General features: G+C 66.9%; 50 protein-coding genes and 1 tRNA gene (2 of these 51 only partly in view). 25 read left to right on the top strand and 26 right to left on the bottom strand.

The window, feature by feature from the left end; genetic code table 11:
• The 6 genes from ACN9MV_RS19495 to ACN9MV_RS19470 all read right to left on the bottom strand — a co-directional run.
• Positions 1–524: the 5' portion of an amidohydrolase family protein gene (locus tag ACN9MV_RS19495; protein ID WP_426389063.1), read on the bottom strand. It extends 373 nt beyond the left edge of the window; only the first 524 of its 897 coding nucleotides appear in the window; its start codon is at positions 522–524; its stop codon lies off the left edge, out of view.
• An 18-nt stretch (positions 525–542) separates the two neighbouring features.
• Positions 543–977 carry a DUF3806 domain-containing protein gene (locus ACN9MV_RS19490; RefSeq protein WP_256216612.1) on the bottom strand — a complete coding sequence of 145 codons (435 nt, stop codon included), beginning with the start codon at positions 975–977 and terminating at the stop codon, positions 543–545.
• A gap of 17 nt (positions 978–994) precedes the next feature.
• Entirely contained in the window at positions 995–1,909 is a 915-nt protein-coding gene (locus tag ACN9MV_RS19485; protein WP_426389062.1) for a bestrophin family protein, read from the bottom strand.
• A 39-nt stretch (positions 1,910–1,948) separates the two neighbouring features.
• Positions 1,949–2,572 carry a PAQR family membrane homeostasis protein TrhA gene (trhA, locus tag ACN9MV_RS19480; protein ID WP_426389061.1) on the bottom strand — a complete coding sequence of 208 codons (624 nt, stop codon included), beginning with the start codon at positions 2,570–2,572 and terminating at the stop codon, positions 1,949–1,951.
• Positions 2,573–2,600: 28 nt separating this feature from the next.
• A complete protein-coding gene (locus ACN9MV_RS19475) occupies positions 2,601–4,034 on the bottom strand; it encodes a glycerophosphodiester phosphodiesterase family protein (RefSeq protein ID WP_426389060.1) in 1,434 nt (477 codons plus the stop codon).
• Positions 4,035–4,140: 106 nt separating this feature from the next.
• Positions 4,141–5,088, bottom strand: a complete 948-nt coding sequence (locus ACN9MV_RS19470) for an AraC family transcriptional regulator (RefSeq protein WP_426389058.1) — start codon at positions 5,086–5,088, stop codon at positions 4,141–4,143.
• Positions 5,089–5,164: 76 nt separating this feature from the next.
• Here ACN9MV_RS19470 and ACN9MV_RS19465 point away from each other — a divergent pair, with 76 nt between their 5' ends.
• The gene (locus ACN9MV_RS19465) at positions 5,165–5,983 is read left to right on the top strand and encodes an SDR family oxidoreductase (protein ID WP_426389056.1); all 819 of its coding nucleotides are present in this window, start codon (positions 5,165–5,167) and stop codon (positions 5,981–5,983) included.
• 10 nt (positions 5,984–5,993) lie between these two features.
• Here ACN9MV_RS19465 and ACN9MV_RS19460 read toward each other — a convergent pair whose 3' ends face one another.
• The 3 genes from ACN9MV_RS19460 to ACN9MV_RS19450 form a co-directional block, all read right to left on the bottom strand.
• The gene (locus tag ACN9MV_RS19460; protein ID WP_426389054.1) at positions 5,994–6,764 is read right to left on the bottom strand and encodes a class I SAM-dependent methyltransferase; all 771 of its coding nucleotides are present in this window, start codon (positions 6,762–6,764) and stop codon (positions 5,994–5,996) included.
• A gap of 5 nt (positions 6,765–6,769) precedes the next feature.
• Positions 6,770–8,524, bottom strand: a complete 1,755-nt coding sequence (locus ACN9MV_RS19455; RefSeq protein ID WP_426389052.1) for an IlvD/Edd family dehydratase — start codon at positions 8,522–8,524, stop codon at positions 6,770–6,772.
• A 66-nt stretch (positions 8,525–8,590) separates the two neighbouring features.
• Positions 8,591–9,109 carry an O-acetyl-ADP-ribose deacetylase gene (locus ACN9MV_RS19450; RefSeq protein WP_426389050.1) on the bottom strand — a complete coding sequence of 173 codons (519 nt, stop codon included), beginning with the start codon at positions 9,107–9,109 and terminating at the stop codon, positions 8,591–8,593.
• 179 nt (positions 9,110–9,288) lie between these two features.
• Between ACN9MV_RS19450 and ACN9MV_RS19445 the strand changes: the two genes are divergently transcribed.
• Entirely contained in the window at positions 9,289–10,278 is a 990-nt protein-coding gene (locus ACN9MV_RS19445) for a sialic acid TRAP transporter substrate-binding protein SiaP (protein ID WP_093176149.1), read from the top strand.
• Here ACN9MV_RS19445 and ACN9MV_RS19440 read toward each other — a convergent pair.
• The 3 genes from ACN9MV_RS19440 to ACN9MV_RS19430 form a co-directional block, all read right to left on the bottom strand.
• Positions 10,275–11,687, bottom strand: coding sequence for a GTPase/DUF3482 domain-containing protein (locus ACN9MV_RS19440; protein WP_426389047.1), 1,413 nt, complete (start codon positions 11,685–11,687; stop codon positions 10,275–10,277). The two genes, ACN9MV_RS19445 and ACN9MV_RS19440, sit on opposite strands and share 4 nt — an antisense overlap.
• Entirely contained in the window at positions 11,684–13,081 is a 1,398-nt protein-coding gene (locus ACN9MV_RS19435) for a DUF2868 domain-containing protein (RefSeq protein ID WP_426389045.1), read from the bottom strand. The genes ACN9MV_RS19440 and ACN9MV_RS19435 overlap by 4 nt, the downstream gene beginning before the upstream one ends.
• 350 nt (positions 13,082–13,431) lie before the next feature.
• Positions 13,432–14,040, bottom strand: a complete 609-nt coding sequence (locus ACN9MV_RS19430) for a TetR/AcrR family transcriptional regulator (RefSeq protein ID WP_426389044.1) — start codon at positions 14,038–14,040, stop codon at positions 13,432–13,434.
• A 56-nt stretch (positions 14,041–14,096) separates the two neighbouring features.
• On the opposite strand from ACN9MV_RS19430, the gene ACN9MV_RS19425 reads away from it, so the two are divergent.
• Positions 14,097–14,540 carry a VOC family protein gene (locus ACN9MV_RS19425; RefSeq protein ID WP_256329105.1) on the top strand — a complete coding sequence of 148 codons (444 nt, stop codon included), beginning with the start codon at positions 14,097–14,099 and terminating at the stop codon, positions 14,538–14,540.
• Between the two features lie 6 nt (positions 14,541–14,546).
• On the opposite strand, the gene ACN9MV_RS19420 is transcribed toward ACN9MV_RS19425, so the two are convergent.
• A complete protein-coding gene (locus tag ACN9MV_RS19420; RefSeq protein WP_093055732.1) occupies positions 14,547–16,403 on the bottom strand; it encodes an ABC transporter ATP-binding protein in 1,857 nt (618 codons plus the stop codon).
• 21 nt (positions 16,404–16,424) lie between these two features.
• Positions 16,425–17,369: a LysR family transcriptional regulator gene (locus tag ACN9MV_RS19415; RefSeq protein ID WP_093055734.1), complete on the bottom strand. Its 945-nt coding sequence runs from the start codon at positions 17,367–17,369 to the stop codon at positions 16,425–16,427.
• A gap of 111 nt (positions 17,370–17,480) precedes the next feature.
• Between ACN9MV_RS19415 and ACN9MV_RS19410 the strand changes: the two genes are divergently transcribed.
• On the top strand, positions 17,481–18,314 hold the full coding sequence (locus tag ACN9MV_RS19410; protein ID WP_307615483.1) for a DODA-type extradiol aromatic ring-opening family dioxygenase: 834 nt from the start codon (positions 17,481–17,483) through the stop codon (positions 18,312–18,314).
• Positions 18,315–18,316: 2 nt separating this feature from the next.
• On the opposite strand, the gene ACN9MV_RS19405 is transcribed toward ACN9MV_RS19410, so the two are convergent.
• Complete coding sequence (locus ACN9MV_RS19405) at positions 18,317–19,774, bottom strand: glycosyltransferase family 2 protein (RefSeq protein ID WP_426389040.1); 1,458 nt, start codon at positions 19,772–19,774, stop codon at positions 18,317–18,319.
• Between the two features lie 143 nt (positions 19,775–19,917).
• Between ACN9MV_RS19405 and ACN9MV_RS19400 the strand changes: the two genes are divergently transcribed.
• Both ACN9MV_RS19400 and ACN9MV_RS19395 read left to right on the top strand, forming a co-directional pair.
• Positions 19,918–20,478, top strand: a complete 561-nt coding sequence (locus ACN9MV_RS19400) for a cytochrome b (protein WP_093055740.1) — start codon at positions 19,918–19,920, stop codon at positions 20,476–20,478.
• Positions 20,475–21,335 carry an alpha/beta fold hydrolase gene (locus tag ACN9MV_RS19395; protein ID WP_093073396.1) on the top strand — a complete coding sequence of 287 codons (861 nt, stop codon included), beginning with the start codon at positions 20,475–20,477 and terminating at the stop codon, positions 21,333–21,335. Before ACN9MV_RS19400 ends, ACN9MV_RS19395 begins: the two co-directional genes overlap by 4 nt.
• Positions 21,336–21,338: 3 nt before the next feature.
• Here ACN9MV_RS19395 and ACN9MV_RS19390 read toward each other — a convergent pair whose 3' ends face one another.
• Positions 21,339–22,346, bottom strand: coding sequence for a Bug family tripartite tricarboxylate transporter substrate binding protein (locus tag ACN9MV_RS19390; RefSeq protein ID WP_426389037.1), 1,008 nt, complete (start codon positions 22,344–22,346; stop codon positions 21,339–21,341).
• Complete coding sequence (locus tag ACN9MV_RS19385; RefSeq protein WP_426389035.1) at positions 22,343–23,338, bottom strand: Bug family tripartite tricarboxylate transporter substrate binding protein; 996 nt, start codon at positions 23,336–23,338, stop codon at positions 22,343–22,345. Before ACN9MV_RS19385 ends, ACN9MV_RS19390 begins: the two co-directional genes overlap by 4 nt.
• 155 nt (positions 23,339–23,493) lie before the next feature.
• Here ACN9MV_RS19385 and ACN9MV_RS19380 point away from each other — a divergent pair, with 155 nt between their 5' ends.
• From ACN9MV_RS19380 to ACN9MV_RS19350, 7 genes are all read left to right on the top strand, one after another.
• Positions 23,494–24,954, top strand: coding sequence for an FAD-dependent oxidoreductase (locus tag ACN9MV_RS19380; RefSeq protein WP_426389033.1), 1,461 nt, complete (start codon positions 23,494–23,496; stop codon positions 24,952–24,954).
• 85 nt (positions 24,955–25,039) lie between these two features.
• Complete coding sequence (locus ACN9MV_RS19375) at positions 25,040–25,891, top strand: IclR family transcriptional regulator (RefSeq protein ID WP_093176129.1); 852 nt, start codon at positions 25,040–25,042, stop codon at positions 25,889–25,891.
• Between the two features lie 53 nt (positions 25,892–25,944).
• Positions 25,945–27,240 carry an aconitase X gene (locus tag ACN9MV_RS19370; RefSeq protein ID WP_426389030.1) on the top strand — a complete coding sequence of 432 codons (1,296 nt, stop codon included), beginning with the start codon at positions 25,945–25,947 and terminating at the stop codon, positions 27,238–27,240.
• Positions 27,237–27,695, top strand: a complete 459-nt coding sequence (locus ACN9MV_RS19365; RefSeq protein WP_093073405.1) for an aconitase X swivel domain-containing protein — start codon at positions 27,237–27,239, stop codon at positions 27,693–27,695. Before ACN9MV_RS19370 ends, ACN9MV_RS19365 begins: the two co-directional genes overlap by 4 nt.
• On the top strand, positions 27,692–29,392 hold the full coding sequence (locus ACN9MV_RS19360) for a dihydroxy-acid dehydratase (RefSeq protein WP_426389028.1): 1,701 nt from the start codon (positions 27,692–27,694) through the stop codon (positions 29,390–29,392). The genes ACN9MV_RS19365 and ACN9MV_RS19360 overlap by 4 nt, the downstream gene beginning before the upstream one ends.
• 120 nt (positions 29,393–29,512) lie before the next feature.
• A complete protein-coding gene (locus ACN9MV_RS19355) occupies positions 29,513–30,640 on the top strand; it encodes a porin (RefSeq protein ID WP_093055759.1) in 1,128 nt (375 codons plus the stop codon).
• A 15-nt stretch (positions 30,641–30,655) separates the two neighbouring features.
• Complete coding sequence (locus tag ACN9MV_RS19350) at positions 30,656–31,627, top strand: Bug family tripartite tricarboxylate transporter substrate binding protein (protein ID WP_426389026.1); 972 nt, start codon at positions 30,656–30,658, stop codon at positions 31,625–31,627.
• On the opposite strand, the gene ACN9MV_RS19345 is transcribed toward ACN9MV_RS19350, so the two are convergent.
• Positions 31,614–32,549, bottom strand: a complete 936-nt coding sequence (locus tag ACN9MV_RS19345; protein WP_426389024.1) for an aldo/keto reductase — start codon at positions 32,547–32,549, stop codon at positions 31,614–31,616. The two genes, ACN9MV_RS19350 and ACN9MV_RS19345, sit on opposite strands and share 14 nt — an antisense overlap.
• Positions 32,550–32,647: 98 nt before the next feature.
• On the opposite strand from ACN9MV_RS19345, the gene imuA reads away from it, so the two are divergent.
• From imuA to ACN9MV_RS19325, 4 genes are all read left to right on the top strand, one after another.
• Entirely contained in the window at positions 32,648–33,454 is an 807-nt protein-coding gene (imuA, locus tag ACN9MV_RS19340; protein WP_426389022.1) for a translesion DNA synthesis-associated protein ImuA, read from the top strand.
• Positions 33,423–34,787 carry a Y-family DNA polymerase gene (locus ACN9MV_RS19335; RefSeq protein ID WP_426389020.1) on the top strand — a complete coding sequence of 455 codons (1,365 nt, stop codon included), beginning with the start codon at positions 33,423–33,425 and terminating at the stop codon, positions 34,785–34,787. The genes imuA and ACN9MV_RS19335 overlap by 32 nt, the downstream gene beginning before the upstream one ends.
• Positions 34,780–38,148, top strand: coding sequence for an error-prone DNA polymerase (locus ACN9MV_RS19330; RefSeq protein WP_426389018.1), 3,369 nt, complete (start codon positions 34,780–34,782; stop codon positions 38,146–38,148). The genes ACN9MV_RS19335 and ACN9MV_RS19330 overlap by 8 nt, the downstream gene beginning before the upstream one ends.
• Positions 38,149–38,228: 80 nt before the next feature.
• Complete coding sequence (locus tag ACN9MV_RS19325) at positions 38,229–39,146, top strand: hypothetical protein (protein WP_426389016.1); 918 nt, start codon at positions 38,229–38,231, stop codon at positions 39,144–39,146.
• Between the two features lie 15 nt (positions 39,147–39,161).
• On the opposite strand, the gene ACN9MV_RS19320 is transcribed toward ACN9MV_RS19325, so the two are convergent.
• The 3 genes from ACN9MV_RS19320 to ACN9MV_RS19310 all read right to left on the bottom strand — a co-directional run bounded on the left by ACN9MV_RS19320 (position 39,162) and on the right by ACN9MV_RS19310 (position 42,284).
• Positions 39,162–40,175, bottom strand: coding sequence for a phosphotransferase enzyme family protein (locus ACN9MV_RS19320; RefSeq protein WP_426389014.1), 1,014 nt, complete (start codon positions 40,173–40,175; stop codon positions 39,162–39,164).
• A gap of 33 nt (positions 40,176–40,208) precedes the next feature.
• Positions 40,209–40,730: a 2'-5' RNA ligase family protein gene (locus ACN9MV_RS19315; RefSeq protein WP_093055986.1), complete on the bottom strand. Its 522-nt coding sequence runs from the start codon at positions 40,728–40,730 to the stop codon at positions 40,209–40,211.
• Between the two features lie 279 nt (positions 40,731–41,009).
• Positions 41,010–42,284, bottom strand: coding sequence for an SGNH/GDSL hydrolase family protein (locus ACN9MV_RS19310; protein WP_426389012.1), 1,275 nt, complete (start codon positions 42,282–42,284; stop codon positions 41,010–41,012).
• A gap of 111 nt (positions 42,285–42,395) precedes the next feature.
• On the opposite strand from ACN9MV_RS19310, the gene ACN9MV_RS19305 reads away from it, so the two are divergent.
• A complete protein-coding gene (locus ACN9MV_RS19305) occupies positions 42,396–43,304 on the top strand; it encodes a LysR substrate-binding domain-containing protein (RefSeq protein ID WP_426389010.1) in 909 nt (302 codons plus the stop codon).
• Here ACN9MV_RS19305 and ACN9MV_RS19300 read toward each other — a convergent pair.
• Positions 43,301–45,547: a DUF6351 family protein gene (locus tag ACN9MV_RS19300; protein WP_426389008.1), complete on the bottom strand. Its 2,247-nt coding sequence runs from the start codon at positions 45,545–45,547 to the stop codon at positions 43,301–43,303. The two genes, ACN9MV_RS19305 and ACN9MV_RS19300, sit on opposite strands and share 4 nt — an antisense overlap.
• 72 nt (positions 45,548–45,619) lie before the next feature.
• Here ACN9MV_RS19300 and ACN9MV_RS19295 point away from each other — a divergent pair, with 72 nt between their 5' ends.
• A complete protein-coding gene (locus ACN9MV_RS19295) occupies positions 45,620–46,396 on the top strand; it encodes a Crp/Fnr family transcriptional regulator (protein ID WP_426389006.1) in 777 nt (258 codons plus the stop codon).
• Here the strand turns inward: ACN9MV_RS19295 and ACN9MV_RS19290 are convergent.
• The 3 genes from ACN9MV_RS19290 to ACN9MV_RS19280 form a co-directional block, all read right to left on the bottom strand.
• Positions 46,382–47,002 (bottom strand): hypothetical protein, encoded by a 621-nt coding sequence (locus ACN9MV_RS19290; protein WP_093055784.1) that lies wholly within the window; start codon positions 47,000–47,002, stop codon positions 46,382–46,384. The genes ACN9MV_RS19295 and ACN9MV_RS19290 overlap by 15 nt on opposite strands.
• A 37-nt stretch (positions 47,003–47,039) precedes the next feature.
• Positions 47,040–47,324: a hypothetical protein gene (locus ACN9MV_RS19285; protein ID WP_097198960.1), complete on the bottom strand. Its 285-nt coding sequence runs from the start codon at positions 47,322–47,324 to the stop codon at positions 47,040–47,042.
• 143 nt (positions 47,325–47,467) lie between these two features.
• Positions 47,468–47,541 (bottom strand) — tRNA-Gly (locus tag ACN9MV_RS19280).
• 88 nt (positions 47,542–47,629) lie between these two features.
• Between ACN9MV_RS19280 and ACN9MV_RS19275 the strand changes: the two genes are divergently transcribed.
• Together ACN9MV_RS19275 and ACN9MV_RS19270 are read left to right on the top strand one after the other, a co-directional pair.
• Positions 47,630–48,067: a hypothetical protein gene (locus ACN9MV_RS19275; protein WP_426389004.1), complete on the top strand. Its 438-nt coding sequence runs from the start codon at positions 47,630–47,632 to the stop codon at positions 48,065–48,067.
• A 275-nt stretch (positions 48,068–48,342) separates the two neighbouring features.
• Positions 48,343–48,630, top strand: a complete 288-nt coding sequence (locus tag ACN9MV_RS19270) for a hypothetical protein (RefSeq protein WP_093055798.1) — start codon at positions 48,343–48,345, stop codon at positions 48,628–48,630.
• A gap of 470 nt (positions 48,631–49,100) precedes the next feature.
• Here the strand turns inward: ACN9MV_RS19270 and ACN9MV_RS19265 are convergent, their stop codons facing one another.
• Positions 49,101–49,925, bottom strand: coding sequence for a ferritin-like domain-containing protein (locus ACN9MV_RS19265; protein WP_093073549.1), 825 nt, complete (start codon positions 49,923–49,925; stop codon positions 49,101–49,103).
• Positions 49,926–50,187: 262 nt separating this feature from the next.
• Between ACN9MV_RS19265 and alaS the strand changes: the two genes are divergently transcribed.
• The 4 genes from alaS to ACN9MV_RS19245 all read left to right on the top strand — a co-directional run.
• Positions 50,188–52,812 (top strand): alanine--tRNA ligase, encoded by a 2,625-nt coding sequence (gene alaS / locus ACN9MV_RS19260; protein ID WP_426389001.1) that lies wholly within the window; start codon positions 50,188–50,190, stop codon positions 52,810–52,812.
• A 27-nt stretch (positions 52,813–52,839) separates the two neighbouring features.
• Positions 52,840–53,856, top strand: coding sequence for a 2-dehydropantoate 2-reductase (locus ACN9MV_RS19255; RefSeq protein WP_426388999.1), 1,017 nt, complete (start codon positions 52,840–52,842; stop codon positions 53,854–53,856).
• A gap of 53 nt (positions 53,857–53,909) precedes the next feature.
• Positions 53,910–55,169, top strand: coding sequence for a D-amino acid dehydrogenase (locus ACN9MV_RS19250; RefSeq protein ID WP_426388998.1), 1,260 nt, complete (start codon positions 53,910–53,912; stop codon positions 55,167–55,169).
• A 177-nt stretch (positions 55,170–55,346) separates the two neighbouring features.
• A protein-coding gene (locus tag ACN9MV_RS19245; protein WP_093073557.1) for a Bug family tripartite tricarboxylate transporter substrate binding protein crosses the window boundary here: on the top strand, positions 55,347–56,048 show its 5' portion. It continues 282 nt past the right edge of the window; the window shows 702 of its 984 coding nt (coding positions 1–702); its start codon is at positions 55,347–55,349; its stop codon lies off the right edge, out of view.

The raw sequence follows: 56,048 nt of genomic DNA, 5'->3' as shown, positions 1-56,048 counted from the left end.
GCCACGTCGTCGACGTGTGCGAGCACTGCGAGCTTGCGCTGCTCAGCCAGCGCTATCAGCTTCTTCGCCACGGGGCCGTTGGCATCGGCGCTGTCGTACAGGTGGAATTCCCCGAGCCCGCGATAGGGTCCGCTCGCAGTGCCGCGCGCAAGCTCGGTCTGCACCATCTCGTAGATGGTCTCGTCGCGGAACCAGTTGGTGTAGTCGTCGCGGTTGCGGTACAGGCGCACGAAGGGCACGACCGCCACGCCCGCGGCACGTGTCTCGCGCGCTGCGGCCAGGGTCTGCGTGCCAGCGTTGGGGCGCGAATTGGCAATGATCGCCTTGACGTTGTTGCGCTGTATGCGCGCGAGCGCCTCGGCGGGCGGGTAAGGGCCGGTGTTGCCGTCCCAGGCTTCCTGGTTGTAGTGCAGGTGCGTGTCGAACAGCGGGCCTGCGTAAGCCGGGGCCTGTCCGTAGGCGCTGGGCGCGATGGTCGTGCAGGCGGCCACAAGCACGGCGGCGATTGGCGCGATGGTTTTCATGCGGTGCTTCGAGCCAGATCAGGCATCCGGGTAGTGCTCGGCCAGCACCTCGCGAACGGTTTCCTGCAGCCCCTCGAACATCTCCGTGACGTTGACTGCCTTGCCGTCCTCGATCCGCTTGGAGATCATGGTCTTGGGAAACAGCAGGAGCGAGGTCTGCTTGTACCGGAGCGCGGGGTCCCGTCCGTACTCGTCCTCGACCATCCACCAGTCGAAATCGGTACGAGTGCTGATGAACACTTTGCCGAATGCGAGGCCCAGCGCCTGAAGGGAGTAGGTGGCTTCAGGCTCGACGAGCTTCGAGTCGATGACTTTCTGCAGTGCGGCGAGGTCTGTCCTTGTACCGGTCAACTCGTGACCGCTGGCTTCGGACACCAGCTCCGACGCGTGCATGAGCTGGGTGGCAATGGCCCGAAGGTCCGACTTTGCGGGGGAAACGATCTTTTGTTCCATGGCGCGAGTATTCCCTCTCAGGTTTGCATGTACTTGTCGGATCTTGACTCTGTCGGCATCGGCTGCGGCTCGCCGATCATCTCGCGCAAGGTCGATTCGATCGTGCGGGACATGGCGTCCAGCGCAAGGTCGTTCGGCGAGGTGCCGAAGGGGTCTTCGATCTCGGCCCCGAGTGCTTCGAGCGCGAAGAAGGTGTAGGCGATGAACGCGACCACCACCGGCGTCATGGGGCCGATGGCGTCTACCAGGCCGAAGGGCAGCAGCACGCAGTACAGGTAGATCGTGCGGTGGATGATGACCGAGTAGGTGAATGGAATCGGCGTGCCCGCGATGCGCTCGCATCCGCCCAGCGCTTCGGTCAGGCGGCCCAGCGGAATTTCCATGGCCTGCGCGAGCGTCGGGTCGAGCTGGCCACCCTTGCGTTTGTCCCGCAGCCATTCGCCGACCATCAGCAGGAGAACGGCCGGCTTGAAACGCGCGGCCTGCAGGCGGGCGCAGTCTTCGGGCGGCAGCAGCCGCGCGAGGTCGGCCGAGGGATCGGTGCCGCGCAACTGGTGGCGCAGAGCATGCACGAAGGCGATGAGGCGAAGCGTCGGCTTGCCTGCTTCGGCGGGCGCATCGGCCAGCGTCAGCACCTGCCGCACCAGCGAGCGGGTTTCGTTGAGCAGCGTGCCCCACAGGGTGCGCGCCTCCCAGTAGCGCGAATAGCTCGTGCCGTTGCGAAAGCCAAGGAAGATGGCCAGCGTCAGGCCGATGAGCGAGAAGGGCACGAAATTGAGCGGAACCTTCCACTGGAACAGCCGGCCGTGGAGCACCGTCACCAGCACCGCGAAGGCGGTGGTCCACAGGAGCTGCGGCGCTATGTCCAGCAAGACCGAGCCGCGCCACACGAAGAGCATGCGCAGCCAATGAGGGCGGGGTCGGACGATCATCGGTCGGCGATTATCCCCGCACGACCGGCCCGCAGGCCCCTACAGCACGAACCAGCCCACCGCCACGTAATGGCTCGCAGTGCCTGCCAGCACGAACAGGTGCCACGCACCGTGCGCGTGCCGGAAGCCTTGCCTGTTGCGATAGAACACGGTACCCGCCGTGTAGAGCACGCCGCCGATCAGCAGCCACGCCAGCCCCGCGCCGTCGAGCCGCGCGGCCAGCGGCACGGCGGCCAGCACGCCGAGCCATCCCATTCCGATGTACAGCGCCAGCGAGGGCTTATTCGCCCCGCCGCCCTTGGCCGGCATCAGCTCGCGCCAGATGCCGAAGAGCGCCGCGCCCCAGATCGTCGCCAGCAGCAGCCAGCCCCATGGGCCTTGCAGCGTGACCAGCGCGAAGGGCGTGTAGGTGCCGGCGATCAGCAGGTAGATCGCGCAGTGGTCGGCACGCTCCCACATGCGCTTGAGCCGCCCGCGCGTGCTGTGGAAGAGGGTGGAGGCCGCATACAGGGCCACGGCCGAGAGCGAGAACACCAGCGCCCCCGCAATGCGCGCGGGGTCGCCGGTGGGCACGGTCTTGGCGAGCAGCAGCGCCGTTGCAGGCAGCGCGAGCAGCAGGCCCAGCAAGTGGCTGTATCCGTTGAGTCGTTCTCCGGGGTACATCGTGCTGGCTGCCTTTCGCCGTTCTGCCTCAGCGGCCCGTTTCCTTCAGGTACGTCTTGCGCGCCGCGAACGCCGTGTTCGCGAAGTCCGAGAACACGCCGTCGATGCCGGCGCGGAAGTACGCCAGGTACTCGGCTGTCGGGTCGCCCTTGTAGATGCCGGCCAGGTACTTCGCCTCGTTGCGGAAGGTGTAGCTGTGCACGAACAGGCCGGCCTTGTGCGCGTCGGCGATCAGGCTGGTGGGCTTGATGGTGTTCACGTCGGCCAGGCCCTTGTTGGGCGTGACGAAGGGCACGATGGTGTGGGCCATGACCTGCGGCTTCCACGGGCCGATGCCGTCGGCATAGGTCTTCACGTCGGCCAGGCCTGCGGGCGTGAGCATCTCGCCGAACCACTTGGGGTTGCCGGCCAGCGTCCAGCTGTAGGGGCGGCCGTCGACGAAGGTGTAGACGTCCTTGGTGACGTAGATCATCTCGCCAGTCTGGTAGTTGACGTCGTTGCCGTCCACCAGTTGAACGGCGCGGGCCTTCATACCGGCCGAGCGCAGGTACTTCAGGCTCTCGGGCTCGAAGCTCTGCACGAAGATCGGCGCGTCTTTCCGGTTCAGATCGTTGAAGTTCATGATCTTCAGCAGCGCGTCTTCGAGCGGATGGCTGCCCGCAGGGCCGCAGCCGTTGGCAATGGCCTGCGCGTTGTTCCAGATCGGGTTCTTGGTTTCCGGGTACACGGTGAGCGTGCGGCCGGTGGAGGCGCTCTTGGCCTTGGCGATGTCGATCACTTCCTGGAAGCTCAGGATCGGCAGCTTGCCGTTGAGGTCGGTTGGGCGCTGGTCCTTGGCGTCGTAGGTGGTGCCGCGAATCCACTGGCGCAGCTCGTCCATCGTGAAGTCGGTGATGGACCAGTCGTTGGTGTGGTCCTCGCCGTCGACGATGAGCGACTTGAGCACCGACTTCGGATCGCTCGGGTCGGTCAGGTCGCTCAGGTACTGGGCCGGGCCGTTGGCCTCGATGGCCGGGTACTTCACGTCGACCAGCACGCCGGGCACGGTGCGCTTGCGGCCCGCAACGGTGGAATTGGTCGCGGCCACGTCGGCGATGTTGGTGTTGTCGCTGAGCCAGGGGTTGTGACGCGCGACGAGCACGCAGTCCTTGGTGAGGTGCAGGTCGGTCTCGAGTGAATCGGCGCCGGCATCGGCTGCTGCTTCGTAGGCGACCTTGGTTTCTTCGGGGTACAGCCCCGGCAGGCCGCGATGGCCGATGACCAGGGGCACGGAGCCGTCGAGCGTGCCCAGCGGTGCGGGGGCAGGGGGAGCCGGGGCGGGTGCGGGCGCCGGTGCCGGCGGGAGGACCGGGAACGAGACGCCCCCATCGTTGCCGCCACCACATGCGGCTATCACGAGGCAGCCACCGATGGCTGCGATGGCGGCGCGAACCGGGCGGGGCGCGGGAACGTTCTTTTTCATGTGAAGTTTTCGAGTGTTTGTTGAAAGAGAAACGAAAGCCGCCGGATGCTAGGTTTGCCCCGTGACGGGACAGTGACCAGCGAGTGCCCGCTGACGAGCCCTGAAATCACGCAGGCGCGTTGGTGCGACCAGTGCGTGCGAACGTGCTTGGAGACAGCCCCACCGAGCGGCTGAAGGCAGTGCTGAACGCGCTTGCCGACTGATAGCCGATTGCATGCGCGACCTCTCCAAGCGAAAGACCGTCATGCCACAGCATGTCCTTGGCCAGAGCCATCCGCCATCGCAGCACGTACTCCATCGGGGGCACACCAAGAATCTGTGTGAAGCGGGCGGCAAATGCGGCGCGCGACATTCCGACCTTCTTCGCGAGATCCTCGACGGTCCAGCGTCGTGCCACGTCCTCGTGAATAAGCCGCAGCGCATCCGCCATTCGCGCATTTGCCAGACCCGCCAGGAGCCCGGAAATCGGCGCGTCGTCTTGTGTCGGCCGCCAGCGCAGGGCCTCGATCAGCATGATCTCGACAAGGCGCGTCAGGATGGCGTCGCCACCGGGTCTCGGGGTCGTGTTCTCTTCATCGATGGCGCGCGCAATCCACGTCAAGCGCGCCGCTCCGCTGTCGGCAGCCTTGATGTGAACCACCGTCGGCAGGAGCCCCACCAGCAGCGGGGCACTCGTCGGGTCGAACAGGAAGTAGCCGCCAAGCATCCTGACTGCCGCCTCGTCCCCCTGGGTGCCATGGCGGATCTCTCCCGCCGGGCTTGCATCTGCGATGCGCATGGTGGGGCGATCCATGGCCTCGAGGTCGCTGCCCATCCGGAAGCCGGGCGTTGCCGGCAGCAAGACGTAGTCCCCAGGTTCCATCAGGAAGGGCTCTGCCGAGTCCAGGCTCAGCCAGCACGAGCCTTTCAGCATCAGGCAGAAGCTGGGCTGTCCGTAGTTCGGGTATTGCACTGCCCAGCTACCCGCGCCGCTGACGAACTTCGACAGAACGGTTCGTGGACGGAGCAAAGCCACGATGGAAGCCAGTGGGTCAGCGTTTAGACGATCGCGCATGAAATCGAGATTAGGCGGGATGGATCGTCTTGGTCAAGATCCCTAGCATCGGACCGATCTTCAAAGGACATCGAACATGAAAACTGTACTTATCACTGGCTGCTCTTCGGGTTACGGCAAAGCCACGGCAGAGCATTTCATCAAGCAAGGCTGGAACGTCGTCGCGACGATGCGCAAACCGGATCCGGCGTTTCTGGGTGAGCCTTCGCAGCGCTTGCGCGTGGTCCAGCTCGACGTGACGAACAACGACAGCATCGTGCAAGCCATTGGCCAAGGCATCGCCGCTTTCGGCAAGATCGATGTGCTGGTGAACAACGCGGGAATCGGCTTGTTCTCGGCCTTCGAGGTGACGCCAATGGAAACCGTGCGCCAGGTGTTCGAGACCAACACCTTCGGCGTCATGGCAATGACCCAGGCCATGATTCCGCTCATGCGCGAGCGCGGGGAAGGGGCCATCGTCAACGTGACCTCCAGCGTCTGCTTCGCCGGCATGCCGATGGTTGCGCCCTATGCGGCGAGCAAGTTCGCCATCGAAGGGTTCACCGAGGCCCTGTTCTTCGAACTCGAATCCATTGGTGTGCGCGTCAGGCTCGTGGAGCCCGGCTATGGTCCCGGGACGGCCTTCACGGCAAACGGCATGGACCGCATGAACGGCTTGATCTCGCCGCCGTACCAGGCGTATGCAGGGCAGCTCATGGCGCAGTTCGGGACTACCGGCGCAGTGACGACTCCGGATCAGGTCGCGGCGGCCGTCTTCGCTGCTGCTACGGAAGAGTCGGAAATGCTGCGCTTCCCGGCCGGACCGGACAGTGCCCATTTGGCCAATGCACGGTGGAACAGCACCGACGAGCAATTCCTGACGGGAATGCGGTCGATGCTGCGCATGAAGAGGTGAGTCGCGGCGCTCACGGCCGCGTACCCACCAGCACCGGCTGGAAGAACGCGCCGTCGATGCGCCGAACGTCCTTCAGCCCCGCTTCTTGCATGAGCTTGCACAGCCGCATCGTCGATATGGCGTAGTAGCGCGAGCGCATCACGCGCGTGCTCACTGCGTGCGTGGCGAGGTCTTCCGTGACGAAGAAGAAGCCAAGGTCGTAGTGCTCGCCCGTGCCTCCGTCATCGAAATCCCAGACCTGGAACAGCACATGGCGTTGGCCGTTCTCCACGCGTGCGCCGTAGTGCTTCACGATGTTGCTGCCGCGCTCTTCCTTCTCGTAGTCGCGCACGCTGACGACGCAGCCGCCGCCCGGGCGCAGGCAGGCGGTCATCTGGCGCAGGGCGGTCAGCAGGTCGGAGTCGGTCTGCAGATGCGGCATCGAGTTGTCGCACGACATCACGATGTCGAAGCCGCTGCCGTGATGCGTGTGCGCTTCGCGCATGTCGCACACCGAGAAAGCGATGTCGAGGCCGCGCAGTTTCGCTTCATGCCGCGCGCGTTCGATCTCGTTGGCCGACAGGTCGGAGGCCGTCACCACGTGGCCGAGTGCCGCGAGCCCGAGCGCTTGCGTGCCGATGCCGCACGACACGTCGAGCACTTTGCGATGCGCGCCACCACCGGGCCATTCGGCCTCGAAGAGCTGAGAGAGCTTGTCGCCCTGCAGGCGGATGCTCTCGTTCCAGTCCGGATAGATCAGGTGATAGAGCGGTGCGAGCTCGTCGTAGAAATCGTCGGTCACGAGCTTTATCGTGGCACCTTGCCCACGGTGTTCGGCGCCCGGAGAAAGTCGAAGTCCACGCCCTTGTCGGCCTGCATCACGGTCTGCAGGAACAGCTTCTTGTAGCCGCGCTCGGCGGTGGGCTCGACCACCATCGTTTCCTGCGCGCGGCGCGCCAGTTCTTCGTCCGTCACCAGCAGCGAGATCTCGCGCTTCGCCACGCTCAGCCGGATGCGGTCGCCGCTGCGCACATACGCCAGAGGCCCGCCGATGGCCGACTCGGGCGTCACGTGCAGCACGATGGTGCCGAAGGCGGTGCCGCTCATGCGACCGTCGGAGATGCGCACGATGTCTTTCACGCCGGCGCGCGCGAGCTTGCGTGGAATGGGGATGTAGCCCGCCTCGGGCATGCCAGGCGCCCCCTTGGGGCCGATGTTCTTGAGCACCAGCACGTCTTGCGGCGTGACGTCGAGCTCGTCGCTGTCGATGCGTTGCACCAGGTCTTCGGCGTTCTCGAAGACCACGGCGCGGCCCTCGTGCTCCATCAGCGCCGGGTCGGCGGCCGATTGCTTGATGATCGCGCCGCCCGGCGCCAGGTTGCCCCACAGCACAGCGATGCCGCCCTGCGGATAGATCGGCTGGCTGGCGGGGCGCACCACGTCCTGCCTGAAGCCTGGCCCTGCACGCTCGATTTCCTCGCCCAGCGTGCGGCCCGTGACCGTGAGTGCATCGAGGTGCAGCAGTGGCTTGAGTTCGCGTAGCAGAGTGGCCATGCCGCCAGCGGCGTGGAAGTCTTCCATGTAGTGCTGGCCCGAGGGCTTCAGGTCGAGCAGCACCGGCGTTTCGCGGCCCATGCGGTCGAGCGCGAGCAGGTCGATGTCCAGGCCCATGCGGCCGGCAATGGCCGCGAGGTGCACGATGCCGTTGGTCGAACCGCCGATGGCCAGCAGCACGCGCATCGCGTTCTCGAAGGCTGCGGGGGTCAGCACCTTGTCGATGGTGAGGTGGTCGCGCGCGATCTGCACGGCCTGCGCGCCGGTCTGCTCGGCAATGCGGATGCGGTCGGCCGTTACGGCTGGTGGCGAGGCGCCGCCCGGCATCGTCATGCCCAGTGCCTCGGCAATGCAGGCCATGGTGCTGGCCGTGCCCATCACCGAGCAGGTGCCCACGCTCGCGACCAGCTGGTTGTTGACGTCGGCGGTTTCCTCGGCGTCGATCTCGCCCGCGCGGTACCTGCCCCAGTAGCGGCGGCAGTCGGTGCAGGCGCCCACGCGTTCGCCGCGGTGGCTGCCCGTGAGCATCGAGCCGGTGATGAGCTGGATCGACGGCAGGCCGGCGGAGGCCGCGCCCATGAGCTGCGCCGGCACGGTCTTGTCGCAGCCGCCGATGAGCACCACGGCGTCCATGGGCTGCGCGCGCACCATCTCCTCGGTGTCCATCGACATCAGGTTGCGCAGGTACATGCTGGTCGGCGCGGCGAAGCTCTCGTGCACCGAGATGGTCGGAAAGTCCATCGGCAGGCCGCCCGCGAGCATCACGCCGCGCTTGACGGCCTCGATGAGTTGAGGCGCATTGCCATGGCAGGGGTTGTAGGCGCTGCCGGTGTTGGCGATGCCGACCACGGGGCGATCGAGCGCCGCATCGGTGTAGCCCGCGCCCTTGATGAAGGCCTTGCGCAGGAAGAGCGAGAAGCCGCGGTCGCCATAGCTGGTCAGGCCCTTGCGCATGCCCGCGTTGCTGTTGTCGGTGTTGTCGTCGGGCTCGAAGGGAGATTCGGACATGGGACGTGGTTTTGTTGTTCGTCGGAACTGGTATTTGACTCGCTGACAGCTTTTCCGGCTTTTCTTTCAGCGCGCGCCTTCGGCCAGTGCAGCCTCGTAGACAGCAAGGTCGTCCGGCGAGAAGCAGCAGAAGACGACTTCCTCCACTGACGTGACGACCGCCAGCGCTTCGCGCACGGTGCTCACCGCGACCTTTGCCGCCAGCTCGACGGGATAGCCATAGATGCCCGTGCTGATGCTGGGAAACGCGATGCTGCCCACCCCTTGCCCGGCGGCGAGCGCCATCGAGCGCCGGTAGCACGACGCGAGCAGTTCGGGCTCGCCCGCCTCGCCACCACGCCACACAGGGCCGACCGTGTGGATGATGAAGCGGGCAGGCAGGCGGTAGCCCTTCGTGAGCTTTGCATCGCCCGTCTTGCAGCCGCCCAGCAGCCGGCATTCGTGCACCAGCTCCGGCCCTGCGGCGCGGTGGATGGCGCCGTCCACGCCACCGCCGCCGAGCAGCGAGGAGTTGGCGGCGTTGACGATGGCGTCGACCTGCAGCGTGGTGATGTCGGCGCGGATGGCGCGAAGGGTGGTCGTCATGGTGCGGTGGCTCGGGGCTGGCATCGTAGGCGCGCGGGCCGGAGTCGGGCAAACCCGCTTTCGATGTTTGTTGCAAATATTTACGATTCCCGGGTCGGGCGCATTTGCCCGGCGTCCGCCCGCTGCCATGGCGTCGATCTTGCATACGGCCGGACTGTTCTCAACCCGAGGGAGAGTCGATGAAAAGCTTGTTGCCATGGCGCCGCGCCGGTGTTCTTTGCATGGCGCTCGCAGGGGCGGTAGCCGCCCATGCGCAGGTGCTGCAGTTCAAGTGGGGCCATGTCTACGAGCCCACGAGCATCTTCCACCAGCAGGCAGAGCTTGCGGCGCGCAAGATCGCCGAGCAGTCCGACGGCAAGATCAAGATCGAAGTGGTGCCGTCTTCCAAGCTGGGGCAGGAGGCCGATTTTCCGCTGATGCTGGCGAACGACTCCGTGCAGATCGCCTACGTCGGGCAGGCCACGCTGGCCGAGGGCTATCCGCCGCTGAGCCTGGGGAGCTATCCCTTCGCCTTCAAGGACCTCGACCACATGCGCAAGTACCTGGCGAGCCCGCTGCTGGCCGACCTGATGAAGGGCTACAACGAGCGGAGCGGCAACCGCATGGTGGCCGCCGTGTACTACGGCGCGCGCCAGGTCACGTCGGCCAAGCCGCTGTCGAAGCCTGAAGACTTCCGCGACCTGCGTCTTTACGTGCCCGCCGCCGCGGCCTACCAGCTGTTTGCCACCGCGCTCGACGCCAAGCCGGTGACGCTGCCTTTCATGAGCCTCTACAGCGCGCTCAAGAAGAACGAGGTGGAGGCACAGGAAAACCCGCTGGACATCGTCAAGTCGAAGAAGCTCTATGAGGTGCAGAAGTACGTGCTGCTGACGGCGCACGTCTACGACACGCTGGGCATCGTCATCGGCAAGGCCGCATGGGCCAGGCTTGCGCCGGCGCAGCAGGCGATGGTCGAGAAGGTACTGGTGGAAACCGCGAAGTGGACCAACGTCGGCGTGATCGCCGGCGAGCTTGAGGACGAGAAATTCCTGCGCGACAAGGGCATGACCGTGGCGCCGGTCAACCGGCAGCTGTTCCTGGAGCGGATCGTCAAGCGCTCGACGCCTGAGCAGGCGGGGGCGCGGCCGGGCGACTACGCAAAGCTGCAGGCGCTGGCAGGGGCGAACTAAGGCGCTTCGAAAGCGCGAAGCAACGTCTGTGACAGCTCGGCCACGAGCGCTTCGCGCTGTGGCGAGGGGCGCCAGAAACTGCGCGTTGCAATGCTTGTCGATTCCCACTCGGGATGGTTGCGTGCCGGCTGCGCGCCACGCACCGCGGCCGCGGCGGCTCGCGTGGGGGAATCGCCGTCCTCGGGCGACTCGGCGGCGATGCGCTGTATGGCCGCATGGCCGCGCTGCTCCAGCGCCTGCGTGAGCTTCAGCTGCCACGCGACCAGCGTGAACAGCACGCCGTCTTCCACGGTGAGCTCGTGCACGTCGCGCAGTTTGTTGGCCAGTTTGCGGCCGAGCGGCCCCCAGCCCTGCGACACCGCACCGCCGATGGCGCCACCCAGCGCTGCACCCGCGCCGAGCGAGATGCCGGCCACGGCCAGGTCGGCGACCACGCCCACCGCCGCACCGATGACCGCGCCCTTGCCGAGGCGCAGGCCTGCGTCCTTCATGGCCTCGGGGCTGAAGAAGTCGAGCGTCCAGCGGCCTTCGATCATCGGCAGCGGGGCCTCATCGGCGTCGCCCTGGCGAAAGCCGTAGAGCGCAAGCAGGTCGTCGGTGCAGCGCTGGGCCTTGTCGAACACGGCCTTCTGTAGTGCAGCGACTAGGGCCTGCCGTCGCGCGGCGTCGGCAAATTCGGTGGACGACACCGTGCGGCGCACCGCAGCGGCATCGACCAGCAGGGCGGCGATGCGCGTGCAGGCGGACTGGCGGCGTTGCACCGCTTCGTCGGCCAGTGCATCGACAACGCCGTGCAGCAGGTCGCGGCGCTCGCGCAGCAGCGTGGCCAGGTCGTTGTACAGGTCCTGCTCGGCGCCGACGAACGGGGCAGCCGCGTCGAAGCGCACCTGCACGTGCAGGCCGTAGGCCGAGAGCAGCTCTTTCCACGCGGGCTCGCGGCTGGCGGCATCGCGCACGAAATTCAGCACCGGCAGCACGGGGCGCGCGCAGGAGTTGAGCAACTCGATCTCGTCGCGGAACTTGGGCAGCACCGGTTCGCGCACATCGATGACGAGAAAGGCCGCGTCGATGTCGAGCATGGTGCGCAGCACCTTGGCCTCCTGCTCGAACACGCCGTGGGCTTCGGGGCCCTGCAAGAACTGGCGGATGCGGTCGGGGGGCGTCGCTTGCGCATCGAAGCCGGCGAGGTGCTCGCGCAGCGCGACGGCGTCTTCGAGGCCCGGCGTGTCGAAGAAGCGCACGGCGGCTGCGCCGTTCACGTCGAGGTCGACCGATTCGACATGGCGCGTGGTGCCGGGGCGCTGCGACACCTCGCCGAAGCCGATGCGCCGCGTGAGCGTGCGCAGCAACGAGGTCTTGCCAGCGTTGGTGTGGCCGACGACGGCGATGCGGATGGGCTGTTGCGTCATGGGGCGATCGCGCTTTCCGGCAAGGCGATCCCCAGGCGGTCGCTGGCGGTGATGCTCTCCAGGCCAGTGTCGCGCAGCCAGTCGAGCCATCGCTGCGTGGCGCTCGCACCGGGCGCGTCGGCCAGCCACAGGCGGCACTCGCCGCAATGCGCCAGCACTTCGCGCAGGAAGCGTTCGGTGCCGCGGTCGGGGCTCGATGCGGCGTGGCACACCAGCAGTACCGTGCGCGGATGGGTATGGGCCAATTGGTCGAGCAGGGCGCGGCGCGCGGGCGCACTGCCGTCGATGCGCTGCGCCTGCGTCGCGACGCAGGCGGGCAGGGCGGCTGGAGGCCACGGCATGTCGGGCGGCAGTTCGAAGCCGACGACGAAGAGGGCGTCATGCAGTTCCGAGGCCGGCAGGCCCGTGGGCATGGCGCCGCGCCTGCGGCCCGGATCGGCATCGACGATGGCCGCCGGCGCCAACGCGGCAAAGCGGGCCAGCAGCTTGCGGTAGTAGGGTTCGCGCCAGTCGGGCTGCAGCGCCGTGCGGCGGCGCTTCCAGACGAAGGCGCTCAGCAGCACGAGCACGACGCGCGGCAGCAGCCCGTAGACGACGATGCAGCCGGTCAGCCACAGCGCCCAGGTGCGCTGGCCTGCAGCGCCGGGAGTTGCGGCCAGCACGGTGGCGGCATCGGGCACTGGAAAGCCAAGCTTCGCCGGCGCCCAGCCCAGCACCTGCACTACGCGCACGAAGAAGTCCGGGTCAAGAATCGTCGTCTCCCAGCTCAACGTGTAGCTGCGAAACGCGAGCGCGAACAGCATCGCGGCCAGCACCACGGCGAACGACAGCGACCAGATGCCGTGGCTCACCAGCCCGAAGGCCCATGGCAACAGCTTTGCGCGGGACAGCAGCCCCGTGGCCGCGCGCACCAGCACCGGCGCCTGTCCACGCTTGCCGCCCGCCACCCGCGCCGTGAGCGACAGCCAGATCCAGCCGAGCGATGCGGTATTGAACGAGCCGAGCGGCATCCACAGGCCCGCGAGCCACAGCAGCAGCGTGAGCGCGTGCAGGCCCAGCAGGCTCACGAGCGCGACGATCACGTTGATGTGGCGCTCGCCGCCTCCGACCACGCTGCCCGCCAGTCCGAGGCCGGCCATGACGATCAGCGCCACCAGCGCGAGCAGCACCCACGGCGCCCACTGCCGGGCACGTGCGAGTTCAGGCTGCAGGCCGATGCGCTCGCCGAGCTGTAGCGCGCGTTCGGTGACTTGCCCGTGGGCATCGGCTGTGCGCGAGGCGGCGATGCGAAGGGCTTGCGCGTCGTCGAGCGGGCCGCTCTGTTCGGTCCATCGGATCGCCTCGGTGATCACCGCATCCGGAAAAGCAGATTCGCGCAGCGCGGTGTTGGTCAACAGGGTCCCTTCGCAGCCAATCGGTCAATGAGGCCCCGCACGGCGCCGGGGCGCGCAAATTATGCCCGGCGAGCTTCGGGCGGCCACGACGAGAAACGGGGCCGCAAGCGGCCCCGTTGTGCATGGCGCGGGAGTCGGTGGCGCTGCCCGGTCTCAGCGAAGGCCGAAGAACGAAAGCACGGCTACGACAACCACGACCAGACCGACGATATAGATGATGGAATTCACGCGAAGACTCCTCTGGGTTGAAGATGAGTCCAGCATTGCGCCGCGTTCGCTGCATCACTGTCGGCAGGGGGCGGCGTGCGATGTAGGCGCGTGCGAAGCATCGGCCCACGACATGTCCCGCATCATCGCTTCCTGACCGGGCCGAGCGCCCGCTCGAGCAGCCACAGCATCGCCGTACGGGTTTCCTCTACGTCCGCGCCTGCGTCGATGGCCAGCGCGGCCCGGTCGAAGGCCGCCGCGAGCAGCGGGGTCAGGGCGTCGAGCGACGCCTCGCCCTTGTCCTTGCCCAGGCCGGCGCGCTCCAGCCCCTGTCGCAGCGACTTCGCCGAGGTCGCATCGTCCATCGCCATGACTTCGGCCATGCCCAGCACCGCCGGCCCGTCGATCAGCAGCAGCCGAGTGCGGCCCGGCACCGTCATCGCGTTCAGATAGGCCTTGCTGCCTTCGAGCAGCGCCTCGCGCGGCGAGAGCTGCTCGGGCGTGGCCGCCTCGATGTCGGCGGCCACGGCTTCGCCTTCGCGCAGCAGCACCTGACGGAACAGGTCGCGCTTGTCGACGAAGTGGTGGTACAGCGCGCCGCGGGTGATGCCGGCGGCCGTTGCTATCTCCGGCGTCGAGGTGTCGCCGTAGCCCTTGCCGACGAAGAGCGCACGCGCCGCCTCGATCAGCGCAAGGCGGGTGGTTTCCGTACGTTCACGATTGGTTCGGACTGGGGTGGGTGAATCGGCCATTTACATACAGTCTGTCTGTAAGTTATATTCAAATTTACATGCAGCCTGTATGTTAAATGAAAGGACCCATCGTGAAAGTGACGAGCTACTACCCCGTTCTCATGACCAACGACGTGGCGGGAACGGCGAACTTCTACCAGGCGCACTTCGGCTTCACGCCGCTGTTCACGAGCGACTGGTATGTGCATCTGCAACTGGCGGACGAGCCCTCGGTGAATCTCGCCGTGCTCGACGGCCGGCACGAAACCATTCCGGCGGCCGCGCGCGGGCAGGTGGCTGGCGGCACGTTGCTGAATTTCGAGGTGGACGACCCCGACGCGGTGCACGACCGGCTGAAGGCCGCCGGCCTGCCGATCCTCCTGCCGCTGCGCGACGAGGCCTTCGGCCAGCGCCACTTCATCACGCGCGACCCGAACGGCGTGTTGATCGACATCATCAAGCCGATCCCGCCGAGCGGGGAGTTCGCTGCGCAATACGAGGCCGGCGCGTTGCCGACCTGACAACGATCAGGCGCGCAGTGCTTCGTCTTCCTCGAGGCTGTCGCCCAGGAACCCGCCGCTCTGGTGCGCCCAAAGCCGCGCATACAGGCCGCCCTGCGCCATCAGCGTGCGGTGGTCGCCTTCTTCCACCACGCGGCCTTCGTCGAGCACGATGAGCCGGTCCATGGCCGCGATGGTCGACAGCCGGTGCGCGATCGCGATCACGGTCTTGCCTTCCATCAGCGTGTAGAGGCTCTGCTGGATGGCGGCTTCGACTTCCGAGTCGAGCGCGCTGGTGGCCTCGTCGAGCAGCAGGATCGGTGCGTCCTTCAGCATCACGCGCGCGATGGCCACGCGCTGGCGTTGGCCGCCCGAGAGCTTCACGCCGCGCTCGCCCACATGCGCCTCGTAGCCGCGGCGCCCGCTCGCGTCGCCCAGCGTCTGGATGAAGTCGTGCGCTTCCGCGCGCCCGGCGGCCGCCTCGATCTGCTCGTGCGTGGCGTCGGGCCGGCCGTAGGCGATGTTGTCGGCCACCGAGCGGTGCATCAGCGAGGTGTCTTGCGTGACCATGCCGATGTGGCTGCGCAGCGAGTCCTGCGTGACGTGCGCGATATCTTGTCCGTCGATCAGGATGCGGCCGCTTTCCAGGTCGTGAAAGCGCAGCAGCAGGTTCACCAGCGTCGACTTGCCCGCGCCCGAACGGCCGACCAGGCCGATCTTCTCGCCCGGCTTCACCGTCAGGTTCAGGTCGTCGATCACGCGGCGGCCTGCGTCGGCATAGCGGAAGCTCGCATGCTCGAAACGCACCTCGCCGCGCGGCACGTCGAGCACCGTGGCATTGGCCGCGTCGAGCACGGTGCGCGGGCGCGACAGCGTCTTCATGCCGTCCTGCACGGTGCCGATGTTTTCGAACAGGCTGGTCATTTCCCACATGATCCAGTGCGACATGCCCTGCAGCCGCAGCGCCATTGCCGTGGCCGCGGCCACCGCACCCACGCCGACCGTGCCGTGCGACCACAGCCACAGTGCCACACCCGCCATGCCGGCCGTTAGGCCCATGCTGAGCGTGTGGTTGACGATTTCGAAGGCGCTCACCAGGCGCATCTGGCCGTAGCCGGTCTTCATGAACTCGCGCATCGCGTCGCGCGCGAAGCCGGCCTCGCGCTGCGTGTGCGAGAACAGCTTGACGGTCGCGATGTTGGTGTAGGCATCGGTCACGCGGCCGGTCATCATCGCGCGGGCGTCGGCCTGCGCCTTGCCGACCTTGCCCAGGCGCGGCACGAAGTACACCAGCGAGCCGATGTACAGCGCCAGCCAGATGATGAAGGGCCACACCAGCTGCGCGTCGAGCACGCCCACCAGGATGATCATGGTGGCCACGTACACGCCCATGGCCACCAGCACGTCGGCCAGTACGAACACGGTGTCGCGCACCGCGAGCGCGGTCTGCATCACCTTGGCCGTGATGCGGCCGGCGAACTCGTCCTGGTAGAAGGCCATGCTCTGGCCCAGCATCAGCCGGTGAAAGTTCCAGCGCAGGCGCATCGGCAGGTTTACCGCGAGCGTCTGGTGCTTCACGATGGTCTGCAGCGCGACCACGCCGATGCTGATCACCAGGAACGCGGCCAGCCACATGAGCGTGGTGCCGCGGTCTGCCCACAGGCGCGCAGGCACCTGTGGGCCGAGCCAGTCGACGATGCGCCCGAGGATCGCGAACAGCGCCGCCTCGAAGATCGACATGACGGCGGTGAGCGCCGCCATCGCCGCGATCTTGCCGCGCACGCCGTGCGTGCAGGCCCAGAGAAAAGCAAGGAAGCCCTGCGGCGGCAAAGCGGGTTCGGCGGCGGGGTACGGATGGAGGAGTTTTTCGAAGAAGCGGAACAAGGACTGAGTCTCCCGGAGAGCTCAGGACTGTAGCCGCGCCTGCATGACCTTGCCCCGAAAAGGTGCGTTCGGTGGCGCATCCAGGCCCAGCCGCTCGCCCAGGAAGTCGATGAAAGTACGCAGCTTGGGCGACATGTACTGCCTGCTGGTGTACACCGCGAAGAGCGTGACGGGCGTGGCTTCGAACTCCGGCAGCAGCCGCACCAGCCGGCCCTGCGCGATGTCGTCGTCGATCAGCCACAGCGGCATGAAGGCGATGCCCATGTCCGCGTGCACCGCATGCAGCGTGAGCGTGGTGTCGTCGGAGCGCATGGCCGGCGCCAGCCGCAGCGGAAACATCCGCCCGCCCGGGCCCTTGAGCGCGAGGTTGTCCAGGTTCACGTAGCTCGGCACGATGGCGCCCAGCTTCGCGAGGTCGGCCGGCACTTCGGGTGCGCCGCCCATGCGCTTCAGGTAGGCCGGTGTGCCCGCCAGGAAGAAGGGCACGCGGCACAGCGGCCTGGCGATCAAGGCGGGCGAGGGTTCCTGCGTGGCGCGCAAGGCCAGGTCGTAGCCGTCGGCCGCAAGATCGACCTTGCGGTTTTCCAGGTGCATGTCGACCAGCACCTCCGGGTACTTTTCGCGATAGTCGGCCAGCACCCGCGCGAAACGCGGCGTGGCGCACCACACGGGCGCGCTCACCTTGAGCTGGCCGCGTGGCGTGTCGTGCGTCTGGCCGATGGCGGCTTCGGCCGCGTCGAGCAGGTCGAGTGCGCGGCGGCTCTGCTCGTACCAGGCGGTGCCAGCCTCGGTCAGGCTCAGGTGGCGGCTGGAGCGGTGCAGCAGCCGCGCACCGAGCGATTTCTCAAGCTGTGCCACGTGCTTGCTGGCCATTGGCGGCGACATGTTCAGCCGCTCGGCCGCAGCCACGAAACTGCCCGCCTCGACGACTTCGCGGAACACCCGCAGGCTGGTCATCCGGTCCATGAGAACACCCTTCAAGATTTCCTGTGAGGAACTGATTCGATGCATCGTAGCCTGTCGATTTCTCGGCAGGAAATGTCTACAGTCGATGCAACGCTTTCAAGGAGCATCGGCTTGACCCACGACAACACCACCGCGAACAACGCTTCGCGCCTGCCCACGTACTTCATCTCGCACGGCGGCGGCCCCTGGCCCTGGATGAAAAAGGAAATGGGCCCGACCTACGACCAGCTCGCCGCCTCGCTGGCCGACATGCCACGCCAGATCGGCCGCACGCCCAGCGCCATCCTCATGGTGTCGGCGCATTGGGAGGCACCTGCCTTCACGGTGCAGGGCAACCCCAAGCCGCCGATGATCTACGACTACGGTGGCTTCCCGGCCCACACCTACGAGGTGCACTACGACTCGCCCGGCTCGCCCGAACTCGCGCAGCGCGTGCAGTCGCTGATCGCTGCTGCCGGCCTGCCGGTGCAGATCGATCCCGAGCGCGGCTACGACCACGGCATGTTCGCGCCGATGGCCGCGATGTACCCGAAGGCCGACGTGCCGGTGGTGCAGCTGTCGCTTCGGCGCGGGCTCGACCCGGCCGAGCACCTGGCGCTGGGCCGCGCACTCGCACCGCTGCGCGACGAGAACGTGCTGATCGTCGGCAGCGGGCTGAGCTATCACAACCTGCGCAACTTCGGCCCGCAGGCGCATGGGGTGTCGAAGGCTTTCGACGACTGGCTCGATGAGGCGGTGGTGAAGAGCTCCGCTGGCGAGCGCAGCGCGCAATTGCTCGACTGGGATTCAGCCCCGGCGGCGCGCATGGCGCATCCGCGTGAAGAGCATCTGATTCCTTTGATGGTGGCCGTCGGCGCGGCCGAGGCGGAGGCTGGCGAGCGTGTGTATCACGAAGACGCCTTCATGGGCGGTCTGGTGGTGTCGAGCTTCCGCTTCGGCGCGTAGAGCTAACCGCGCCGCGCACCATCGGCATCGACCAGCCCCACGCGCGTCTGCCGCCCCCACGTACCGCGCCCCGTCAGGAAAGTCCACCACCCCCAGGCCGCACCCGTGTGGCGCAGGATCTGAAAGGTGAATGGCTCGATCAGCGCAGCCATGAAGGCCTGCGCCATGTTCGCCTCGCTGCTGTGGCCGATCCAGCGCCGGTACAGGTATACCGACCACAGGTGAAAGGCGAGGTCGAGCACGATCTTCGCGCCGATCACGCCGGCCACCGGCGCCAGCACACCGAAGTTACCGCGCACCAGATACATCAGCAGCAGCCCGAAGGCGGCCAGGCCGTAGAGCGGCTGCAGCGTGTCGATGGCTTTCACCGGCAGCATCGCGACGCCGAGCCAGCCGTAGCGCCGGTCACCAACCATCGCTCGATACCAGAACTGCGTCTGCAGGAAGCCACCGAACCAGCGGCGGCGCTGGCGCAGGAAGGCGCCGGTGCTGCTCGGGGCATCGGTGTGTGCCTGTGCGTCGCCCAGCACGCGCACTGTCCATGGCAGGCCGTTCGCCTGCGCATGGCGGTGCAGGCGGTGGATGAGTTCGTAGTCTTCCACCAGGCAGTCGGTGTCGAAGCCGCCCACGGCGCGCACCGCGTCGGTCCTGAAGCCGGCGAAGGCGCCGGAGATCAGCAGCAGGCCGTTGACGCGCATCCATGCATAGCGCGAGAGGAAGTTGCGGATGTACTCATAGGTCTGGAACCACTGGAAGCAGCGGCCGGCCAGCGAGCGGCTACACACCGGGGTGATGACGCCGGTGGCGGCGACGAGGTTCGGCTCTTCGGAGAAGGCTCGGCGGACGGCGCCGATGGCATGGCTGTCGAGCAGCGTGTCGCCATCGACCGTGAGCACGGTGTCGGTGTCGATGCACAGGACGGCCGCGTTCAGTGCCACTGCCTTGCCGCCGTGCGGCAGGCGCAGCCAGTAAAGAGAGGGGTGTGTTGCACTGGCAGCGCTCAGCGAACCAAGTTCGGGCGCGACGAGCCCGTAGTGCGTGGTCAGCAGCTCTGCCGTGCCATCGGTCGAACCGTCGTCCGCGATCACGATGCGGTCGGGTGCGTCGGTCTGGCCGAGCAGGGCAGATAGCGTCACGGGCAGCACGGCGGCCTCGTTGTGCGAGGCGACGATCACGCCCAGCGTGTTGCGCCTCACCGCGGCTGCAGGGGAAGGCGAGGGCCGGGGCCGCAATATCGGCAGCGTCATCCAGGCGACGAACAGCAGCAGCACGGTGTCGTACAGCACGTAGGCCACCCCCACCGACCAGGCCCCGACATTGCCGACCTTGAAGGCCATGGCGAAGAGCAGTGCCCACAGCACGAGCACGCCTCCATGAATGAGCCAGCTTCGCAGTGGCGTGCTGGGTGGAGACAGGCGCGGCGATGCGGCCACGAAGGCGCTTTGGAGAGGATCGTTCAAGGGAAGGTGCCCGGGCGGCTGTCGGTCGGTGGTTCGTTGTCGATACGCAAAAACTCGGCCTGCGGTTTCGAAAGTCCCAAGGCAAAGCCGGGACAATCGCACGCGTCATCGACTGAGTCGCCCCACGCCCGAAAATTCCCCGCATGCTCGCACAAACCCGCTACACCCGAACCGCGATCGCGCTGCACTGGCTGATAGCCGTGCTCATGGCCGTCAACATCGCCCTGATCCTGCTGGTCGACTACTACCCCGACGACTGGGTGCGCCCGGCCGTCGATACCCACAAGTCGATCGGCATCACGGTGCTGGGCCTGGTGATTTTGCGGCTCCTGTGGCGCGCCACGCACAAGCCGCCGGCCATGCCGGGCTCGTACGGTGCGCTCGAACGGTTCGCGGCGCATGCGGCCCACGGCACCTTGTATCTGCTGATGATCCTGTTGCCGCTGTCGGGCTGGATGCACGACTCGGCCTGGAAAGACGCCGCCACCCACCCGATGCAGCTCTTCGGCCTGTTCGAATGGCCGCGCATCGGCTGGATCATGGCCATCGAGCCCACCATGAAGGAAACCTGGCACACCGTGCTGGGCGGCGTGCATGTCTGGGCGGGCTATGTGCTTTACGTGCTCTTCGCGCTGCACGTGCTGGGCGCGCTCAAGCACCAGTTTTTCGACGGCGAGGCCGAACTCCAGCGGATGCTGCCATGACCACACAAGAAGAAACCGAGGCCCGCGAGGCCATCGCCCGCATCGACGCGCTGTCGACCCACTACGACCCGGTGCACGAGGGCGTGCGCGTGCGCTGGCGCCGCTTCGGTACCGACACCGCCCGGCCCCCGCTGGTGCTGCTGCACGGCGGCCATGGCAGCTGGATGCACTGGCTGCGCAACGCCGAGGCGCTGTCGGCCGACCGCACGCTGTGGCTGCCCGATATGCCGGGTTTCAACGAATCCGATGCGCCACCCCGCGTGGCGCCGGGCGAAGACTCGCTGCCACCGCTGCTTGATGCGCTCGGCGGCACGCTCGATCAGCTCATCGGCGCGGGCACGCCCATCGACCTCGGCGGCTTCTCCTTCGGCGGCTTGACGGCTGCACGGTTCGCCGTGCGGCGCGGAGCCATCCGCCGCTTCGCGCTCGTGGGCAGCGGCGGCCATGGCACGCTGCGGCGCATGACGGCTCAGATGATCAACTGGCGCGCCGCCCCGGACCGGGAGGCGGAACGCGCCGCATTGCTGAACAACCTGGCCGCGCTGATGCTGCACGACCCGGCAGCCATCGACGCGTTGGCCTTCGAGATCCATGACATCTCGTGCCATGGCACGCGCTTTCGCAGCAAGGAGGTGTCGCAGTCGGGCGGGCTGCAGCAGGCGCTCGGTACGCTGGGCGTGCCTACGCTGCTGCTGTGGGGCGAGTACGACGTCACCGCCGACCCGCGCCCGCTGGTGGCGCGGCTGGTGGCCGAAGGCCCGGGGCGCGAAGGCGTGGTGATCGACGGCGCCGGGCACTGGGCGCAGTACGAGCGCGCCGACGAAGTCAATGCGCGGCTGCTGGAGTTCTTTCGCTGAACCCTATTGCTGCTGCTTCACCAGCCCCAGCTTGCGGATGATGTCGCCCCACTGCTCGTAGGTCGCGCGCGTCAGCGCGGCCAGCTCCGCGGGGCTCGACGACTCGGCCTCGTACGCGCCCTGGCGGAAGAAGTCGCGCGTGGCCGGCATCGCCAGCACCTGCGCCAGCGCGGCATGCAGCTTCTCGACCACCGGCGCCGGCATGCGCGCCGGTCCGTAGAAGCCCAGCCAGCTCGGCATGTCCACGCCGCTCACGCCCTGTTCGCCCATGGTGGGCACGTCGGGCAGCATCGGGCTGCGCTTGGGCGCCGCTACGGCCAGCATGCGCACCTTGCCGGTGGCCGTGTTCTGTATGGCGTTGGGCGCGGCATCGAAGTAGTACTGCACGCGGCCTGCGAGAAAGTCTTTTGCGGCGTCGGCGCCGCCCTTGTAGGGCACGTGCACCACGTCCAGTCCGGCTTGCCGCGCGAAGGCCTCGCCGTAGATATGCGACGAGGTGCCGGTGCCGAAGGAGGCGTAGCTCATCTTCCCCGGGTTGGCCTTGATGTACGCCACCAGTTCCTGCACCGTGCGCGCCGGCACGCTCGCATGCACGGTCAGCACCAGCGGCCCGCGCGCGCCTAGCGAGATCGGTGTCAGGTCCTTGAACGGGTCGTAGCGCACCTGCGCCAGCGTCTGCGGGTTCTGCGCCACGACGGAGGAGGGCGCGTACATGAAGGTGTAGCCGTCGGGCGCGGCGCGGATCACCTCTTCAGTCGCAAGGATGAAGCTCGCGCCGGGCCGGTTCTCGACGATCACCGGCGTCTGCAGCACCTCGCCGAGCTTGTTGGCGACGAAGCGTGCCTGCGAGTCCGACGCGCCACCTGCCGCCAGGCCCAGCACGATGCGAATGGTGCGGTCCTTGTCCGGAAAAGGTGCGGCGGCATGGGCTGCCAGCAGCGGCATGGCCGCGCCGAGCGCAAGCCAGGCGGCAAAGCGGCGGCGATCAAGAAGGGAGCGCATGCCGCTCATTGCTTGGCCAACCCGACCTGCTGCACCATCGCACCCCAGCTGTCGTAGGTCGAACGCGTGATGCCGGCAAATTCCTCCGGCGTGGTGCCCCCCGCCTCGTAGCCGCCGCTGCGATAGAACTCGCGCACATGGGGCATCGCCAGCACCTTCGCGAGCGCCGTGTTGAGCTTTTCGACCACCGGCGCCGGCATGCGCGCCGGCCCGTAGAAGCCCAGCCAGCTCGGCAGGTCGAGGCCCGCGTAGCCTTGCTCGGCGAATGTGGGTACGTCGGGCAGCGCGGCAATGCGCGCGTTGGCGGCCACCGCGAGGATCTTCACCTTGCCCGTGGCCGAGGTGATGATGGCCGACGAGGCCGAGTCGAACATGTACTGCACGCGCCCGCCGATCAGGTCTTTCGCCGCGTCGGAGCCGCCCTTGTACGGGATGTGCACCGCGTCGATGCCGGTCTTCTTCACGAAAGCCTCGCCGTAGATGTGCGACGAGGTGCCCGCGCCGAACGAGGCATAGCTCACCTTGCCGGGGTGCGCCTTCACGTAGGCCACCAGTTCCTTCACGTTGTTCACCGGCACGCTGGTGCTCAGCGACAGCACCAGCGGCCCGCGCCCGCCCATCGAGATGGCGGTGAAGTCCTTGAACGGGTCGTAGGGCACCTGGGCGAATGTGTGCGGGTTCTGCGCCATGGTGGACGAGGGCGCGTACAGCAGCGTATAGCCGTCGGGCAGGGCGCGCGACACCTCGTTGGCCGCCAGCATGGTGCTGGCGCCGGGCTTGTTGTCGACGATCACGCTGGTGCCCAGCACCTCGCCGAGCTTCTGCGCCACGATGCGCGCCTGCGCGTCCGTGCCGCCGCCGGCGGTGAAGCCCACGACGATGCGAATGGGCTTGCCGCGCGCCGGAAAGTCCTGTGCCACGGCCAGTGATGCAAGGCCCAGGAAGGCTGCGGCGCCGAGGGCCGAGCCGAAGGCACGGCGGGTGCCGTGAAGTTTCTTCATCGATGTCTCCGTTGGATTTCTCTTTCTATATTGATCTTGAAAACCATAAAAATCCATATTTACTAGGGAATACCCCAGATATTTGGCTTTTGAGTTTGACAAAATGGAAAGTGAAATCAAAATACGACGAAACAAGCCAAGCCGAGAACGCATTCATGAAAACTGTCGTCCGTACCGACGAGCGCATCCTGTCCTCCGACATCTTCGACCGCGACAGCCGCGTCAAGCGGCCTGACCACGGCAGCTGGGCCGAGCCCGGCAAGAGCATCCCGGTCTATCACCGCTGCGGCGTGCTGGTGGTGGGCGGCGGCCCGTCGGGCACGGCGGCCGCAGCAGCAGCGGCCCGCGCGGGCGCCGATGTGGCGCTGCTGGAGCGCTACAACCACCTGGGAGGCCTGTCGACCGGCGGTCTCGTCATCTGGATCGACCGCATGACCGACTGGGAAGGCAAGCTGGTGATCCGCGGCTTCGCCGAAGAGCTGTTCGACCGACTGCCGGCCGACGCCATCGCCGGCCCCTCGCCTGCAGACTGGGGCTCGCAGGACACGGCCAAGGCCGCGCACTGGTCGCAGCGCACTGCCGCCTATCACGGCGTCGTCACCTGGTCGCCCACCATCGACCCCGAGCGGCTGAAGCTGCTCTCGCAAGAGATCGTGCTGGAGCGCAAGGTCAAGCTCATCTACCACTCGTGGGCCGCCATTCCCATCGTGCAGGACGGCACCGTCAAGGGCGTGGTGTTCGAGAGCAAGGAAGGCCGCATGGCCATCATGGCCGACGTGGTGGTCGACGCCACCGGCGACGGCGACCTGTTCGCCCGGGCCGGCGCCGACTACGTGAACGACATCGAAGAGGCCGACGTGCACCACTGCATGAACACCTCGTGGCTCTTCGGCGGCGTGGACATGAACCGCTGGATCGAGTTCAAGGCCGGCCAGCCCGAGGCCTTCACCGCCTTCATGGCGGGCGGCCGCGAGCAATGCGGCCTGTTCGAGCGGCCTTTCGTCTCGTGGCGCAACGACGTTGCCCTCTTCATGGGGCCGCGCCAGTCGGGCTACTCGGCGCTCGACGTGGACGACCTCACTGCCGTGGAAGTGCGCTCGCACCGCGCCATGGCCGCGCACCTGGACTACTTTCGCGCCCATGCACCGGGCTTCGAGAACGCCTACCTGATGCTGAGCGCGCCGCAGATCGGCGTGCGCCATGCGCGTCGCCTGAGCGGCGTGGGCTCGGTGCTGCGCAGCCAGTGGCCCGACGGTGTGCCGCTGGCCGACGAGATCGGCGTGTCGCCCGCGGTGTCGCCCAAATTTCCGAACATCTCCATTCCCTACGGCGCGTTGGTGCCGCAGAAGCTCGACGGCCTGCTGGCCTGCGGGCGCCACATCTCGTGCGACCGCAACTCGCACGGCTTCATGCGCGAGATTCCCCAGTGCTGGATCACCGGCCAGGCCGCGGGCGTGGCTGCGGCGCTGGCATCGCGCGGCGGCATCGCGCCGCGCTTCATCGACGTGGGGGCGTTGCAGTCCGAACTGCTGGCCCAGGGCGTGTACCTGCGAGCCGGGGCACCCGGAATTGGGCAGGGCGCGGCGTCGCCTGCAACGGCCGAAGCCGGCGCCTGAGCCATTGACCATGACCCCGGACGCCCTCTCTTCGCGAGCCTCTACATTGGAGAGTCCTGAGAAGAGTCTTGCAAAGGGTCCCTCCATGTCCACTGAAAAAAACGACACCTCCTTTTCCGCAGCCGAGCCGGCCGAACCGGTGGAGGTGCGCGGCGAGCGCTCCGACACCGTGAGCGCGCTGGAGCGCGGCATCTCGGTGCTGCGCTGCTTCAGCGAAGAACGCCCGGTGCTGGGTCATGCAGACATTGCGCGCATCACCGGTATTCCGCGCCCCACCGTCAACCGGCTGGTCGCCACGCTGCTCTCGCTGGGCATGCTCAAGCCCGCGCAGGCGGCCGACCGCTTCATGCTCGGGCCGGGCGTGGTGTCGCTGTCGCGCGTGTTCCTCGGCAGCCTCGACGTGCGCGCCGCAGCCCGGCCCAGCATGCAGGCGATGGCGGAGGAGGTGGGTGCCTCGGTCTACCTTGCGATCCGCGACGGCATGGAGATGGTGCTCATCGAAGCCTGCCGCCCGCGCTCGTCGATGCTCTCGGCGCGGCTCGACGTGGGCTCGCGCGCGCCGCTGGCCAACTCGGCGCTCGGCCGCTCGTACCTTTCAGCATTGCCCGAGGTGCAGCGCAACCAGCTGATCGATTCGATGCGCCTGCTGCGTGGCCCTGAGTGGGACAGCATCGCGCCGAACATGAATCGCGCCATCGGCGAATCGAAGCGGCTGGGCTATTGCCTGTCGCTCGGCGAATTCCACCGCGAGATCAACTCCGTGTCGGTGCCCCTCATCGGGCCTGACGGCGAAGTGATGGCGCTCAACGGCGGCGGCGCTGCCTTCGTCTTCACCGAGGAGCGCCTGCGCAACGAACTCGCACCGCGCCTGCACGACATCGCGCTGAGCATTGCGCGCGACATCGGCGGCCACGTGCCCACACCCTCGCCGGGCTAGCAGGCCCGGCCGGGGTTCACCCCCCACGACACAGAAGAACGGAGACACAGGCCATGCACCTGAGCGATGAAGAAAAAGCCATGTACGACGGGCGCGACGGCCCGGCCGTGCAGAAGGCGATGGACCTGCTGATGCGCTACGGCGAGGCATTGGGCGCCGAGCGGCTGGTCGAGACGCGCAACGTCTGCGCCACCATCACATCGACCACGCCCTTCCAGCGCGACTTCGCGCTCGCCAAGGGCGGCGGCATGGATGCGGTGTTCTCCGAGTTCAGCCTCGACAGCCAGGAAACGGTCGAGATCCCGAAGTTCAAGGTCTTCACCAGCCACCTGCAGCTGGGCTTCGACCCCGGCCAGCCCGAGCGCATGGGCGTGAGCGAGGAGATCGTCCAGTTCTACAACAGGAGCGAGCGGCACGCTGCCGGCTTGGGCGCGCAGATCATGAACACCTGCACGCCTTACCAGGTCGGCAATATCCCGACGCGCGGCGAGCACTGCGCGTGGATGGAGTCGTCGGCGGTCGTGTATTGCAATTCGGTGCTGGGCGCGCGCACCAACACCGAAGGCCGCGAGAGCACGGGTGCCGCCATGCTCACCGGCCGCATTCCGTATTGGGGCTACCACCTCGACGAGAACCGCCGCGCCACGCACGTGGTCGAGCTAGACATCGAGGTCGAGTCTGTGCAGGACTGGGGCCTGCTCGGCTACTACATCGGCGAGCACGTGCAGGAGCGCGTGCCGGTGGTGCACAGCAGGCGCGGCATTGGCCGCGTACCCAACCTGCCGCGGCTCAAGCACTTCGGCGCCGCGGCATCTTCATCGGGTGGCGTGGAGATGTATCACATTGCCGGCATCACGCCCGAGGCGCTCACGCTCGAGCAGGCGCTCGGCGGCCGTGCGCCGGTCGAGGTGCTGCGCTACGGCGAGGCCGAGCGCCGCGCCACCTACGAGAAGATCAACGTCACGGGCAAGGACTCGGAAATCCAGTACGTGATGCTGGGCTGCCCGCACTACACCATCGAGCAGATCTGGGAGGCCGCGCAGCTCATCGAGGGCCGCAAGGTGCATCCGAGCTGCGAGCTGTGGATCTTCACGCCGCGCGCCATCAAGTCACTGGCCGATCGCAACGGATACACGAAGATCATCGAGGACGCGGGCGGAATCATCATGAGCGACAGCTGCTCCGCCATGAGCCGCGCCGTGCCCAAGGGCACGAAGACGGTGGCGCTCGATTCGGCCAAGCAGGCCCACTACCTGCCCGCCATCCTCGGCGTGCAGGCCTGGTTCGGCAGCACGGCCGAATGCATCGATGCCGCCTGCACCGGCCGCTGGAACGGAGGCTACGCATGAGCGACGCAGTCATCACGGAGAAAACCATCGTCATCCGTGGCCGCAAGGTGGTGGGCGGCGTAGCCGAGGGCGAGGCCCTGGTCACGCGCGACCGCATCTCGGGCTGGGGCGGCATCGATCCGCGCACCGGCACCGTCATCGAGACGCGGCACGAACTGCGCGGCCAGAGCTTCGCGGGCAAGGTGCTGGTGTTTCCGGGAGCCAAGGGCTCGTCGGGCTGGTCGGCGATGTTCCACATGACGCGGCTCATGAACTCGGCGCCGGCAGCATTCCTCTTCAACGAGATGACGACCAAGATGGCGCTGGGCGCCGTGGTCACGCACTCGCCCTCGATGACCGACTTCGAGCGCGACCCGCTCGAGTGCATCGCAACCGGCGATTGGGTGCGCGTGGACGCCGACCGCGGCGTGATCGAGATCACCAAGAAGAACAACGCATCCGGAGATCGCTCATGACCCGCCCCCTGCGCAGCAACTTCCCGCGCGGCTCCTACCTGTGGTCGGTGCGCAATGCGCACTGGCGCGCGCTCGGCATTCCGGAAGAGGATTGCGAGAAGCCCAAGATCGCCGTCGTCAACAGTTCGTCGGAGCTGGCCGCCTGCTTCAGCCATCTCGACCGCGTGGCGGGGGAGATAAAGGCCGCGATCCGCGCCGCGGGCGGCATTCCTTTCGAGATCCGCACGGCAGCGCCCAGCGACTTCATCACCGGCGCCGGCGCGCGCGGCGCCTACATGCTTGGCGCACGCGATCTGGTCACCAACGACATCGAGGTGGCAGTCGAAGGCGCACAGCTCGACGGCATGGTGTGCCTCACCTCCTGCGACAAGACGGTGCCGGGCCAGCTCATGGCTGCCGCTCGGCTCAACATTCCGACGCTGCTGGTGCCCTGCGGCTACCAGCCCAGCGGCGAGTACCGCGGCAGGCACATGGACATCGAGGAGGTGTTCATCGGCGCGATGCATGCCGTCACGGGGAACCTGCCTGTGGAAGAACTTGTAGGCATGAGCCGGGAGGCGATCCGCGGGCCTGGCGTGTGTTCGGGCCTGGGCACCGCGAACTCGATGCACATCGTCTGCGAAGCGCTCGGCATGGCCTTGCCCGGCAGCGCGCCGGTGGCCGCGCTGAGCGAGAAGATGATGGCCGACGTGCGCGCCGCGGGCACGCGCATCGTGCAGATGGTGTGGAACGACCTGAAGCCGCGCGACATCCTCTCGCCCGGCGCTTTCGTCAACGCGGTGCGCGCGGTGCTTTCCGTCGGCGGCTCGCTCAACACCGCCAAGCACCTGCAGGCGATAGCGACCGAGGGGGAGTGCGGCGTCGACGTGTACGGCCTCTTCGAAAGCCTCGGCCCCACGACACCGGTGCTGGCCGGCGTGCGGCCCATCGGCGAGCATTCCATCGAAGCCTTCGAGGCAGCGGGCGGTTGCCGCGCGCTGATGAAGCAGCTCGAACCCTTGCTCGACACCAGTGCGCTGACGGTCACCGGTGGCACGGTGGCAGAGAACCTGCGCAACGCCGAAGTGGCCGACGCCGAAGTGATCCGCTCCATCGACCGCCCGGTCGCACCGCTGCCGGCCATCGTGCTGCTGCGCGGCAACCTCGCGCCCGAATCGGGCCTCATCAAGACCGGCATCGCAGAGCGCAAGGTGCGGCGCTTCACCGGGCCGGCCGTGTGCTTCTGGACATCTGACGCAGCCATCGCCGCGCTGAAGAAGGGCGAGATCGTGCCCGGCCAGGTGGTCGTGATGCGCGGCGCCGGCGCCTGCGGCGGTCCGGCCATGGGTGGCGGGGCATCGCGCGTGGTCTTCGCTGTCGATGGCGCGGGCCTCGGCGACCAGGTCGCACTGCTCACCGACGGGCATCTCTCGGGCCTCGTCTGCAAGGGGCTCGTGGTGGCCGAGGTGTCGCCCGAAGCCGCGCTGGGCGGCCCGCTCGGGCTGGTGCGCGACGGCGACGTGATCACCATCGACCTCGACGCGCGCCGCCTCGACATCGCGCTGACCGACGCCGAACTCCAGGCCCGTCGCGCCGACTGGCAGGCGCCGCCGCCGGCCTTCGACACCGGCTGGCTGCAGCAGTACCGGCGCAACGTGAGTCCGCTCTCCAAGGGCGCAGTGCTCGTGCGCACCGAACGCCCCGAGCCCTCGAGCTAGACCTTTTTCATCCCCGGCCTTCGCCAACCGGTGCGAACCCCCGTTCGCACCCGGTGGCGCAGCCCTGCGCGCGATTCCAGAGTTTTTCAACCGAAGAGAAGAAGCAGGAGACAAAAAACCATGAAGAGATTTTTGATGTGGTCGGCGCTGGGGCTGGCAAGCAGCGGCGCGGCGCATGCGCAATCCAGCGTCACCGTGTTCGGCGTGGTGGACCTCGGCATCCAGTACACGAGCGGCGCCGGCAGCGGCTCGGTCAAGGCGCTGTCGAACGGCGGGCTCTCGACCAGCCGGCTCGGATTTCGCGGCACCGAAGACCTGGGCGGCGGACTGCGCGCGGGCTTCTGGCTCGAAGGCAGCCTGAACCCCGACAACGGCACCGGCCGGCCGAGCAACAGCAACAACCAGACGAGCGGCGCGGGCGCGGCAGGGCCCATAACCTTCGACCGCATGTCCTTCGTGAGCCTCTCGTCGGACACGCTGGGCGAAGTGCGGCTGGGCCACGACTTCATTCCCACGCACTACAACAGCATCTACTTCGACCCCTTCAACGCCAACGGCGTGGCGCGCGCGGGCAACCTCACCTTCGCGGGCGCGGGCACCGGGCCGCTGCCCACGGCCATCACCGGCAGCAACACGGTGAGCTACTGGCTGCCGCCCAACATCGGCGGCTTCTACGGCATGGCGATGGTCGGCACCGGCGAGAACGACTCGACTGTCGCGAACCGCGACGACGGCAACTTCGCCGGCGCGCGCTTCGGCTTCGCCTCGGGCGCATTCGACATCGCGGCGGCCGTCACGCGCTCGCACTTCGACGCCACCACCACCATCGGCAACTACACGCACGCCAACATCGGCGGCTCGTGGGATGCGGGCTTCGCGAAGTTCTTTGCGCTCTACAACAAGGTGACGGTGAAGCTCGCGGGCGGCACGGTGCGCAAGAACACCACCGAGATCGGTGCGCACATCCCGGCTTTCGAGGTCGGCCGCATCCGCATCAGCTATGCCTACCTCGACGACCGCAGCGACGAGAGCCTGCGCAACGCCAACGGCATGCCGCGCAACCGCGACGACGCGCGGCAGTTCGGCATCGGCTACGTGCACAACCTCTCCAAGCGCACCGCGCTCTACGGCACCTATGCGCGGCTGATGAACAGCGGACAGGCGCGCTATGTGGTCAGCGGCGGCGTTGCACCGGGCGCAGGGCAGCGCTCGTCGGGGTGGGAATTCGGTGTGCGGCATCTCTTCTGAACCAAGGAGCCTTTCATGCGACGCAGAACCCTGACCATGGCGATGCTCCCGGCTCTTGCGGCCGCGATGCTGCCCGGCGCGGCGGCCTGGAGCGCCGATGCATATCCGAACAAGCCGCTGCGGCTGATCGTGGGCTTCGCGCCCGGCGGCGGCGCCGATGTGCTCACGCGAATCATCGCGGAGGGGCTGTCGAAGCAGCTCGGCCAGCAGGTGATCGTGGAGAACCGGCCCGGCGCCGACGGCGTGCTTGCGGCGCAGGCCACCTCGTCGGCCAGGCCTGATGGCTACACGCTGCTGATGGGCACCAACACTGCGATGGTGGCGGCGCCAACGCTGCGGCCGACGCCGCCCTACGACCCGTTCAAGGCCTTCACGCCGATCAGCTCGGCCGGGCAGTTCTCGATGTTCCTCGTGGTGCCGACGAGCCTGCCGGTGAAGAGCGTGAACGAACTGCTGGCAATGGTCTCGGCCAAGCCGGGCGCCTACAACTCGGCATCGAGCAACAGCGCTTCGGAGCTTGCGATGCTGCAGCTGCTGGGCGACCGCAAGGTGGTCAACGCGCGCTACAAGGGCGACATGCAGGCCATGACCGACCTGTTGGGCGGGCAGATCCAGATGATGTTCACCACCGGCACGCTGGCGCCGGGCTTCGTGAAGGAAGGGCGCATCCGCGCGCTGGTAACGCTGCTGCCGCAGCGCAGCGGCCTGCTGCCCGACGTGCCGACCGGCGGCGAGCTGGGGCTGGGCAAGCTCACCATCACGCCGTGGGCCGGCTTCTTCGGGCCGCCGGGGCTGCCGCAGGCGATTACCGACAAGCTCTCGCTGGAGCTGCAGAACACGCTCAAGCGGCCCGACGTGCATGCCCAACTGGTGCAGCAGGGCTTCGAGGGCTACGGCATGAGCCCCGCGAAGTTCGCCGAGTTCTTCCGCACGCAGTACGACGCCTTCGGCGCCACCGTGCGGGAGCACAACGTCAAGTTCGAATAGCGGCGGCCTCGCGGCGCCAGAAGGCTGCATCGGGGAAGGTGCCCGCGCCGGCCGCGGCGTTGTCCGCCATGTGCTCGCCGCGGCTGGTGCCGGGAATCGTGCAGGTCACGGCCGGGTGGCTCAGCACGAACTTCAGCAGCACCTGCGCCCAGCTCGTGCAGCCGATCTCGCCGGCCCACGCGGGCAGCGGCTTGTCGCGCAGACGGCGCAGCAGGCCACCGCCACCGAAGGGCATGTTGACGATCACCGCCACGCCGCGCTCGGCCGCCAGCGGCAGCAGGCGCTGCTCGGCCTCGCGCGCGTCGAGCGAATAGTTGATCTGCAGAAAGTCGAGCTTCTCGGCGCGCAGCACGGCCTCGACCTCGTCGTAGGCCGAGGCCGTGTAGTGCGTGATGCCGATGTAGCGCACGCGGCCTTTCTCCTTCCAGCCGCGCAATGTGGCGAGGTGCGTGCGCCAGTCGACGAGGTTGTGCACCTGCATCAGGTCCATGCGCTGCGTACGCAGCCGCGCGAACGATTGCTCCATCTGCGCAATGCCGGCCTCGCGGCCCGAGGTCCAGACCTTGGTGGCAAGAAAGGCTTTGTCGCGCTGCTTCGCTGCGGCCAGCAGTTCGCCGGTGGTTTCCTCGGAGCGGCCGTACATCGGCGAGCTGTCGATCACCGTGCCGCCGGCCGCGAACAGGGCGTCGAGCACGCCGGGAAGGCGCTTGTATTCCTCGCTGCCGGGGCGCTGGTCGAAGCCGATCCAGGTGCCGCAGCCGATCACGGGCAGGGCTTCCTGGGTGGAGGGGATGGGGCGGGTGTTCATGGCGGACTTGCTCTGCGGTTGTGCGGAGGCGGGGAGCGCGGCGCTTGCGCACAGCGCGGCGCCCAGGCGCAGCAGTTCGGCGCGGGTGAGAGGGAAATCCTTCGAGGGCGGCATCGGCGGCCAGTATCCGACGATGGGGCAAAAAGAGAAAAGCAGCTTTCTTGTTGTGGGTCATGAAATACTGTATAAAAATACAGTTAACAGTCTTCACCATGGGCCTTCCTTTCCTCGACTCCTTTTCCGCTGCCGCAGGCCGTGGCGTCTGGCATGCCGACGAACTCGGCCTGGCCGACGCGCAGGTCGTCGCCACCGGCCACACTGCGCTCGACGCGCAGTTGCCGGGTGGCGGCTGGCCGGTCGGCGCGATGACGGAGCTGCTGCAGGCCGCGCCCGAGGCTCATGTCTGGCGGCTGCTGCTGCCCGCGCTGGCGCAGGCGGTGCAGGCGCGGGGCGGGCCGGTGGTGCTGGTCGGCGCGCCTTATGAGCCTTGCGGGCCGTCGCTCGCGGCGCAGGGGCTGCCGGTGGAGGCCCTCATGTGGATCAGGAGCGAGGCCCCGGCCGCCCGGCTGTGGGCCTGCGAGCAGGCACTGCGCTGCGCGGACATCGCCGCCGTCGTGGCCTGGCTGCCGCAGGCGCGGGTGGGTGAGCTGCGGCGGCTGCAGCTGGCGGCTGCGCAGCACGAGGTGCTGCTGTTCGTGTGCCGGCCCGAATCGGTCGCGCTGTCGGCCTCGCCGGCGCGGCTGCGCATTCGTGCCGGGCGCTGCGAAGCGGATGCGTCGCAGATCGAGCTGCACATCCTCAAGCGTCGTGGCCCGCCGCTGGCCGCGCCGGTGATGCTCCCGGCGCGCAACGAACGCATGACCGCATTGCTGGCCGCCGCCCGGCTGCGGCGCAAGCTGCGTCTGCAGCAACTGGGCACGGTGCCGGCCGGCGAGTCGGCAACCTCGGCGACCGTGGTGCGCATCGACGCGTGGAAAGGAGGCCCGGATGCACTGGATCGCCTTGCGGTGGTCGCTTGACGCCGACACGCCCGATGCTCCTGTCTTGCCCACGCCCGAAGCGCTGGGCTGGTGGGCGCTGCAGTACACGCCCCACGTGGCTTGGCAAGACGAGGCACTGATGCTCGAAGTCTCCGCCTGCGAGCGCCTGTGGGGCGGGCGGTTGCAGCTGATGCGCCAGTTGCTTGCCGACAACCCCGCGCCCGACGTTCGCATGCAGGGTGCGCAGGGCGCCACGAGCCTGATCGCGCTGGCCCGGCTGCGCCTGTTCGTGCGACAGGAAAAGCGGCCGCAGGAGGTGCCGGCCGGGCTGCCTCTCGACACTCTGAGCGCCGCGCGCGAACACCTCGACCTGCTTGCGCGCCTGGGTTGCCGCACTTGGGGCGAGGTGGCGGCGCTTCCGCGCGGCGGCCTCACGCGGCGCTTCGGCGCAGGGCTGCGCGAGGCGCTCGACGCCGCATGGGGCCTGCGCCCCGAAAGCCATGCCTGGCTCACGCTGCCCGACGTGTTCGAGCAGAAGCTGGAGCTGCCCGCGCTGGCCGAGACCGCGCCCGAACTCATGTGGTCGGCCAACCGGCTGCTGTCGGCCCTGCAGATCTGGCTGCGTGCCCGCCAGCGTGGTGCGCGCGCGCTCGAACTGGAGTGGACGCTCGATCTCAAGCGCTTCAATGGCGTGAACCTGCCGCCGCACCAGCAGGTCACCGTGCGCACGGCCGAGCCCACGCAGGACATGGCGCACCTGCGCCGCCTGCTGTCCGAAAAACTGGCCCTCACCACGCTGGCCGCGCCCGCGAGCTGGCTCAGGCTGCACACGCTCGAAACCGATCCGTGGGCTGGCGCCAGTACCAGCTTTCTGCCGGAAGACAACCGCAAGGGCGACAGGCTGCACGAGATGGTCGAGCGGCTCAGCGTGCGGCTCGGAGCGCAGCAGGTGGTGGTGCCGTCGGCGCAGGCCGACCACCGGCCCGAGCGCAAGCAGGCATGGCGGCCCGCGCTGCAGAAAGAAAAGGAAAAGGCGCCCGGTGACAAGGTCCGCAAGGAAGCAAAGGCCGCCAGGGCCGCGGCGTCGCAGCCCGATGCCATCTACCCGCCGTGGCTGCTGCCCGAGCCGCTGCTGCTCGAAATGGACGGCGAGCGCCCGTGCTACCGCGGCCCGCTGAGCAGGCTGATCGGGCCGCAGCGTGTCGAGACGGGCTGGTGGGGCGACAAGGAAGACGGCGGCCAGCCCGCGATGCGCGACTACTACGTCGCGGAAAGTCCCGAGGCCGGGCTGGTGTGGATCTTTCGCGAGCGGCCCGCCGCGCGCTTTTCTTCCGGCGAGGTGCGCTGGTATCTGCAGGGCTTCTATGCCTGACCTGAGCGGCAAGCAACTGCGCGGGCGCAACTCGGCCAAGGTGCATGCGCTGCCGTTGCCGCTGCGCAAAAAAACCGCGCCGACGCTGCCGGACTATGCCGAGCTGCATTGCCTGACCAACTTCAGCTTCCAGCGGGGCGCTTCGACGCCGGAGCAGATGGTGGAGCGGGCCTACCAGCTCGGCTATATCGCGCTCGCCATTACCGACGAATGCTCGGTGGCGGGCATCGTGCGGGCCCATGTGGCCCTGCGCGACCTTCCGGCGAAGCTGGCCGAGCATGAGCGCGAGCATCCCGACGAGCCGGAGATCCCGCGTAACTCCGCTTTCCGCCTGCTGTTCGGCAGCGAGTTCCAGTTCGAGCGCTTCAAGCTCGTGGTGATCGCAAACGACACCGAGGGCTGGGGCAACCTGTGCGAGTTCATCACCGCCGCGCGCAACACCGAACTGCCCAAGGGCGAGTACCGCGTGAGCTGGGAAGACAGCGACGTGGCTTCGCTGCAGCACTGCCAGGTTCTTTTCGTGCCGCAGCGCAACCCCGGCGGTGCGATGAATGTTGCGACGCTGCACGAAGACCTGATGGCCGCCAAGGCGCTGTACGGCGAAAACCTCTGGCTGGCCGTGGAGCTGTTCAACGAACTCGACGATGACCTCTGGTTCGTCACGCTGATGCAGGCGGGCGAGGAAACAGGCGTGCCGCTCGTGGCCGCCGGTGACGTGCGCATGGACGTGCGCTCGCAGAAGCCATTGCACGACGTGCTGACGGCGGTGCGCGAAGGCAAGACGGTGGCCGAATGCGGCTTTGCGCTGCAGTCGAATGCCGAGCGGCATCTGCGGCCGCGCATGCGGCTGGCGGAACTTTATTTTCAGGAGATGCTGACGAACACGCTTTTGGTGGCCGGGCGGTGCAGGTTCGACCCTGAAGTGATCCGCGAGAACTACAAGTACCCGCTTGAGAGCGTGGGAAACCACGAGACGCCGGCGCAGACGCTGGTGCGCAAGACGTGGGAAGGGGCACTCGAAAGGTATCCGCTTGAAAGGTATGCCTCGGGTATTCCGGAGAGCGTTTGCCGGCAGGTCCGCAAGGAGCTCGATCTCATCATCGACCTCGAATACGAGATGTTCTTTCTCACGGTGGAAAACATTGTCGGCTTCGCAAAATCGCAGAAGATCCTTTGCCAAGGGCGTGGGTCATCCGCGAACTCGGCGGTGTGCTACTGCCTTGGCATCACAGCTATCGACCCAGATAAGGGCACGCTCCTGTTCGAGCGCTTCCTGAGCCGCGAACGCCGCGAGCCACCCGACATCGACGTCGACTTCGAGCACCAGCGGCGCGAAGAAGTCATCCAGTACATCTACGAAAAATATGGCCGCGACCGTGCCGCCATCGCCGCCGTCGTCATCTGCTATCGCGCACGCAGCGCGTTGCGCGACGTGGGCAAGGCCATCGGCATCGACGAGCGGCTGATCGACGAGTTCGCGAAAGACCACTACTGGTTCGACGAGACAGTGCTCGGCGAGCAACTGCGCCAGGCTTCGGCGCGCGTCGGTGTCCAGGAGGACGAACTCAAGCTGATGCACTGGATCGAGATGACGCAGCGGCTCAAGGGCTTTCCGCGCCACCTGAGCCAGCACGTGGGCGGCTTCGTGCTCACGCACACGAAGCTCACGCGGCTGGTACCGGTCGAGAAGGCGTCGATGAAAGACCGCTCCGTCATCCAGTGGGAGAAGGACGATCTCGAAGCGATGGGCATGCTCAAGGTCGATGTGCTCGCGCTCGGCATGCTCAGCGCGATCCGCCGGGGGCTCGCTCACATGAATCGCTGGCGGGGCTCGATGCTGGAGATGCACCAGATACCGAGCGACGACCAGAAGGTGTTCGACATGATCTGCGACGCCGACACCATCGGCGTGTTCCAGATCGAGAGCCGGGCGCAGATGTCGATGCTGCCGCGCCTGAAGCCGCGCACGTACGAAGACCTGGTGATCGAGGTTGCCATCGTGCGGCCCGGGCCCATACAAGGCGGCATGGTGCATCCGTATCTCAAGCAGCGGGAGCGCAAGCGCAACAACCTGCCTATCCACTATGAGAAGGAAGAGCTGCGCCCTGCGTTGGAGCGAACGCTGGGCATTCCGATCTTCCAGGAGCAGGTGATGCAGATCGCCATGATCGCGGCCAAGTTCACGGCCGACGAGGCCGATCAACTGCGGCGTGCCATGGCTGCATGGAAGCGCAAAGGGGGGCTCGACAAGTTCCACGACAAGCTCGTGAATGGCATGGTCGATAACGAATACCCCAAGGCATTCGCCGAAGCCATCTTCAAGCAGGTCATGGGCTTCGGCGACTACGGCTTCCCCGAAAGCCACGCCGCCAGCTTTGCGCTGCTGGTAACGGTGAGCAGCTGGCTCAAGAACTACGAGCCGGCCTGCTTCCTCGCCGCGCTGCTCGATTCGCAGCCGATGGGCTTCTACAGCCCGTCGCAGCTCGTTCAGGACGCACGTCGCCATGGCGTCGAGGTGCGCCCGGTCGACGTCACACGCAGCGAACTCGACACCACGCTCGAAGCCCGTGATCCCGATGTGCTGCGTTCTCCAGGCATCGATCCACGCTACATCGACCGCCTCGGCAACGAGAACCAGCCTGCGGTGCGGCTGGGCCTGAACCGCATATCGAGCCTCAGCAAGGGTGGCGCCGAGCGCCTGCTCAAAGCACGCGACCAATCGCCCTTCACGAGCACCGAAGACCTTGCCCTGCGCGCCGAACTCGACGGCAAGGACATGGCCGCGCTGGCCGCCGCCGATGCGCTGATGTCGCTCTCGGGCCATCGGCGCCAGCAGGTGTGGGACGCCACCGCGCAGCACCGGTCGCAGGCTCTGCTGCGGGGCGTGCCGATCAACGAGCAGGCGCTGCTGCTGCCGGCCGCGCCCGAGGGGGAGGAGATCGTCGGCGACTACGCGGCGCTCGGCCTCACGCTGCGCCGCCATCCGCTCGCGCTGCTGCGCCCGCGCCTTGCGCGCATGAAGCTCATGAGCGCGGCCGAACTGCGTTCGCTGCCCAGCGGGCAGACCGCGCGCGCCTGCGGCATCGTCAAGGGACGGCAGCGCCCACAGACCGCCAACGGCACCATTTTCGTCACGCTGGAGGACGAGACGGGCAATGTCAACGTCATCGTCTGGAGCCATGTCATCGAGGCCTGGCGCGAGCCGCTGCTCAAGTCGCACCTGCTCGCAGTGCAGGGCACATGGCAGCGCGACGACGACAGCGGAGGCAAGGTGCAGCACCTGATCGCCACGGGCTTCAGGGACCTGACGCCGCTCATGGGCCGGCTCGCGCAGAGCAACACGAGCCGCGACTTTCATTGACGCGGGAAGGGAACGACCGAATGCAACCGATCGTTCCATGCCTCGCGCCTTCCTCCGCTTTTCGCTAACCTGTTTCCGCCATGTCCGCACTTGCCGCTTTCGACCCCATCGTCGCCACGCCCATCGGCCCGCCGCCTCCTGCGCCCGACGTGCCCGTGCCACCACCGCCGCCGCCCATGCCACCGCCGGAGGGCGATCCGCCGCCAGTCGTGCCGCCTGTGATCGACCCCGGCTTTCCGCCACCGGTGGTGGAGCCTCCACCTATGCAGAAGGCCGGGACGGCGGTGCCGTTCGGCAAGCCGCATGCGCGGCGCCTGCGCGAGATCTATCGCTCGGCCGGCTGGCCGTGCTGCGACACCGTCGAAGTCGAACTGCTCGCCGGCGGCTATCTGGAGCGCGTGCGCACGGTGCACGGCCACGAGACGCTGCGCGTGACCGACACCGGCATTGCGCGCATCGCCACCACGCTCACCATCAACCGCGCCGCGCTGTCGCCGCACGAAGCGCTGGTGGAGCGCGTGGCGCGCGAGATGACGCGCGGCGGCCGCATCGCATGGCGCGGCCTGGGCCTGCGCGCCCGACTGCCGCCGCTGGAAGAGGGCGGCAAGCCGCGCTGGTGCGTTGCGCGGCCCGATGTGTTCTCCATCCGCAATACCAGCGTGGAGGCTTACGCGCACCCCATCGTGCACGAGGTGAAGGTGAGCCGCGCCGACCTGCTGGGCGACCTGCGCAAGCCCGACAAGCGCGCGGCGTACCTCGACCTGGGCGGCGAGTGCTGGTACGTGCTGGGCAACGACGCGAAGGGCCGCTGCATCGCCAAACCAGAAGAAGTGCCGGCCGAATGCGGCGTGATGGTGCTGGAGGGCGAACGCCTCGTGGTCGCGCGTGCAGCCGTGCATCGCTCGTTCGATCGCATTCCGTTTGCGGTGTGGCTCGCGCTGGCCAAGGCGCAGCCGATTGCCGGATTCGAGGACGACGTGCAGGACATGCTGATCTGACGACCTCGGGCCGGGTCAGGTGATGTCGTCGTAGCTCCGGTGCGCGATGGCGACGACGTCGCCAGGCAGGAACTGGCTCTGCATCTGGCGCAGGCCTTCTTCGCGGTCTTCAGCACTGGCCGTGGCATCGAACATCTGGTCGCAGAACTCGAGCACGTCTTTTGCGATGCGTTCGTAGCGGTAGTAGGCGAGGGCGACGAGGTCGATGTCTTTCGATCCGTAGCCTTCGTAGAACAGCGCTTCTTCCTGCGGCTGGTTCCACATGTGGCCGACGCCACCGCCGATGAACATCAGGTCGCGCTCTTTCGGGGCGAGGATGAGCGTGTCCCAGTCGACGATGGAAATGCGGTCGCCGTCGCCGACGAGAACATTGCCCGCGTGGAGATCGGAGTGGCACAGCACCAGCTGCGGCGGGCGTTCGAGCAGGATGGAGGCGAGCTGTTCGCCGCGATAGACGACGGTGTCGATCTCTTCCGCATGCTCCTCCCAGAAGGCGAGGAAGCGCTTGACGATGTCGTCGCCTTTCACGCCGTTGATGAACCGGCGCTGGTAGCGGCGGACGCCTTCACGCCAGTGGTGGGCGTAGTGCTCTTTGGGAAGACCGGCCGACAGCGCTTCGGGTAGTTCGGTGCGATGGATCGCGCCCAATGCGGCGCCGAGCGTGGTCCATTGGCGGTTCGTCAATGTGCGTTCGAAACCGTTCTTGCCGTCGAAGAAGGGATAGAGCGCCCAGTCGAAACCGTGGCTTTGCGTGCTCAACTGCTGGCTCGTTGTGGGCAGCGGCGCCATCACGGCTTCGATGCCTTTGTCGTGGTGAAGGAAGGCAGGGACCGCGACGACCGGCTGGTCGAAATCGCCTCTGCGCAGCTTGAGGAAGTACGCGGCGCCGTCACTCGCATTGATGCGAAAGACGGTGGAGTTCACATCCGCGCCGAGGGGCAGGAATTCGATGCGGGCGTCGTGCAGGCCATAGGCATCGGCGAGGTATTGCGCGATGGTTTCGCGCGACAGGTCGGGGGGCGTCAGCATGCGGCCACTGTAGCGCCGGACGAATGCCGCACCTCAGTGCAGAGGATAGGAGCCGAGGGGTTCGTGGCGAAACGGATACGTGAAGTGCGAGCGGACCAGTCGGAACTCTGTTGCCGTCCAGCGGATGGGCTTCAGGGAAGTGGGCCTTGCTGCGCGTTCGGCGTCCCGTGCGATCGTGACGTGCGGCGTCCATCCGCGGACATGGACATCGAGTGAAAAGCCGGCTCGCACCAGCGCACGACTGATGTCGTACTGAAGGCGCCGCAAATCTTCATGCTCCGACGGTTGCACTACCGAGGCGTCGTTCGACCATGTGCAGGAGCGGTCGAGCGTGAGTTGCAGTGGCTGCATCGACACTTCGGCGAGCGCGGCGCGCAGACGTTGCTCGGCGTTGCCCTGCTGATCGGGGAGGTACTGGAGCGTCAGGTGCAGGCGGTCTACGGGCGGAAAGGAGCAGCCTCTGGGCCACCACCAGTTCTTGCGGTGCGCCTCTATTTCAGCTTGCACTTCCCTGGCGGGAAAGAGTCCGACGAGAAGCTTATTGGACTCGGCCATCGGGCGCTTCTTCAGGATTCAGGCGGCCACCAGCTCTCGGCCGTCGTGCGGATGACGCGCGCTGCCTGCACGCGAATGTCTCCCTTGTCACGGGTCACCTTGAAGGGCCAGGTCGAGATCCGACCCGTACGGGAGGGAGGCTGCAACTGGTGCAACCTGGAGAAAAAAAGAACCTGCGCAGTGGGCGCAGGCGGATTGGCGGTAGTCATCGGCGTCGCCTTGAAGTTGTTCTTGGAGACGACGAATTTTAGAGAAATACTGTATTTATGTACAGTATTTTCAGGGTCGTGCAGGCGTGCCCAGCAGAGCATCCAGGTCGACAGCCGCTGCCATCGCCCTGTAACCCGCATCGCCCGGATGCAAGTGGTCGCCCGAGTCCATCGCCGCCTTCAGCCGCGAGGGCCGGGCCGGGTCGCGCAACACCGCGTCGAAGTCGACCACGGCGTCGAACGCGCCGCCTTCGCGGATCCAGCGGTTCACGGCCTGGCGCACCTTGTCCTTCTCAGGCGAGTAGTGGCCTTCGAGCGGTGTGCCCTCCAGCGCGCGTTCGGTCGGCGCGATGGTGCCGGCCATGATGCGCACGTTGTGGGCATGGGCCAGCTCCGCCAGCTGCCGCAGGCCCTGGATGACGGCTTCCGCGCGCACGGCGGGTTCGTTTGGTGCGAACGGGCCGCCGGGCCAGCCGATGTCGTTGGTGCCCAGCAGCACGATCATGGCGCGCACGCCCGGCTGGGCGAACACATCGCGGCCCGCGCGTTCCAGGCCGGCGTGGCCCATGCCGTCCTTCAACAGGCGGCCGCCGGAGATGCCAGCGTTCAGCACAGCGACATTGCGTCCCACCAGCCGCTCGGCCAGCGCGTCGGGCCAGCGGGTATTGGCGCTGGGCGTGGAACCGTTGCCGTCGGTCAGCGAATCGCCGAGGGTGACGACGGTGGTTGGTGGCTGGGTTGTCTCGACGATCAGGCCGCTGACGTAGACACGGGTGCTCCATTGCGTTGCCGCTGCCGGCAGGTGCGCGGCGCCGGTCAGGTCGCCATCGGCCACGTAGGCGGTCTGGCGCGCATCGAAGTGAAAGCCCGCGGGCTGGCTGGGCCGCGGCATATAGAGGGACACGGCAACTTCGCCGAGTGCGGGCAAGGCGATGTCCACCGGGTCGCTGACCAGCCGCGCGCCGGGCGGGATGGTAACGTCGGCCTGCCCGCCGAAGCGCAACGGCCGGTCGCTGCCCTCGACGACAGCCGAGCCTTCGGCATGCCGGGCCACGCGCGCTGTGCCGATGTACAGCGGCGCCACCCCGCCTTCGTTGCTGATCACCACGCGCAGCCGCGACCCGCCGATGCTCAGCCGCGCCACCTGGCGCACGGTCTGCCGGTTGAACTGGAAGGGCAGGCCGGTGGGCAGCACGAAGTCGCCGTTCCATATGGGTTGCGTGCTGGCCATCCAGCTGGGGCTCCAGTAGGCCGCCGGTTCTGCTGTTGAAGTTGCGGCTGTGGCGGCCAGGGTGAACGCGAGGGCGCCGTGGCGCAGGATCGATGCGAGTGTCGATGTGGTCATGAGAAGAGGTCCTTGGATGAAAGCTGAAGCAACGCCCTGACTTTCTTTCATGCGTATCCGGATGGGTAGACGGCAGAATGGCATCCAGACCATTCCAAATACGAATACATCATGGACACCCTGCGCGCCCTCGAAGCCTTCGTGCACAGCGTGGAGCTGGGCAGCCTGTCGGGCGCGGCCCGCGCGCTCGACACCACGCAGCCCACCGTCAGCAAGCTGGTCGCGGGGCTGGAGCGTTCGCTCGGCGTGCGCCTGCTGCGGCGCACCGCAGCAGGCCTGAGCCTGACCGAGGAAGGCCAGCGCTTTCACGAGCGCGCACGGCGCATGCTGGAGGACTACGGCGACGCGGTGTCCGACGTGCGCGAAGGCATCCAGCAGCCGCGCGGCCTGCTGCGCATGAGCGCGCCGGTGACCATGGGCCAGCGGCATCTCAACGCGATGGCGGTGGAGTTCCTGGGCCTGTACCCGGACATCGAGCTGGAGCTGGTGCTCGACGACCGCTTCGTCGATCCGCTGGAGGAGCGCATCGACGTCTCTCTGCGCGTCGGCGGCGCCTTGCCGCCCGACTTGGTCGCGCGCCACCTGGGCACGTGGCCGCGCGTGCTGGTCGCTTCACCGGACTACATCGCGGCATGCGGCAAGCCGCGCAAGCCTCAGGACCTGCTGGCGCACGACTACCTGCGCTATGCGGCGGGCGACGACGGCGTGCTGCTGCAAGGCCCCGATGGCCCCGTCACCGTGCCGGTGCGCAGCCGCTATCGGGTGAACAACGCGGTGGCTCTGCTCGACAGCGTGCTCGGCGGCGCCGGCATCTCGTTGCAGCCCACCTGGATGGTGGCCGACCTGCTCGAACAAGGCCGACTGGTGCGCGTGCTCGGCCGCCACACCGGCCCGGCGCAGGAGGTGCACCTGCTGTATGCCCCGCGCCGCCACCAGCCGCTGCGCGTGCGCGTGCTGGTGGACTTCCTGGCCGAGCGGGTGGCGCAGCTGCCGGGCGCCTCCCGCCCGGTTACGCGCTAGTTCAGCGGCAGCCGAAAGAAGGTGCCGCGCAGCGCCTCCTGGCCCGCGCCCGGCTTGCTCCAGTCGCACACGCCGCTCGGGAAGATGGTCTGCAGGCGCGCCAGGTCGGCGCCTGCAATGGTCACCGAGTAGTCGGCCGCATTCACCGGCTTCAGCTGGCACTTGAGCACGTCGTTGACCAGCGGCGTGCCGGCAACGAGGCGCGGCGTGCTGAAGCGCGGGTACACCACGTTGCAGCTGGCCGCCGGATTGGTCGACGCAGCTTCGTCGATGCGCGTGCCGCTCGCGTCCCAGCAGGCATCATTCGCGCCAGCGGGCTTGTTGCGCACGACCTTGTCGATGGACGGTGCAGCCGTGTCGGCAGCCATGTTGTCCAGCCACTTGTTGATGAGGTCGAGCGAGGCCGACATGTAGTCGACGGGCGACTTCGATCCCAGCGTCCAGATGATCTGGTTGTCGCTGCGGCCGTTGGCGCGCTGCAGGCGGGCCCGGATGATCAGGTCCTGCATCGTGTCGTGGATGTCGCCCACGGCATCGGCATTGCCGCGCTGCGTGATGATCGGAATGTTCGCAAGGCCCGGCCCCTTGAAGCTGTTCTTGAAGCCGCCCGCATAGGTGAGCTTCAGCGCATCGGGGTCTGCAACGGAGCGCGCGGCCTGCGTGTTGCCGTCGCCGTCGTAGCCTCCGACCTTCTCGTTCAGGTCGAGAAACTCCGTCACCGAGATCGCGCCGCTGTTCAGCGCGGCCAGGCCGTACTGCACGCCGACGTTGTCGATGGGGCGCCGCGCCTCCTGCGTGCCGGCGCGCTTGCCGAGCAGGTTCACGTTGGTCTGGAACAGGTCGCAGCGGATGCCGTTGGGGTTGGTCGTGCGGTTGAACACGTTCGACACGTTGGCCGGTTCGAGAAAGCCGCAGCCCACGGCGTTGTCGGACTTGATGATGCTCGCGAAGGACAGGTCCCAGCTCGTGCAGGTGTTGGTGTTGAAGCCGTTCACCGCGTTTTGCTTGGCCGTGGTCCAGGTGGTGGTGTCGAGCTTGTAGACGTTGTTGAGCAGCCGGCACTCCATCACCTCGGGCATCAGCGTCTCGGGGAAGGACACGATGGGCTGGATGCCGTCGAGCAGGCCCGGGTAGAGCTGCGCGATCAGGTACTGCTGGATGGCGCCGCCCGAGCCGCCGAAGCCGACCGTCCACTTGGGCACGGCGCCGAATTCCTCGATGACGTGCTCCTTCAGCATCATCAGCGTCTCGCCCTGCAGGTGTGGGTTGGCGTGCTGGTTGTTCCAGAGCTCGGTCGAGTTCATGAAGGCGAAGCCGCGCGACAGCTGGATGTGGCCCACATCGCCGAGGATCGTCTCGATGGGATGCACGCCCTGGTTGTACTGGGCAGAGCCGCAGCAGTCGAAGTACACGACGAGCTTCTTGTTCCAGCCCGCGCCGGGCTTCCAGGTGGCGGGTGCGTCCTTGGTCGGGTTGTCGAGCACCGCGAGCCGGTACACGCCGCGGTTGATGGTGCCCGACTCCACGCGCACGATGTAGGGCACGGTGTTGCCGTCGTTGGTGGTGGTGGTCGCGAGGTCAGCGGGGCGCGTGCCCGTGGGGTCTGAAAGCGGTTTGAAAGTATTGGAGGTGCTGCGGTAGTACCAGAGCACCTGTGTCGCGGCCGAGCAGTCGGCGTCGAGCGGTGAACCCAGGCCGTTCTGCACCGTGCGGCATTCATAAGGCGAGATGTGCGGGCCCGAAAGAATGGGCCCGGTGATGGGGTAGTTGACCAGCTTCGTCTCGGTGCGCTGCGCGGTGTTGTCGGCGTTGCTGACCACCAGCGTGTTGCTGCTGCCCGTGGTGCTGGAAGCATCCGTCGTGAGCCCGGTGACGAGGCCGCGCAGTACGCGGGCCGTGCTGTCGGCCACCGGCACCTGCGAACTCACGTCCTTGCCGTTCAGGCTTACGCGAACCTTGTCGAGCGCCACGCCAACGGGCGCGGTGATTTCGATCAGCGAGTCGCCGCCGCTGACCATGTCGGGCGACGACGAGAGCGTCTTCACCTGGAACGCGGCCGGCGTCTGCGTCGCGGGCGGTGGGCTGGCGCCGGGAATGAACGAAAACCCCGATCCGCCGTCGGAGCCTCCGCCGCATCCCGCGACGAGCAGAGCTCCTGCCATGGCGAGACCCGCGGCAAGGGCGCGGGGCCGGCGCGGCCACGGAAAAACCCGCTTGTGCGGGCGACGGGGTGTAGCGAACATGGACGTCTCCTGTGTTGTATGTCTTGAAAGAATACGAATGGACGTTCCGGGGCGCGGTCGTTGCGACGACACATGACGCGCGAATTGCTACAGGTAATCCCTGATTCACCCAGCGAGCCTTTTTCTTCTTCCTCCGCTGCGCAGGTGCTGGAAGAGACGGTGCGGCGCTCCAAATGGGCGTCGGCCCTGTCGCCGGTTGACCTCGAACACGTGCTCGGCAGCATGCAGGAACGGCAGTTCGCGCGCGGCGGCTGCATTGCGCGCGCCGGCGAGCCGGTCGAGCACTGGATGGCGCTGATCGATGGCTTCGCAAAGATGTCAGTCGCATCCGAAGACGGACGGGTCTCGACCCTTACGGGCGTGTCGGCCGGCGTGTGGTTCGGCGAAGGTTCGTTGTTCAAGCACGAGGCGCGCCGCTACGACGTGTTCGCGCTGCGACCCACGCGCGTTGCGCTGATGCCGCGCCGTACCTTCGAATGGCTGCGCGGCACCAGCGTGCCGTTCAACCACTACCTGCAGGAACTGCTCAACGCGCGGCTCAGCCTCTTCATCGGCGCGCTGGAGCATGAGCGCCTGCTCGACACCGACGCGCGCGTCGCGAACTGCCTGGCGAGCCTGTTCAACCCTGATCTGTATCCCGATGCACCGCGCTTCCTGGAGGTGGGGCAGACGGAGATCGGACTGCTCGCGAACGTGTCGAGGCAGCGCGTGAATGTTGCGCTGCAGCGCTTTCAGGCGCTGGGACTCATCCGCCTCGAAAAGCGCGGGCTGACGGTGCTCGATCTTGGCGGCTTGCGCGGCTACAAGGCAGAAGGCGTCTTGCCGCTGCGCCCGTCAGGTGCTGCGTAGCTGGCGCGTGCCGACTGGCGTGTCGGGGCCGGTGCGCACATTGCGTTCGATGAACTCGCGCGCAATGGCTTCCACGTTGGCCGGCGCCGGCGCGTTGAAGGACATGCGGTACTTCAGCAGCTTGCCGTTGCGCACCGCGAGGTATGTGAACGAGTCGTAGGCCTTGGCGTCCTTTGCATGCACGAGGCGGAACGAGACCGTGCGGAAGGTCAGCCCTTCGATGCGCACGTCGCGTGTGGGGCCGATCCTGGCGCTTGCGTACATGCCCTGGGCGGTGGCTCGCTGCACCTCGGCGATGGTGCTCTTGAAGTGCTCGTCGAATTGAGGGTCGTCCACGCCTGGTTGCCAGGCGCGCTTCATGTCGTACACGTAGACATCGATCCAGCCGACGCTGCTCTCGAAGCGGTGACTGTTGCCGAGGCCCGCATTCAGTGCCTCGTAAGACTTGGAGTTGATGTAGCGCCACTGCACGCCCGTGGGCGGGGCCGGTGCCGACTCGGCGGCGGGCGGCGTTGCTGCCGTTGTTCCTGCGGCCGGCGCCGTGTTCGGTGCGCTCGCGCAGGCGCAGAGCAGGGCGCAGAGAAGCAGGGCGAACAGCAGTTTCATGGACTGGTCCTGGAGTCGAGGGGAAAGAACGGGCAGGTCAGTCGAGGCGGATCTCGAAGTAGGCCTCGTCGGCTTCGCCGAGTGCGCGAAAGCCGGCAGTCTTGGCGGTTTCGTAGGCCTTGGCCCAGGTGGCGGCCAGCGCAAGTTCGTCCTTGCTGAGTTCGTCGGCGCTGGACTCGCTGGCGTTCTCGAATGCCTTCAGCGCGGCTTCGACGTTGTCGCCCAGCAGCTTGTCGAGCTCGCGGCGGAAGCGCGACTCCGCAGTGGCGATGACGTCGGCCGGGGCGTCGGGGAAATCGACCAGTTTCACGGTGTAGCTCATGGGCCGGGATGCTACGTGATCGCAAAGGCCGTATGGAGGCACCTTTGCCACAGCGCCCCGACCGTTTCGACACGGTCTTGCTGGTGCCGGGAGCAGTACGGCAGGTGCCTGAAGGAAGACACGCAGGAATTCGCGGGAGCTGTTGGAGCGGGTGAAGGGAATCGAACCCTCGTATGAAGCTTGGGAAGCTGCCGTTCTACCATTGAACTACACCCGCATCTGGCAAGTCGCCGACTGCATGCCTGCAAGCGACGACAGGCGGGAGTATAGATGCATGTCCTTCGACCCAGGAGCCTCAACCGAGCATGAAACTCAAGCCCACTCACCTCGCCCTTCATTTGTTCTTCGCCGCGGCAGCAAGCTCGGCCGCAGCCGGAACAATCGCATGCGTGCCAGCTCACAACAGTGCGGGGCCAGCCCCCTGGATCCGCAGGATCTCGATCGACGAGCACTCTCGTACCGTCAACATGGACATCGTGCGCCAGAGGACCAAAGACACGGACACCATGGGCAAGATGCGGGCCGAGTTGCTGAGCATGGACGATACCCAGGGCGGCGAGCCGGTCTACGTCTTCAATGCCATTCCCGCGGCAGGCGATGAAGTCACGAACCTCTTCAAGCTGTTCAAGGCGGGGGAGTGGCGTCTGATAAGTGCCGGGGTGACGTTCGTGGGCAAGGTGCCGGTGCTGCGGGCGGTCGATCCGGGCACGGTCTTCAATTGCAAGCGGTCGGATATGGGGTAGTCCGGCAGCAGCCGACGGCGCTCAGAAATTTTTTTCGCGCACTGCCTCTTTCGCAGGCATCGCGTTGCAGGCCACGCCAGGCAAGGCTTTCGAGCGATGCGCACACAGTTTTCCACAACGTTGTCCCCGTCAAGAAGGAACAACGTGTCATGGCCGTGTGGTATGGGCAAGTCAAGAGCAAAATGGGTAGCCCGAGGGTAGGCGCGCTCCGACAGACTTGAAGGCGGGCGCGGAGGAACATGACTCCACCGCACCCTTGCGGAAAGGAGCGTGAAATGACGTTCGACTTCTTGTTTCGTCCGAATCACACCGCGTACCTCCGGCGCGCGGCGGCACTTCTTGAAGAGGCGCAAATGGCGCGCATCGAGCATCAGGCGGCGGCAGAGCATCACAGTGCCCTGGCCCGGATGTACGCCGAACGCGTCAGGCGCCTCGAGAACGAGCTCTATCGCCAGCCGCAGGCGGTGGCGCATGGGCTGGTGGCGGAAGGCACCGCGGAAGACCGGCCGCAGCTGTATTCGCTGGACGGAACCCGCAAGCCGGGGCTGACCTCGGCGAACTGAAAGCAGCGGGGGGGGGCCGGGGCGTGGGCTCGGTCTGTGCGGCGTCGCGCCAAAAAAATACCCGCCGAAGCGGGTCCGAGTGACCCTGGTGGGCCGGCTCTAAGCACTGACAGAGAGCTCTTCTTTTATGCGGCCCTGTTGCGTGACAGCATCGGTATGGTCTGTGGTCGCCCCGGACGCCGGTGTCAGCCGGAAACAGGCAGTCGCCGTAGGACACTTATTAAAACGTGAACTATTTGGCAGTTTTGTGCGGTTGGCAGACCGCTGGCGCTCACCTGATCAGACTCATCGATCTGAAGTGTCGGTCCTGTCCGACAAGGCGCCGGGGCATGAGGCCCTAGATTTTGCGGACTCGCTTCGAAGTGCGAGTTCTCTGTGCGTGACAGCACTCAAGAGGTTCAACCCAGCCCTGTGCTGGGTTTTTTTTGTGCGGTGCCGGCAACCCGCACATCTATCTATCCAGCCATCCCTCAGCGCAGGAACACGTGCTGCATGAACTGCCTGATCGGGTACTGGATCACCGCCTGCACCTTCGCCGGCAGCTCCAGCGGCCGCATCAGCATCTTGAGCGTGTTGCCGGGGCTCAGGTTTGTGCGGATGGTGCTGTTCATGTCCGCGCTCAGCCGCTCCACGTAGGCCGTGTCGCTGGCGCGGCCGGGCGAGCGCGCCTTCACCACATGGCGGATCGCGCAGTCGGCGTCCTCGCTCTTGAGTTCGAGCGTGCGGCGGCCGATGGTGCCCATCACGCGAAAGCGGCTCAGCTTTTCCTGCTCGCGATAGCGGCGGAAGAAGCGGTAGAAGTGCTTGTAGTGGTTGACCTCGTCGGTCGCGATGCGGGTGGCCAGGTCTTGCAGCACGGGCTCGTTGGTGCTGCGGGCCATGGCGCGGTAGTAGGTGGCGGTGCCGGTCTCGACCACGCAGCGGGCGGTCATTTCGAGGGCGCGGGTCGGCGCCAGCAGCTCTACCTTGCAGTAGGTCGCGTATTCCTCAAGGAAGCCCTGGTAGGCGGTGTCCCATTCGAACTCAGGCCACACGTGGCGAACGTAGGCGCGCAGGGCCTTGCCGTGCTGCAGTTCTTCCTGCTCCCAGTGGTTCGACAGCCAGTCGGTGACTTCGTCGTCGCCCCGGAAGAAGTCGACCAGGTTCTGTGTGTAGAGGTCGGAGCCGCTCTCTATGAAGGAGGCGGACGTCACCAGGTAGAAGAGGTTCTCGTCCGGGCGTACCTTGTCGAGCGCGATGCGCGAGAAATCCAGGTCTTCGATCTGCCAGTGTTGTTCCGCCTCTTGGCTTGCCATGCGAACTCCTTGATCTTTTGTCCGTACAAGTACGGATGGCGCAGACCGTATTTGGTTCTCGTTTTTTGCGCCAAGTCACATATTAGCCGCGGAGTCCGGATCGTGCAGTTTTCCCGGTGCGGCCCGATCCGGGCGCGGGCGCCATGGCCAAACCTATAATCGTTTGTTCAAGCAAATCAAGCAGTTAGGCCGGTTCGCCGCAGTGGGTTCGACAAGAGGGTCGCCATCGCCGCGCCGCCCTCGACAGAAGACGAATCCAAAGATGAGCCAGCCCACATTCACGGTCGCGGACATCCGCAAGACCTTTCTCGATTTCTTCGCCTCCAAGGGCCACACCGTCGTGGCCTCGAGCTCGCTGGTGCCGGGCAACGACCCGACGCTCATGTTCACCAACTCGGGCATGGTCCAGTTCAAGGACGTGTTCCTCGGCGAAGACAAGCGCAACTACGTGCGCGCCGCCTCGGTCCAGGCCTGCCTGCGCGCCGGCGGCAAGCACAACGACCTCGAGAACGTGGGCTACACCGCGCGCCACCACACTTTCTTCGAGATGCTGGGCAACTGGAGCTTCGGCGACTACTTCAAGCGCGAATCACTCACCTGGGCCTTCGAGCTGCTGACCAAGGTCTACAAGCTGCCGGCCGAGAAGCTCTGGGCCACGGTCTACATCGAGGACGACGAGGCCTACGACATCTGGACCAAGGAAATCGGCTTGCCGCCAGAACGCGTCGTGCGCATCGGCGACAACAAGGGCGGACGCTACATGTCCGACAACTTCTGGATGATGGCCGACACGGGCCCCTGCGGCCCGTGCTCCGAAATCTTCTATGACCACGGCCCCGAGATTCCCGGCGGCCCGCCCGGCAGCCCCGACGAAGACGGCGACCGCTACATCGAGATCTGGAACAACGTGTTTATGCAGTTCGACATGCAGCCCGACGGCTCGGTCAAGAAACTGCCCGCACCCTGCGTCGACACCGGCATGGGCCTGGAGCGCCTGGCCGCGATCCTGCAGCACGTGCACAGCAACTACGAAATCGACATCTTCGACGCGCTCATCAAGGCCGCCGGCCGCGAAACCGGCACGCAAGACCTGGCCAACAACTCGCTCAAGGTGATCGCCGACCACATCCGCGCCACCTCGTTCCTGGTGGCCGATGGCGTGATCCCGTCGAATGAAGGCCGCGGCTATGTGCAGCGTCGCATCATCCGTCGCGCCATTCGCCACGGCTACAAGCTGGGCCAGAAGAAGCCCTTCTTCCACAAGCTCGTGCCCGACCTCGTGAAGCTCATGGGCGACGCATATCCGAAGCTTGTGGCCGACGAAAAGCGCATCACCGACACGCTGAAGGCCGAGGAAGAACGCTTCTTCGAAACGCTGGCCAACGGCATGGAAATCCTCGATGCTGCACTGGCCGGCGACGCCAAGGTGCTGCCGGGCGAAGTGGCCTTCAAGCTGCACGACACCTACGGCTTTCCGCTCGACCTGTCGGCCGACGTATGCCGCGAGCGCGGCGTGAGCGTCGATGAGGCGGGCTTCAACGCCGCCATGGAAAAGCAGAAGGCCGCGGGCCGTGCTGCCGGCAAGTTCAAGATGGACCGCAACGTCGAATACGCCGGCGCGGGCAACACCTTCACCGGCTACGACCACCTGGAGGAAAGCGCCAAGGTCGTGGCGCTGTACTTCGAAGGCGCGGCTGTTCAAGAGCTGAAGGAAGGCCAGAGCGGCATCGTCGTGCTCGACACCACGCCTTTCTATTCGGAGAGCGGCGGCCAGGTCGGCGACCAGGGTGTGCTTATCGCCGAAGGCGTGCAGTTCGGCGTTGAAGACACACAGAAGATCAAGGCCGACGTGTTCGGCCACCACGGCACGCAGACCCAGGGCACGCTCAAGGTCGGCGACGCGGTCAAGGCCGCGGTCGACATTGCCCGCCGCGCCGCCACCATGCGCAACCACTCGGTCACCCACCTGATGCACAAGGCCCTGCGCGAAGTGCTGGGCGATCACGTGCAGCAGAAGGGCTCGCTGGTCGATGCCGACAAGACGCGCTTCGACTTCGCGCACAACGCACCCGTCACGCACGCGCAGATCCTCGAGATCGAGAAGCGCGTCAACGCTGAGATCCTCGCCAACTCCGAGACGCACGCCCGCGTGATGGACATGGAGTCGGCCCAGAAGACCGGCGCGATGATGCTGTTCGGCGAGAAGTACGGCGAGACTGTGCGCGTGCTCGACATCGGCACCAGCCGCGAACTGTGCGGCGGCACCCACGTGGGCCGCACGGGCGACATCGGCCTCTTCAAGATCGTCAGCGAAGGCGGCGTGGCCGCTGGTGTGCGCCGTATCGAAGCCGTCACGGGCGCCAATGCGCTGTCGTACCTGCAGGACCTCGAATCGACCGTGCACAGCGTGGCCGCCACGCTCAAGTCGCCGGCCGCCGAGCTGCAGGGCCGGCTCACGCAGGTGCTGGAACAGGTGAGGGCGCTCGAGCGCGAAGTGGGTGCGCTCAAGGGCAAGCTCGCATCGTCCAAGGGCGACGAACTCGTGTCGCAGGCCGTGGACGTCAAGGGCATCAAGGTGCTGGCCGCCAAGCTTGACGGTGCTGATGCCAAGACGCTGCGCGACACCATGGACAAGCTGAAGGACAAGCTCAAGACCGCCGCCATCGTGCTGGCCGCAGTCGACGGCGACAAGGTGCAGATCGCAGCCGGCGTCACGGCCGACAGCGTGGGCAAGGTCAAGGCCGGCGAGCTGGTCAACTTCGTGGCCCAGCAGGTCGGCGGCAAGGGCGGCGGCAAGGCCGACATGGCCATGGCCGGCGGCACCAATGCGGCGGGCCTTCCGGCCGCGCTGCAATCGGTGCAGGCCTGGGTCGCGGAACGCGCCTGACAGACACGCATCAGGAACAAGCACTTCATGCCCGACGCTACCCCCGATGAAGTGCTTGTGATGGGGGCGGGCACCATCGGGTGCTTCATAGGCGGCAGCCTCGCGGCGGCCGGTGTGCCCGTTACTTTCGTCGGCCGTCCGCGCGTGCTCGAAAAGCTCGCCAAGCACGGCCTTACGCTCACCGACATGGACGGCGCAACGCGCAAGCTGCCCGCCGAAAAGCTGCGCTTGTGCGAGCAGGTTCCCGTGGGTGCACGGCCTTCGCTGGTGCTCCTGTGCGTGAAGAGCGGCGCCACGGCTGCGGCGGCGGGCGAGTTGGCTTTCGCGTTGCCCGCGGGCACCACGGTGGTCTCGCTGCAGAACGGTATTTCCAACTGCGCGGCCGCATCGCAGACCGGCCCTTCACTCAATGTGCGCGCCGGCATGGTGCCGTACAACGTGGCCGAGATCGGCCCTGGCGCCTTCCATCGCGGCACTCCCGGCCGGCTGGCCGCGGAAGACGACGCGGCGCTGCGCCCGTGGCTGCCCGTGTTCGAGCGCGCCGGCGTGCCGCTCGATCTGCATGCCGACCTGCTGCCCGTGCAGTGGGGCAAGCTGATGCTCAACCTCAACAACCCCGTCAACGCGCTCTCGGGCCTGCCCCTGCGCGAAGAGCTGATGCTGCGCGGCTACCGCCGCTGCTTCGCGTCGTTGATCGAGGAAGCGCTGGGCATCCTCAACGTTGCGGGCATTGCGCCGGCGCAGGTGGCTGCCGTTCCGGCGCATCGGCTGGTCAGCCTGCTGCGCCTGCCCGACTGGCTGTTCCGCATCATCGCGGGACGCATGCTGCGCATCGATGCCAAGGCGCGCTCCAGCATGGCCGACGACCTCGCGCTCGGCCGCCGCACCGAGATCGATTCGCTCAGCGGCGAGGTCGTGCGCCTCGCGCAGGAGCACGGCCTGAGCGCACCGCGCAACGCGCGCATGGTCGCGCTGCTCGATGCCTGGCCGCAACAGCCCAAGCGCTGGACGGCACGGCAATTGCAGGATGCTCTCGGCCTGTAGCGCTTAGCCTGTACCCTCGGCTGCGTTGCAGCAGCTTTCAAAGGGTTGTTCTCATGCAGGTCTTGATTCTCGGCAGCGGTGTCATCGGCACCTCGGTGGCGTATTACCTGGCGCGCGCCGGGCACGAGGTGACGGTGCTGGAGCGCCAGCCGGCGCCCGCGCTCGAAACCAGCTTCGGCAACGCGGGCGAAGTCTCGCCCGGCTACTCGGCGCCGTGGGCCGGGCCCGGCGTGCCGGTCAAGGCCATCAAGTGGATGCTCATGCAGCACAGCCCGCTGGTCATCAAGCCCATGCTCGATCCGGCCATGTGGCGCTGGGGCCTGTCGATGCTGCGCAACTGCACGCAGGCGCGCTACGAGATCAACAAGGGCCGCATGGTGCGGCTCGCCGAATACAGCCGCGACTGCCTGAAGGCACTGCGCGCCGACACCGGCATCGCCTACGACGAACGCATGCAGGGCACGCTGCAGCTTTTTCGCACGCAGCAGCAGCTTGACGGCACCTCGAAGGATGTCGAAGTGCTCAAGGCTTCCGGCGTGCCGTACCAGGTGCTCGACCGCGAAGGCTGCGTGCAGTACGAGCCCGCGCTCGCGGCCGTGAAAGACAAATTCGTCGGTGGCCTGCGCCTGCCCGGTGACGAGACTGGCGACTGCTTCAAGTTCACGCAGGCGCTGGCCAAGCTGGCGGAAGCCGAGGGCGTCAAGTTCAGGTTCGGCGTCAACATCCAGGCCATCGAACACGATGCAGCCAAGGGCGTGACGGCAGTGCGCACCGATGCCGGCAGCTTCACCGCCGACCGCTACGTGGTCGCGCTCGGCAGCTATTCGCCCGCGCTGGTCAAGCCGCTGGGCATTCGGCTGCCGGTGTATCCGGTCAAGGGCTTCTCGATCACCGTGCCCATCACCGACGCTGGCGGCGCACCCGAATCGACCGTGATGGACGAGACCTTCAAGGTGGCGGTCACGCGTCTCGGCGATCGCATCCGCGTGGGTGGCACCGCCCAGCTCTCGGGCTTCGACCTGCAGCTCAACGAGCGACGTCGCGACACACTCGAACACGTCGTGACCGACCTGTTCCCCAAGGGCGGCAACGTGCGCGACGCCTCCTTCTGGACCGGCCTGCGCCCGATGACGCCCGACGGCACGCCCGTGATCGGCGCCACCCGCATTCCCAACCTGATGCTCAGCACCGGCCACGGCACCCTCGGCTGGACCATGGCGGCAGGCACCGGCCGTGTGATGGCCGACCTGATTGCGGGCAAGGCGCCCGAGATCGACATGGAAGGCCTCACCGTGGCGCGCTACGGCGGCTGAAGAGCCCGACGCTCCCACCCCCGCAGGGCGGCCCGAAAAGGCCGCCCTGTTTTCGTTGAGTCACAAAAATCAGGGTTTCTACTTAGTCACGAAGTTGTCTTCCTCGGTATTCTCACGGCGTTCCATTAATAAATCGTTGTTTCTTTAGTGAAACAAAACCACGATCACACGGACCCGATGAAACAGACACGCCGCCATGCCATCGCCGCTGCCATTTCCCTGGCCGCCGCTTGCGCCACCGGACTCGCCTGGGCAGACAGCTACCCGAGCAAGCCGATCACGTTGGTCGTTGCCTATCCGGCCGGTGGCGACACCGACGCACTGGCGCGGCTCTTCGCCGAAAAGCTCTCGACGCGCGTCGGCCAGCCCGTGGTGGTCGACAACCGCCCCGGCGCCAGCGGCATCATCGGCAGCGCCTACGTGTCGAAGGCAGCGCCCGACGGCTACACGCTGCTGCTCGCGCCCAGCACCTTCTCCATCGCGCAGCTGGTGCTGAAGACGAATGGCTCGTCGGGCTACGACGTGTTGAACGGCTTCACGCCCATCGTGCAGACGGGCAGCCAGCCGCTGTTCCTCGTGGCCAGCGGCGGCAGCGGCTTCGCCGGGCTGAAGGACGCCGTGACCGCAGCAAAGGGCGGCAAGTCGTTGAGCTATGCGAGCCCGGGCAGCGGCTCGCCGATGCACATCCTCGGCGAGATGTTCGCCCGCGCCTCGGGCACGAGCCTCGCGCACGTGCCGTACAAGGGCGTGGCGCCTGCCGTCAACGACGTACTGGGCGGCCACGTGCCCGTCACCTTCATCACGCTCGGCCCGGTGTCGCCGTACTTCGCCAACGGCAAGCTGCGCCCGCTGGCCGTGGCCTCGGCCCAGCGCTCGCCG

This window comes from Variovorax sp. R-27, assembly GCF_049913215.1.
Classification (GTDB): Bacteria; Pseudomonadota; Gammaproteobacteria; order Burkholderiales; family Burkholderiaceae_C; genus Variovorax.
Note: the sequence above shows the minus strand (reverse complement) of the source record. Positions and strands in the feature narration are given on the sequence as shown.

Coding starts and splice junctions, on each gene's coding strand:
- ACN9MV_RS19470 (WP_426389058.1), bottom strand. CDS start 5,088: ATGCGCGATCGTCTAAACGCTGACCCACTGGCTTCCATCGTGGCTTTG.
- ACN9MV_RS19475 (WP_426389060.1), bottom strand. CDS start 4,034: ATGAAAAAGAACGTTCCCGCGCCCCGCCCGGTTCGCGCCGCCATCGCA.
- ACN9MV_RS19430 (WP_426389044.1), bottom strand. CDS start 14,040: ATGGCCGATTCACCCACCCCAGTCCGAACCAATCGTGAACGTACGGAA.
- ACN9MV_RS19490 (WP_256216612.1), bottom strand. CDS start 977: ATGGAACAAAAGATCGTTTCCCCCGCAAAGTCGGACCTTCGGGCCATT.
- ACN9MV_RS19350 (WP_426389026.1), top strand. CDS start 30,656: ATGCGACGCAGAACCCTGACCATGGCGATGCTCCCGGCTCTTGCGGCC.
- ACN9MV_RS19355 (WP_093055759.1), top strand. CDS start 29,513: ATGAAGAGATTTTTGATGTGGTCGGCGCTGGGGCTGGCAAGCAGCGGC.
- ACN9MV_RS19385 (WP_426389035.1), bottom strand. CDS start 23,338: ATGAAGAAACTTCACGGCACCCGCCGTGCCTTCGGCTCGGCCCTCGGC.
- ACN9MV_RS19375 (WP_093176129.1), top strand. CDS start 25,040: ATGTCCACTGAAAAAAACGACACCTCCTTTTCCGCAGCCGAGCCGGCC.
- ACN9MV_RS19325 (WP_426389016.1), top strand. CDS start 38,229: ATGTCCGCACTTGCCGCTTTCGACCCCATCGTCGCCACGCCCATCGGC.
- ACN9MV_RS19320 (WP_426389014.1), bottom strand. CDS start 40,175: ATGCTGACGCCCCCCGACCTGTCGCGCGAAACCATCGCGCAATACCTC.
- ACN9MV_RS19485 (WP_426389062.1), bottom strand. CDS start 1,909: ATGATCGTCCGACCCCGCCCTCATTGGCTGCGCATGCTCTTCGTGTGG.
- ACN9MV_RS19295 (WP_426389006.1), top strand. CDS start 45,620: ATGACGCGCGAATTGCTACAGGTAATCCCTGATTCACCCAGCGAGCCT.
- ACN9MV_RS19275 (WP_426389004.1), top strand. CDS start 47,630: ATGAAACTCAAGCCCACTCACCTCGCCCTTCATTTGTTCTTCGCCGCG.
- ACN9MV_RS19365 (WP_093073405.1), top strand. CDS start 27,237: ATGAGCGACGCAGTCATCACGGAGAAAACCATCGTCATCCGTGGCCGC.
- ACN9MV_RS19290 (WP_093055784.1), bottom strand. CDS start 47,002: ATGAAACTGCTGTTCGCCCTGCTTCTCTGCGCCCTGCTCTGCGCCTGC.
- alaS (WP_426389001.1), top strand. CDS start 50,188: ATGAGCCAGCCCACATTCACGGTCGCGGACATCCGCAAGACCTTTCTC.
- ACN9MV_RS19345 (WP_426389024.1), bottom strand. CDS start 32,549: ATGCCGCCCTCGAAGGATTTCCCTCTCACCCGCGCCGAACTGCTGCGC.
- ACN9MV_RS19310 (WP_426389012.1), bottom strand. CDS start 42,284: ATGACCACATCGACACTCGCATCGATCCTGCGCCACGGCGCCCTCGCG.
- ACN9MV_RS19390 (WP_426389037.1), bottom strand. CDS start 22,346: ATGAGCGGCATGCGCTCCCTTCTTGATCGCCGCCGCTTTGCCGCCTGG.
- imuA (WP_426389022.1), top strand. CDS start 32,648: ATGGGCCTTCCTTTCCTCGACTCCTTTTCCGCTGCCGCAGGCCGTGGC.
- ACN9MV_RS19285 (WP_097198960.1), bottom strand. CDS start 47,324: ATGAGCTACACCGTGAAACTGGTCGATTTCCCCGACGCCCCGGCCGAC.
- ACN9MV_RS19300 (WP_426389008.1), bottom strand. CDS start 45,547: ATGTTCGCTACACCCCGTCGCCCGCACAAGCGGGTTTTTCCGTGGCCG.
- ACN9MV_RS19450 (WP_426389050.1), bottom strand. CDS start 9,109: ATGACGACCACCCTTCGCGCCATCCGCGCCGACATCACCACGCTGCAG.
- ACN9MV_RS19400 (WP_093055740.1), top strand. CDS start 19,918: ATGCTCGCACAAACCCGCTACACCCGAACCGCGATCGCGCTGCACTGG.
- ACN9MV_RS19305 (WP_426389010.1), top strand. CDS start 42,396: ATGGACACCCTGCGCGCCCTCGAAGCCTTCGTGCACAGCGTGGAGCTG.
- ACN9MV_RS19465 (WP_426389056.1), top strand. CDS start 5,165: ATGAAAACTGTACTTATCACTGGCTGCTCTTCGGGTTACGGCAAAGCC.
- ACN9MV_RS19315 (WP_093055986.1), bottom strand. CDS start 40,730: ATGGCCGAGTCCAATAAGCTTCTCGTCGGACTCTTTCCCGCCAGGGAA.
- ACN9MV_RS19455 (WP_426389052.1), bottom strand. CDS start 8,524: ATGTCCGAATCTCCCTTCGAGCCCGACGACAACACCGACAACAGCAAC.
- ACN9MV_RS19360 (WP_426389028.1), top strand. CDS start 27,692: ATGACCCGCCCCCTGCGCAGCAACTTCCCGCGCGGCTCCTACCTGTGG.
- ACN9MV_RS19265 (WP_093073549.1), bottom strand. CDS start 49,925: ATGGCAAGCCAAGAGGCGGAACAACACTGGCAGATCGAAGACCTGGAT.
- ACN9MV_RS19370 (WP_426389030.1), top strand. CDS start 25,945: ATGCACCTGAGCGATGAAGAAAAAGCCATGTACGACGGGCGCGACGGC.
- ACN9MV_RS19255 (WP_426388999.1), top strand. CDS start 52,840: ATGCCCGACGCTACCCCCGATGAAGTGCTTGTGATGGGGGCGGGCACC.
- ACN9MV_RS19395 (WP_093073396.1), top strand. CDS start 20,475: ATGACCACACAAGAAGAAACCGAGGCCCGCGAGGCCATCGCCCGCATC.
- ACN9MV_RS19335 (WP_426389020.1), top strand. CDS start 33,423: ATGCACTGGATCGCCTTGCGGTGGTCGCTTGACGCCGACACGCCCGAT.
- ACN9MV_RS19330 (WP_426389018.1), top strand. CDS start 34,780: ATGCCTGACCTGAGCGGCAAGCAACTGCGCGGGCGCAACTCGGCCAAG.
- ACN9MV_RS19250 (WP_426388998.1), top strand. CDS start 53,910: ATGCAGGTCTTGATTCTCGGCAGCGGTGTCATCGGCACCTCGGTGGCG.
- ACN9MV_RS19415 (WP_093055734.1), bottom strand. CDS start 17,369: ATGGACCGGATGACCAGCCTGCGGGTGTTCCGCGAAGTCGTCGAGGCG.
- ACN9MV_RS19445 (WP_093176149.1), top strand. CDS start 9,289: ATGAAAAGCTTGTTGCCATGGCGCCGCGCCGGTGTTCTTTGCATGGCG.
- ACN9MV_RS19270 (WP_093055798.1), top strand. CDS start 48,343: ATGACGTTCGACTTCTTGTTTCGTCCGAATCACACCGCGTACCTCCGG.
- ACN9MV_RS19425 (WP_256329105.1), top strand. CDS start 14,097: ATGAAAGGACCCATCGTGAAAGTGACGAGCTACTACCCCGTTCTCATG.
- trhA (WP_426389061.1), bottom strand. CDS start 2,572: ATGTACCCCGGAGAACGACTCAACGGATACAGCCACTTGCTGGGCCTG.
- ACN9MV_RS19440 (WP_426389047.1), bottom strand. CDS start 11,687: ATGACGCAACAGCCCATCCGCATCGCCGTCGTCGGCCACACCAACGCT.
- ACN9MV_RS19380 (WP_426389033.1), top strand. CDS start 23,494: ATGAAAACTGTCGTCCGTACCGACGAGCGCATCCTGTCCTCCGACATC.